This window comes from Bacillus sp. HY001, from assembly GCF_007558965.1.
GTDB lineage: Bacteria > Bacillota > Bacilli > Bacillales > Bacillaceae_G > Bacillus_A > Bacillus_A mobilis.
Map to the genome: position 1 here is coordinate 1 of NZ_VLTE01000005.1, position 57,671 is coordinate 57,671.

Here is a 57,671-nt window from a genome sequence, read left to right on the forward strand (position 1 = left end):
ATTTTTAAAAAAAAAAAAAAAAACACGACCGCGTTCCCCCGCAGTCGTTTTTTTTCGTGTTACGCTGTGATCCAAGCTTCGTTAGCTGGATTTTTACGCCACTCTTGTAATTTTTTCGTTTCAGCTTGTCCGATCATACCTTTTTCTGCTGCTACTTCAGTTAATGCGCTGTAGTCGCTTAAAGAATATGATGCTACGTTAGCTGATTCTAGTTTTTCTTTTCCTGCTTCTAGCTCGTATGTGAAGATTGATACGATTCCTAATACTTCACAGCCAGCTTCGCGAAGTGCTTCTACACATGTAATTGCACTACCGCCAGTTGAAATTAGGTCCTCTACTACTACTACTTTTTGACCTTTTTCAGCTTTTCCTTCGATTTGGTTCCCTTTACCGTGACCTTTTGCTTTACTACGTACGTAGCACATTGGTAAATCCATACGATCACTTACCCATGCAGCGTGCGCAATACCAGCAGTTGCTGTTCCTGCAATAACTTCTACAGTTGGGAAGTGCTCTTTAATTAACTCTTCTAATCCAGCTGCAATTGCTTGACGTACTTTTGGATAAGATAAAGTTAAACGGTTATCACAATAAATTGGTGATTTCATACCTGAAGACCAAGTGAATGGATCATTCGGTTGTAAAAATACTGCTCCAATTTCTAATAAATGCGATGCGATTTCTTTTTTCATACTGTTACACCTTCCCACTGTTGTTTTACTGTTTTATACGCTTCAAGCGGATTTTCTGCTTTTGTAATACTACGTCCAACTACGATGTAGCTTGAGCCAAGTTCCCTCGCACGTTTCGGTGTTGCTACGCGCACCTGGTCATTTACATCATCGCTTGCAAGACGAATCCCCGGTGTTACTGTTACAAATTCATTTCCGCATACTTCACGTAATTTTGGAACTTCAAGTGTTGAACAAACAACGCCATCAAGTCCACTTTCTTTCGTTAGTTTTGCATAATGAGCAACCGCTTCTTCTAACGTTTTCTCAATGCCGATCTCTTTTTTCATCATAGCTTCCGAAGTGCTTGTTAGTTGTGTAACTGCAATACAAATCGGTCTCTCTTTTCCTTCTTGCTTACCTTCCTCTAATCCCTCAATCGCAGCTTTCATCATACTGCTTCCCCCAGCAGCATGAACATTTACCATATCAACATCTAGACTAGCTAGGCTACGCATAGCGCTTTTTACTGTATTCGGAATATCATGAAGTTTTAAATCTAGAAAGATCTTATGTCCTTTTTCTTTTAAGTACGTAATAATCGCAGGACCTTCTTTATAAAATAACTCCATACCAACTTTGACAAATAACTCTTCCCCTTCAAAGTGGCGCAAGAATTGTTCTACATCTTGTTTCCCTGGAAAATCTAGTGCAACGATTAACGACTGTGACATGTTTGCTTCCAGCTCCTTCCTTGACATTCCGAAATGTGATCAAATCCTAATTCATCTAATAGTGTTGGTAACTCTTCAATAATTGTTGGACATACGAACGGATCGATAAAGTTCGCTGTACCTACTGCAACTGCGCTTGCGCCAGCGTAGAAGAATTCAATTACATCTTCCGCTGTTTCAATACCACCCATTCCGATAATTGGAATGTTAACCGCTTGGCTTACTTCATGTACCATACGAATCGCTACTGGCTTAATCGCAGGACCTGATAATCCGCCTGTACGGTTTGCTAAAATTGGTTTAGCTGTTTTTAAATCTAGACGCATACCAAGCAATGTATTAATCATCGTTAAACCGTCTGCACCTGCATTTTCAATCGCTTTTGCAATTTCCACAATGTTTGCCACGTTCGGTGACAACTTCACGTATACAGGTACTTCAGAAACCTCTTTTACTCGCTTCGTTAAATCAGCAGCAATTTCAGGATTTGTACCAAAGGCGATACCACCTGTTTTTACGTTCGGACAAGAAATATTTAATTCTAGTGCGTGGACATTAGGCGCTTTAGAAATTTCCTTTGCAACCGCTACGTAATCCTCAGCTTGTGAGCCTGCAACGTTCGCAATGATTGGAAGATCAAATTGTTCTAACCATGGTAATTCAGAATTCATTACTTTTTCTAACCCTGGGTTTTGAAGTCCGATTGCATTTAACATGCCGCCCGGTGTTTCAGCAACACGAGGCGTCGGATTTCCATAACGTGGTTGTTCTGTCGTCGCTTTGATCATGATTGATCCTAGTACACTTAAATCGTAAAACTGTGCATATTCACGACCAAATCCAAAGCATCCAGATGCCGGTATAATTGGATTTTTTAATGATAATCCCGGTAATTCAACTTGCAATCTGTTCATAGTACAACCTCCCCGATTGGAAATACTGGTCCGTCGCTACACACCTTCTTGTAAGAATGTCCACTTGGATCTTCTTGTAAGTGGCATACACATGCGAAACAAGCTCCAATACCACAGCCCATACGTTCTTCTAAAGAAATATAAGCTTTTTTCTCTTTGTAACGTCCTTCTAATGCACGAAGCATCGCTAACGGACCACATGAATAAAGAATATCAAAGTCAATTCCGTAATTATCAATTACATCTGTGACAAATCCTTTTGTGCCGTGTGTACCGTCTACTGTCGCAACGTACGTATCACCAAGTTCTGCAAATTTCTCTTCATAGAAAACGACATCTTTCGTTTGAAAACCTAAGATGTGAATTACGCGTACACCTTTTGCAACAAGGCGCTGTGATAATTCATAAAGTGGTGGTACGCCAATCCCCCCGCCGACTAGTAAAGCTGTTTGACCAGCTTCTGCTTCTTCTACAGGAAAACCGTGTCCTAGTGGTCCTAGTACGTCTACCATTTCACCTTTTTTTCTAGTTGCTAATGTTTTTGTCCCTTGTCCTTCTGCACGATATAGCATTGTAAATTCGTTCTTCTCTTGATCTATATTACAAATACTAATCGGGCGGCGCAGAAGGGGCGCAATGCCCTCTGCTACCTTAATGTGTACAAACTGCCCTGGTTCGTTCATTTGCTGTACTAACGTTCCTTGAAGCACTAATTCGTAAATGTTTTTTGCGATTTCTTTTTGATTAACGACGATCATATTTTGCTTTTGCATCATGCATGTACCACCTCGTGACGCTTTGTTTGCGTAATTTCTTTCATTGAATGAGCTGAGAATGTCATAGATTCTAGTACTCGTAAGATTGCTCTCGTTGTATCAAGTGATGTTAAGCAAGCCACACCATTTTCTACTGATTCACGGCGAATGCGGAAACCATCACGCGCTGGTTGTTTGCCTTTTGTTAATGTATTGATTACAAACTGCGCTTTTCCTTGACGGATAATGTCTAGTAAGTTGTAGTCTTCAGAATCAATTTTGTTTACAACTTGTACTGGAATGTTTTGCTCTGCTAACGATTGTGCTGTTCCAGCTGTTGCTAATAAGTTATAGCCGATTTCATGGAAACGTTTTGCAATTTCCATCGCCTCTTCTTTATCTTTATCCGCTACAGTAATGATTACTGATCCGTGCGTTGGAATGTTAATTCCAGAAGCAACTAACCCTTTGTATAATGCTTTTTCAAGTGTTAAGTCTTTCCCCATTACTTCCCCTGTTGACTTCATTTCAGGTCCTAATGTTGTATCAACTGAACGTAGTTTCGCAAATGAGAATACCGGTGCTTTTACATACACTTCTTTCTCTTCTGGGTGATAACCAGTTCCGTATCCTTGTTCTACAAGATTTTGACCTAAAATAACTTTCGTTGCAACATTCGCCATCGGTACACCTGTAATTTTACTTAAGAATGGTACTGTACGGCTCGCACGTGGGTTTACTTCAATTACATACACTTGATCTTCAAATACTACAAACTGGATATTTAGTAATCCAACAATATTTAAACCTTTTCCAAGTGCAATTGTATGTTCAATAATTTGTTCTTTCAGTTTTGCAGATAAGCTTTGCGGTGGATATACTCCGATTGAGTCACCAGAGTGAACTCCAGCGCGTTCAATATGTTCCATAATACCTGGAATGAATACATTCTCACCGTCTGAAATTGCATCTACTTCAATTTCTTTACCAACCATGTAACGATCGATTAATACTGGGTGATCAGCGTGAACTTTAACCGCATTTTTCATGTAGTGTAGCAGTTCTTCTTGACGATATACGATTTCCATCGCACGTCCACCTAGTACGTAAGATGGTCTTACTAATACTGGGTAACCAATTTTGTCAGCGATTGCTACTGCTTGCTCTACAGTCGTTGCTGTTTTACCAACTGGTTGCGGGATACCAAGCTGTGTTAGAGCTGCTTCAAACTTATCACGATCTTCTGCACGGTCTAAATCTTCAAGTGATGTTCCTAAGATTTTCACACCGTGAGCTTCTAATTTAGCCGCTAAGTTAATCGCCGTTTGTCCACCGAATTGGACGATAACACCTTCTGGCTTTTCTAAATCGATAATGTGCATTACATCTTCGATTGTTAATGGTTCAAAGTATAATTTGTCAGAAATACTGAAGTCTGTTGAAACTGTTTCTGGGTTGTTATTAACAATGATTGCCTCATATCCAGCTTCTTTAATTGCCCATACTGAGTGAACTGTTGCATAGTCAAACTCAACACCTTGACCGATACGGATTGGACCAGACCCTAGTACGACAACACTCTTACGATCTGTTCTAACCGATTCATTCTCGTCACCATATGTGCTGTAGTAGTATGGTGTTGCAGATTCAAACTCTGCCGCACAAGTATCTACCATTTTATAAATAGGAGTTATATTGCTTTCTTTACGCATATCGTAAATTTCACGCTCTGTTTTGTTCCAAGCTGCTGCAATGTAGTGATCACTGAAGCCCATTTCTTTCGCAGATTGTAGTACTTCCATATTTCCTACATTTGCTTTTACTTCGCGTTCCATATTTACGATGTTTTCAACTTTTTGTAAGAAGAAGAAGTCCATTTCACACCAATCGTTGATTTCTTCTTTCGTTACACCTTGACGAATTGCTTCTGCTACAATAAACAGTCGCTCATCATCAGCTTTTATAATGCGTTTTTTCATTGTCTCTTTATCAAGCTCTTTTAAATGCGCTAACTCTAAGTGATAAACGCCAAGTTCTAAAGAACGGATCGCTTTTAATAATGATTGCTCTAGGTTACGTCCGATTGACATAACTTCACCAGTTGCTTTCATCTGCGTTCCAAGCGTTCTATTTGCTGATTCAAACTTATCAAATGGCCAGCGCGGAATTTTTGAAACAACATAGTCTAATGCTGGTTCGAAACAAGCGTATGTTTTTTGTGTTACTGGATTTATAATTTCATCTAATGTTAAACCGACTGCAATTTTTGCCGCTAGCTTCGCAATTGGATATCCAGTTGCTTTAGATGCTAGTGCAGATGAACGACTTACACGTGGGTTTACTTCGATTACATAGTATTGGAAGCTATGTGGATCAAGTGCAAGCTGAACGTTACATCCACCTTCAATTCCTAATGCACGAATAATTCGTAATGAAGTGTTTCGTAACATTTGATATTCACGGTCACTTAATGTTTGGCTCGGTGCCACAACGATAGAATCACCTGTGTGAACTCCAACTGGATCGATATTTTCCATGTTACATACTACAATCGCGTTATCATTTGAATCACGCATTACTTCATATTCAATTTCCTTACAACCAGCAATACTCTTTTCTAATAAACATTGTGTTACTGGACTATGTTTTAATCCACCTGATACGATTTCAATTAGTTCTTCTTCATTACTACAGATTCCGCCACCTGTTCCCCCCATTGTAAATGCTGGGCGAACAATAACTGGATATCCAATTTCTTTTACAAATTCATGTGCTTCTTCTAGCGTATGGATAATGGTACTAGATGGAATTGGTTCATTTAATTCCTGCATTAATGTACGGAATAAATCACGATCCTCCGCCTGCTCAATTGCTGATAATTTTGTTCCTAAAATTTCAACTCCGCACTCTTCAAGTATGCCTGATTTCGCAAGTTCAACAGCCATATTCAGGCCTGTTTGACCACCTAATGTTGGTAAGATTGCATCTGGACGTTCTTTACGAATGATTCGGCTTACGAATTCTAATGTTAAAGGCTCAATGTATACTTTATCCGCTGTTGCAGTATCTGTCATAATTGTTGCTGGGTTAGAGTTAACAAGGATTACTTTGTAACCTTCTTCTCTAAGAGATTGACAAGCTTGTGTACCAGAGTAGTCAAACTCTGCTGCTTGCCCAATTACAATTGGTCCTGATCCGATTACTAAAATTGTGTTAATGTCTAGGCGTTTTGGCATAACTCTTCCCCTTCTTTCTTGAAGTTTTCAATCATTGCTAAGAAATCTTCGAATAAATCATTTGCATCTTCTGGTCCTGCTGAAGCTTCTGGATGGTATTGTACTGTAAATGCTGGGAACTTCGTATGACGAAGACCTTCTACTGTTCCATCATTTAAAGCGACATGTGTAATTTCAAGTTCTGTATTTTTAACTGATTCTTCTTCTACTGCGTAACCATGGTTTTGAGATGTAATTGCTACTTTTCCAGTTGCAAGATGTTTTACTGGATGATTTAAACCACGGTGACCGAATTTTAACTTACTTGTATTCGCACCAGATGCTAGAGCGAACAATTGATGTCCTAGACAAATTCCGAATAAAGGAACTTTACCGATAATGTCTTTTAACATTTCAATTGCTTCTGGTACATCTTTTGGATCCCCAGGTCCGTTACTTAACATAATTCCATCTGGGCTAAGGCGTAAAATCTCTTCTGCTGTTGTATTGTAAGGTACTACAATTACATCACAATCACGTTTATTTAATTCTCTTAAAATACCATGTTTCATTCCGAAGTCTACAAGTACAACTCGGTGTCCACGGCCTGGGCTTGGGTATGGATCTTTCGTTGATACGCGTTTCACGTGATCTGTAAATACTGTCGCTTTTAATTGGCTCACGATGTATTCTACATCTGCATCCATGTTACATAGACGCCCACGTAATGTACCGTATTGACGAATTTTTCTCGTTAATTTTCTCGTATCAATCCCTGCTAAGCCTGGGATGTTTCTTTCTTTTAAGTAATCATTTAACGAAATTTCATTACGGAAGTTTGATGGGTGATCACAAATTTCGTTTACGATTAAACCATTTACAGATGGATGAATCGATTCAAAATCGTCACGGTTGATGCCGTAGTTTCCGATTAATGGGTACGTGAATGTTACGATTTGACCGCAATATGATGGATCAGATAATGTTTCTTGATATCCAGTCATTCCTGTTGTAAATACAACCTCACCTGACTTTTCGATTTCTCCTCCGAAACCTTTTCCAATTAATACTGTTCCATCTTCTAAGATAAGTTGTCTTTTCATACTAATGCACTCTCCTTTTGCCATGCGATCTTACCACCAACGATTGTCATTACCGGCCATCCTTGGCATTTCCAACCTGCGAATGGTGTATTTTTTCCTTTTGATAAGAATGTTGTTGGGTCAATCTCTTCTTCTTGTTCTAAATCAATGATTGTAATATCAGCTGTTCTGCCTTCTTTCAGGCGACCTGCTTCTAAGCCGAATGTATCAGCTGGCTTTTCTGTTAAGAATTGAATTAACTGTTCTAATGTAATAATTTCTTTTTTCACAAGGTTTGTGTATAAAAGTGGGAATGCTGTTTCAAAACCAGTAATTCCGAATGGTGCTCTTTCAATTCCTTGTGCTTTCTCTTCCGCTGTATGCGGTGCATGATCAGTTGCGATCATATCGATTGTTCCATCTAGTAGACCTTCAATTAATGCTGCGTGATCTTCTTTTCCACGAAGCGGTGGGTTCATTTTAAAGTTAGGATCAGCTGATGGGATATCATCTTCACATAACACTAGATGGTGAGGTGTTACTTCTGCTGTTACTTTAATTCCAGCGCGTTTCGCATCACGGATTACACGTACAGATCCTTTCGTACTTACGTGACATACGTGATAGTGACAATCTGCCGCTTCAGCAAGCAGTATATCCCTTGCAATATGTACAGATTCACATACTGATGGGATACCGTTTAATCCGTGTTTCTCAGAAAACTTCCCTTCATGTACACAACCTTTATTAATAAGAGTATTCTCTTCACAGTGCGCAACCACTGCCATATTTAATTTCGCTGCACGCTTCATAGCAGCTAACATCATGCTAGCATCTTGTACGCCTACACCGTCATCAGTGAAAGCAAATGCTCCAAGTTCTTTTAACGTCTCGAAATCTGTCATTTCAGAACCCGCTTGGCGTACTGTAATTGCTCCGTATGGTAGTACGTTGACATGCGCTTTTTCTTTAATACGATTTTGCAAGTCTTCCATATGTTCTCTGCAATCTGGTACTGGGCGTGTATTTGGCATTGCACAAATTGTAGTGAATCCACCTTTTGCCGCTGCTAGTGTACCTGTTTCAATTGTTTCTTTATGTTCACCACCTGGTTCACGAAGATGTACGTGTACATCTACTAATCCAGGTGCGATTAACTTTCCGTTCACTTCGATTACTTCAGCATTATCTGCCGTAATATTTTCTGCTACCTTAGCGATTTTACCGTCTTGTACGAGAAGATCTGTTGCTACGATTTTTCCTTCTTCATTCATATAACGACCATTTTTAAACAAGTAATTCATGTTTCATTCCTCCTAATACATTTGGTAAGGCGCGTTTTAGTACAGCCATTCTTACGTAAACTCCATTTTCCATTTGTTTAAATATGCGTGAACGCTCACACTCAACAAGTTCACTTGCAATTTCAACATCACGGTTTACAGGAGCTGGATGCATAATAATGCTTCCTTCTTTCATACGCTTTTCTCTTTCCACTGTTAATCCGTGTTTCTCATGATACTCTTTCATAATGTCTGTTTCATAATGATCATGACGCTCATGTTGTACACGAAGTAACATCATTACATCCACTTCTGGAACAAGTTCATCTAATGGTTTGTATGTTCCAAATGTGCTGTCTTCATCTTTCCACTCTTCTGGACTTGCAAAGTAAATTGTTGCACCCAGTTTCGTTAATGCTTCTGCATTAGAACGTGCTACTCGGCTATGACGAACATCTCCTACTATCGCAATCTTTAATCCTTCAAATCTTCCAAACTCTTGTTTAATTGTAAGAAGATCGAGTAGGCACTGCGTTGGGTGGTTTCCACATCCATCTCCAGCGTTTAAGATTGGGATATTTACCTGATCTTTCAGTTCATCGAAGTAGCGATCTTGCTCATGGCGGACGATTACCGCTTTTGTTCCGATTGATTCTAGTGTTCTTATCGTATCGTATAAAGTTTCTCCTTTTTGTACGCTAGATGCATCAGCTGAAAAGTTTAAAACTTCAAGTCCTAATCTCTTCTCAGCAACTTCAAAGCTAAATCTCGTTCTCGTACTATTCTCAAAGAACAAGTTCGCAACAAAAGTTTGCTCTGTCGTTTTGCTCTCTTTTCCATTCGCGAAATCTTCTGCGTCTTTTAGGATTTCTGAAATTTCTACTTCCGATAATTCACTCATCGTTAACAAATGGCTCATCGTCATCCCTCATCTTTCTGATTTTTATGTTACCACTTTTGTATATTTATAACAACCTTTGTATAAAAATACCCTAGTCATGTGAGACTAGGGTGCAAGAAAGAAGCCACCCTTTCCGGTCTCACAGGACTGAATTAAAAGGTTATTATTATGAAGCAATCTGCTTAGATTGTGTTATTTGTTTCGTTTCTGGTAGTAGTAGATTTAACAGTACACCTACAATTGCTGCTAGTGCCATTCCTTCTACTTGGAACGATTCTCCTACGTGAAGTACCGCTCCACCAATACCGATTACTAGTATTACTGATGCAATCATTAAGTTTCGTTTGTCACTTAGGTCTGTTTTATCATCTACCATCATGCGTAATCCGCTTGATGCGATTACACCGAATAGTAAGATTGATACACCACCCATAACCGGTGTTGGGATCGAATGAATCAGTGCAGAAATCTTACCGATAAACCCGAACATGATTGCGAACACTGCTGAACCGATGAATAAGTATACACTGTATGCTCTCGTAATTGCTAGCACACCGATGTTTTCACCATACGTTGTATTCGGTGGTCCACCGATAAGTGATGCGATTAATGTTGCTACTCCATCACCGAAGATTGAACGGTGTAAACCTGGTTTTTCAATTAAATCTCTTTTAATAACATTTCCAAGTACAATTTGATGTCCGATATGCTCTGAAATTGTTACTAGTGCAACTGGTACCATCAAGAGTACAATCTTCCACGAAAATTCCGGAGTATATGTTACAAATGGTACTGTGAAATCTGGTACAACAAACCATTTTGCCTCAGCTATCGGCTTTAAGTTTACTAGCCCTTGGAAGTAAGCGAAGATATATCCGCCGATAATGCCCAGTAACACTGGTATGATACTGAAAAACCCTCTTCCGAATATAGAGCAGATAATTGTAATTGCTAATGTTACTAACGCTACTGAAAAGTGTGTAAAGCTATATTTGCCATCCGCACCGTTCATCGCCATGTTAACTGCTGTATGTGCTAAAGCTAGACCGATTACCATTACTACTGGACCAACTACGATTGGCGGAAGTAATTTCATAATCCACTGTGATCCTGACTTCTTAATTCCGAGTGAAATTAAGATATACACAAGTCCCGCTAACAAACCACCGAGCATTGCTGCTCCAGGTCCACCTGCTGTTTTCGCTGTTATTATCGGTGCGATAAAGGCGAATGATGATCCTAGATAGGCAGGTACTTGACCTTTCGTTATAAGAAGAAACGCTAGCGTTCCTAATCCACTTGATATTAATGCTACTGACGGATTCAATCCTGTTAAAAACGGAACCAGCACTGTTGATCCAAACATCGCGAACAAATGTTGTATACTTAAAAATAACCATTTTCCCGGTTTCGGTACTTCATTAACGTCTAACACTGGCTTTTGTTCCATTGTTACATCCTCCTTCAGTTTAATTCTTTGCAATAAAAAAACTCTTTGTGCCTGTGCACAAAGAGTCCTACACTTTCGTATGCCAAATTTGACATATGAAAGCCAAGACCCTTTGGCAGCCTCACAGGACTACATTTAAAAGGGCTTTACTTATCGTATATGCTTACTCGATCTTGTTGATCTGTCTCTTGCAAATCAACTTCGATACGCTCTTCACTTGATGTTGGAATATTCTTCCCTACATAATCAGCGCGAATTGGTAGTTCACGATGACCTCTATCAACAAGAACCGCCAGTTGGATTTGTGATGGTCTACCTAAATCCATAAGAGCATCCATTGCTGCTCGAACTGTTCTTCCTGTATATAATACATCATCTACAAGGATAACTTTTTTCTTCGTAATATCTACAGGGATATCAGAACCTTTTACAAGTGGTTCTTCATTTTTTGATTGTAGTGTTAGATCATCACGATATAACGTAATATCTAGCTCTCCAACTTCCATTTCTTTTCCTTCAATTTGACCAATTCGTTCTGCCAAACGTTGTGCAATAAAAATTCCACGAGTTTTAATTCCGACAAGAACACAATTATCGACACCTTTATTTCGTTCCACGATTTCATGACTAATTCGTGTTAAAGCGCGGCGAATCATTTGGTCATCTAAAACGACTGCTTTCTCTTGCATGCTCTACACCTCCAAGCTTTTTTTCTTGCGTGAGAGTAATGGTATAAAAAAAGTCCTCTCAGCGTGTGCGAGAGGACTTTTGAAAAAAGGGTACAGCATACCCTATGTATTTCAAACCGTTACCTTCTCAACCTCACGGGGCTGTGTTAAAGGATCATTATTTAACTGTTGTCAGTATCTCAGTTTTCTTATGATTTGTCAATACTATTTTCGTAAAATATTTAATGCATCTTCAAACACTTCTGGAATCGGTGCCTCAAACTGAATATACTCACCCGTACGAGGATGATCGAATCCTAAAATACCTGCGTGAAGCGCTTGTCCATTCATGTCTAATGTTTTCTTCGGACCATACTTTGGATCTCCAGCAAGTGGATAACCAATATATTTCATATGAACACGAATTTGGTGCGTACGTCCCGTTTCTAAGCGACATTCTACAAGTGTAAAGTCTTTAAAACGTTCTAACACTTGGAAGTGCGTAACAGCATTCTTACCATTTTCATCAACTGTCATGCTTTGACGCTCTTTCTTATCGCGACCAATTGGTGCATCGATAGTTCCTTTATCATGCGGAATAACACCGTGTACGATCGCTTTGTAACGTCTTGTTACTGTTTTTGCTACAAGTTGATTTACAAGTGATTCATGCGCCACATCATTTTTAGCAACCATTAATAGGCCTGATGTATCTTTATCAATACGATGCACGATACCTGGACGCATTACACCGTTAATGCCTGATAAGTCTGTACAGTGGTGCATAAGACCGTTCACAAGCGTACCACTTGTATGACCTGGTGCTGGATGTACAACCATACCACGCGGCTTATTAACAACGAGTACATCTGCATCTTCATAATAAATTTCTAAGTTCATATCTTCTGCTTGAATATCTAACTCTTCTGGATCAGGAATCGTTACTGTAATTTCATCGTTTTCTCTAACTTTATAATTCACTTTTACCGACTTTCCATTAACTGTAACAACATCATCTTTAATCCATTGTTGTACTTGTGAACGTGACCATTCACTGTTTATTTCTGCAACGAATTTATCAATTCGCTCGCTTTTTTGTTCTTCTGCAACTGTTACTTGTACTACTTCACTCATTCAATTACTCCTTCGTTTTCTTGCCTTCTAATAATGTTTGAATAATAATTAATACAACACCAATACATAATGCTGAATCAGCTATATTAAATACTGGATAGTTGTACGAGAAAATATACACGTGAATGAAATCCACTACTTCTTGTCTAAATACACGATCAATGAAATTACCAATTGCTCCGCCTAATATTAGACCTAATGAAATTCCTAGAAGTTTGTCTGTTTTCGCATATTTTTTCATATAAATTACGATAAATGCTACAAAAACGACTGTAATAATGTAGAAGAACCACATTTTGTTTTCTAAAATCCCCCAGGCAGCTCCTCTATTTCGATGTGATGTTATGTATAATACATTATCGATAATCGGAATGCTCGTACCCAATTCCATGTTCTTTACAATTAGCCATTTCGATATTTGATCGATGGCAATGACAAATAACGCTATTACATAATATATCATTTTCATTTCCCCCACAAAGACAGTGTACCTCAAAATTTTAGCATAGCTGCAACCTTTTCACAATGAACCTTTATAGAAGAATAAAATAAATTAAAAAAAGGTAATATAATATCGTTGTGCGCATTCATACATTTACTTTTTCATAGAAAAATTCATGAATGGTACGGGCAGTCGGCATCGTCTTCATTTGTTTTACCGAGATTACTCTCCCTGTCTCTTCACAAATACCATACATATCTATTTCCATTTTAAATAATGCACGTTCTACATCTTTTAAGTCCTCTTTTATATCATGTAATAGGAGTTTTTTCTTTATCTCTTCCTTAATTTCATATCCAAGCTCTTCGCTAAACTCTGTATCATATTTGTGCATGACCTCTTTAGCTAGCCTCTCTTGTAACTCTTTTCGCATCAATTGCAATTCTTCTTTGATTTCCATATACATTTCATTCACGTGTACATTCCTCCCAGCTGCAATGTACGATTAGTGTGTCCGAAATTTCTATGCTTACCTCACACACATTTTTCCTTCATAGGAAAGAGAGTGAAAGTTATTTCAATATATCGTCAATAAAAAAACTGACTGCACTTAGGCACAGTCAGTTTTTTTATTATTTTACATAGTTTTCTTTAACAACTGTTGCACAACGCTCACATAATGTTTCATGTTCAGCATCTTTACCAATTGTTTCTGAAACTACCCAACAACGTTCACATGTTTCACCAGTTGCTTGAGCAACAACAACCGCTGTATGCTCATACTTCGGCGCATCTGCTGGCGCTTCTTCCATCATGCCACCAAGTTTATACTCAGAGACGATGAATAATTGCTTTAAGTCTTCACTAATAGACTCTAACATAGCTTTCATTTCTGCAGTTGGATATAGTGTAATGCTTGCATTTAATGACTTACCGATTACTTTTTCATTACGAGCTACTTCTAACGCTTTTAATACGTCATCACGTAATGTCATAAATGCATCCCATTTTGTTTTTAATTCTTCCGCACCATCTAATTGTACAGCTTCTGGCATATCAGTTAATTGTACACTTTCTTCTGTTACACCTGGAACGTATGGCCATACTTCATCAGCCGTATGCGGTAAGATTGGTGTTACAAGTTTCGTCAACGCAACAAGAACATCATATAATACAGTTTGAATTGCACGACGATCTTCATGGTTTGCACCTTCAATGTATAAAATGTCTTTTGCAAAGTCTAAGTAGAATGAACTTAAATCAATTGTACAGAAGTTATGAATTGCATGATATACAGCCGCGAAGTCGTATGTTTCATATGCTTCTTTTACTTTTGTAATTAAGTCATTTAATTTCACTAACATGTAACGATCTACTTCACGAAGTTCAGCTACAGCTACTGTATTTTCACTTGGCTTAAAGTCATCTAAGTTTCCTAATAAGAAACGGAATGTGTTACGGATTTTACGATACACTTCTGCTACTTGTTTTAAAATATCATCTGAAATACGTACATCAGATTGATAGTCAACTGAAGATACCCATAAGCGTAAAATGTCTCCGCCTAGTTGATCCATAATTTTCTTCGGTACGACGATATTTCCAATCGACTTACTCATTTTACGTCCTTCACCATCTAATACGAAACCATGGCTTAGTACGCCTTTATATGGAGCTTTACCTGTTACAGCAACTGCTGTTGATAATGAAGAGTTAAACCAACCACGGTACTGGTCAGATCCTTCTAAATATAAATCAGCTGGACGTTGTAAGTCATCGCGCTCTTCTAATACCGCTTGGTGAGAAGAACCTGAATCGAACCATACATCCATGATGTCTGTTTCTTTACGGAATTCACCATTCGGGCTACCTGTATGTGTAAATCCTTCTGGTAATAGATCTTTCGCTTCACGCTCGAACCATACGTTAGAACCGTGCTCACGGAATAAATCTGCTACATGGTTAATTGTTTCATCTGTAATAATTGGATCGCCATTCTCTGCATAGAATACAGGGATTGGTACACCCCATGCACGCTGACGAGAAATACACCAGTCACCACGGTCACGAACCATATTATGAAGACGAGTTTCTCCCCATGCTGGTACCCATTTTGTTTCCGCAACTGCTTCTAATAATTCTTTACGGAACGCTTCAATAGATGCAAACCACTGTGCTGTCGCACGGAAAATAATTGGTTTTTTCGTTCTCCAATCATGTGGGTATGAATGCGTAATGAATGTTAATTTCAGTAACGCGCCTACTTCTTCTAATTTCTCTGTAATTGGCTTGTTAGCTTTATCATAGAATAAGCCTTCAAATCCAGGTGCTTCATTTGTTAATACACCTTTATCATCAACTGGACAAAGTACTTCTAATCCATACTTTTTACCAACAACAAAGTCATCTTCCCCGTGTCCTGGTGCTGTATGAACACAACCTGTACCTGCATCTGTTGTTACGTGATCTCCTAGCATAACTAATGAATCACGATCGTAGAATGGATGTTTTGCAACTGTATACTCAAGTTCGCTACCTTTTACCGTTTTCACAACTTCAGTATTTTCCCACTCTAACGTTTTTGCAACTGTCTCAAATAGTTCAGAAGCAATAATATATTTTTCATCATTTACTTTTACAATAGCGTATTCAAGTTCTGGGTGAACAGAAATACCTAAGTTTGCAGGTAACGTCCAAGGTGTTGTTGTCCAGATAATGAATTTCTCATCACCTTCTAATACGTTCTTCCCGTCTTTTACAGGGAATGCTACGTAAATAGATGCTGATTTTTTATCTTGGTATTCAATTTCAGCTTCTGCTAAAGCTGATTCACTCGTTGGAGACCAGTAAACTGGTTTTTGCCCTTTATAGATATAACCTTTTTTCGCCATATCACCAAACACTTTAATTTGTTGCGCTTCATAAGCTGGCTCTAAAGTAATGTATGGGTTATCCCAATCAGCACGTACACCTAAACGCTTAAATTGTTCACGTTGACGTTCTACTTGCTCATATGCATACTCTGCACATAACTTACGGAACTCAGCAACTGTCATTTCTTTACGCTTTACACCTTTATTTGTTAAAGCTTGCTCAATTGGTAAACCGTGTGTATCCCAACCTGGTACGTATGGTGCACAGTAACCAGTCATTGATTTATAACGAACAATAAAGTCTTTTAACACTTTATTTAACGCATGTCCCATATGAATGTCACCATTCGCATATGGAGGTCCATCATGCAATACAAATAAAGGACGACCTTTCGTATGTTCTTGTACCTTTTCATAAATATTCATTTCAGCCCACTGTTCTTGCATTGCAGGCTCACGTTTTGGTAAATTCCCACGCATTGGGAACTCTGTTTTTGGCATTAGTAATGTATTTTTGTACTCCATGCTCAATTCCTCCTTACATGTATAAAAGAAACACTTAAAAAACGGAATAAAAAAGAGACCTTCTCATCCCAAAAAGGGACGAGAAAGTCTCCCGCGGTACCACCCTAGTAGATCCTATACATATGTATACAATCCTCTTTATATTCTTAACGCGAATATACGCCTACGCTTACTCTATTTGTTCAGCGCGGAACTCCAGGGTGATATTCCCATTATCTCCTTATCCTGAGCTTACACCATCCTCAGTTCGCTATATAAGGTATGAAAAGGTACTTATCCCTATCTTCGTTTTTCTTAATAAATATGTTGTTTAAAATTATATGTAATAATGAGAAAAACGTCAAGCTTACACTGTTTCTTCTTTTTTCAACAGTTCATCTACTTCGTCTTCTAGCTCAATTAGTTTATCCCAATCATCGTTGTTTAACATTTCAAGCTGTGTTTCTAGTAACATACGGAAACGAGTGCGGAATACTTTCGCTTGTTTCTTTAGCTCTTCAATATCAAAAGCAACTTTTCTTGATTTTACTAACGCTTCGTTAATAATACGGTCTGCATTCTTTTCAGCTTCACGTACGATTAATTTTGCTTCTTTTTGCGCATTACGTTTTACTTCTTCCGCTGCTTCTTGTGCAACAACGATCGATTTGTTTAACGTATCTTCAATATTAGAGAAATGATCTAACTTTCCTTCTAATTGCGCAACTTTTTCTTCTAAAGCTTTTTTCTCACGAATGACTAATTCATAATCTTTGATAATTTGATCAAGAAACTCATTTACTTGATCTTCATCATAGCCACGGAATCCGCGACCAAATTCTTTGTTATGAATATCTAATGGTGTTAACGGCACAACGCCACCTCCAAGTAATTATCTAAATTTCCTCTTTCAATTATATCTTTTCTTCGACAAAATAGGAGGATTTCCTTCTAAAAAACCAATCATTTTAGTATACCATACAAAATTCTCCATTTGTCGCGCTTTGTTCTACCTTCTACAGAAAACAATTTACTTCGCCCATATCCTCTCACTGAAAAAACATCTCCTGGATAACATTCATAAGAAGTTTGCTCCACTGTTTTCCAGTTCACTTTTACTAAACCATTTTTTATGAAAGGTTGTACTTTTTGTCTGGATATATGTAACATTTCAGCTAACATAACATCTAAACGAAGTGAAGAAACCGTTCCAGATTTCTCTCCCCATGTTTCTTGCATCTGTAGAATTTTTTCTCCTTGCACTGGCGATAAGGAAACTTTCGTTTTCCCTATAGATTGTAAGTTCATCTCAATATAAGATACAACTTCTTTTGCGACTACAATTTGGGCACGATCTTCTTGAAGCAAAATATCACCACACTTTTCTCTCGTTAAACCGAGAGACATAAATGTACCTAATATTTGCCTATGTTCTAGCGTATAAAACTTGGAAGGATAGTCAATTTCCAATACTTCTACTTGAAATTCTTCTTCATTTACTACTAGATAGTCCGGATAAATGAGTGCTCTTTTGCGCTCCGCATGAGGCGTTGCACCATCAAACTGTACAGAAACATCCCCTTGTCCTATCACCATAGTGACAATTTGTTGTTGTCTTGGATCAAGGAAGTCTGTTAACTTCACTTGATGGTACTCCGCTACTCGCTTCCACTCTAACACCTTATCCACAAAGACCTCTTCATCGGGTCTGAAATGTTCATAGATGCTCATGTATTTAACCTCTTACTATAAGAAATAGCCGAATATACTTACTAAACCCTTCGTAGCAAGCTTTAATGTAAAAATCGCAACGAGTGGAGAGATATCAATCATACCAAGCGGCGGGATAAATCTGCGAAATGGTTCTAAATACGGTTCACAAATACGCGCAAGAACATCTCCAAAAGTTGATTCCTTTGCACCTGGGAACCATGATAGGAGAATGTAAATAATAAGTGCCCACGAGTAAATCTCGATAGCATAAACTAAAAGCCTTAAAACTGTTTCCATGGCGTATTACCACCTCTTTATATTTGTGTCTTCTTCTTCACCGAATAACTCTGAAATTGCACCAACAATATCTACATTTTCAGGGGTACACATAAATGTTTTCGGTCCTATTTTTTGAATGTCCCCGCCTATAGCGTATACAGTACCACTTAAAAAGTCAACGATACGTACAGCTTGATCAGTAGACATTCGTTGTAAATTAATTACAACAGCTCGTCTACCTTTTAAATGGTCCGCAATCCCTTGCGCCTCTGAATATGTGCGTGGTTCTAATAAAACAACTTTTGAAGATTGCTTTGCCGTTTCAATGCTCACAACATTTTGTTTCGGTTGCGCTTTTGGAAACGTAACATCTTGTTGTTCTGGCGGATCTTGCTGCTTCTTCATGTCTGTTTGCTCCTTTTCATAACTATATTGAGCTGCTTCTTTTTCTTCCGGTGTATCAAAAAAGAAGTATTTTACTTTTGACCAACTCATAATAAGTTTCTCCTTCCTTTTACGCTTTTCCTACTAAAATCGTCCCCAAACGAATATATGTAGCACCTTCTTCAATTGCAATCGTGTAATCATTGGACATTCCCATTGATAACTCTCTGCATGGCGCATGTAATAATTCTAGCTCCTGCACCTCTGTTTGTAGCTTACGTAACTCCTTAAAACAGCGTCTGATTTCTTCCTCTTCTTCTGTAAACGGAGCCATTGTCATTAGTCCAACCACTTCAATCTTATCCAGTTCTTGCAAACTTTGAATAAAAGAAATAGTTTCTTCTATTGCCAATCCTTGCTTTGATTCTTCAGATGATGTTTTCACTTGAATAAAACATTTCACTTTCTTATCAGCACGTTTTTGAATTTCTTTTGCAAGTGAAAGGCGATCTAACGAATGTAAATAATCAATTTCATTAATGATTTCTTTTACTTTTCTCGTTTGTAATGATCCAATAAAATGCCAATTCACTTTTGAACCGAAATGTTCGTACTTCTGTAAGAAACCTTCATTTCTATTTTCACCTAAATCAATAATTCCAGCTTCAATTACTTCGTTTGTCTTTTCAATTCCTACCGTTTTTGTAACTGCAACGAGTTTAATATCTTGCAACGAACGTCCTGCTCGTGCGCAAGATTGTTTAATTGCTTCGTTTACAGTTGTTAAATTTTTTTGTACTGTCACTTGCTTTCTTCCTCCTTAAAACCTATGAAACTCAACATTCTCCCTGTCTTACCTTGATCACGGCGATGAGAGAAAAATAGTTGCTCTTCACAGCTTGTACAAAGAGATGACATTACAATATTCTCTTCTTTTATGCCTGCTTGTACACATAATATACGATTAATTTCTTTTAAATTAATTGCGTACTGCCCATCAGAAATTTTTTTATAAGGGACAGAACCGTTTACTACTTGCTCTGCTGCTGTTAACACTCTATCATCAACAACGTAACAACAAGATCCAATTGCTGGTCCAATTGCAACATGAATTTCATCACTTGAAATCCCTTCTGCATTCCATTTTTGAATCATTTCCTTTGCAATCTCTTTTACAGTCCCTTTCCATCCAGCATGCGCAAGTCCTATCATACCATGTGATGGCGCATAAAAATAGAGTGGAACACAATCCGCGTAACATGATGTTAAAAGAACATCATTATCAGTCGTATAAATGCCATCTGTTTTTGAAATACCGTCTTCATATGAATAGACGCCACTTCCTTTTTCCTGTTGTCCTACTTTTTCAACATGATGATCATGAACTTGTTCAGAGCAAATCCAGTTTTCTAATGGTTTTTGTAACTTATTTGCTAAAATACGTCTGTTTTCATGAACGTTCTCCACGATATCATTCACATGTAATCCTAAATTCATCGCATGAAAGGAGCCCGTACTTATCCCATCATCTTTTGTCGTAAATCCAGCAGTAATGTTTCCAAGTTCTTTCCACGCTTGTAAATACAGTATACCGTCCACATATTTAAATGGTTCTCTCATAACAAAGCGACCCCTTTTTAATTAAAATAACATAAAAAAGCATGGTACTTCCTGTCTATTTTACCATACTTTTATTTTTTCATAATCCCAACAGAAAAAAAAGAGGAATTTGTAATATTCTTTATGAAATTGTCGGTGTTTGTATTGATTCTGTTACAGAATTAACCGGATTTACTCTAACAAGTATGACATCTTCCCCAATTTTCACAATTTCCTTCCAAGGAATTACAATTTCTACATCTTTCCCAAAAATCCCTAACATGCGTGCCTGTTTGGAAATAATAATAGACCCGATCTTCCCTGTGTTTATATCAATTTCGATATCTCCAATATTTCCAAGCCTTTTTCCATCTGAAACATTTATTATCTCTTTCATCTGCAACTCCGAAATTCTTATCACTTTCATCCTCTCCCTTATATATGACGAATTGAAAAAACACCGTTTCTCAAATTTACAGGAAGCACCTCTACTAACCCCATATGATTTTCATTATATGAACACAACTTCCCTACTATGAGCGAAGACAAACTATATTACATATAAAAAGGTTTCACCATAAATGGTGAAACCTTATCCTTGAATCGTCTTATTCATTTGTTTAATAGCCGATTTCTCTAAACGTGACACTTGCGCTTGAGAAATCCCAATTTCTTCTGCGACTTCCATTTGTGTTTTTCCTTGGAAGAAACGTTTTCGAATAATCATTTTCTCACGATCATTTAAACGCTTCATTCCTTCTTTCAATGCTAACTCTTCAACCCACTGCTCGTCCTTTTGTTTTTCATCACTTAACTGATCCATAACAAAAATAGGATCTCCCCCATCGTTATAAATCGGCTCAAATAATGAAACTGGATCTTGAATCGCATCTAAAGCAAAAACAATTTCTTCATGAGTCACTTCAAGCACTTTTGCAATATCCATTGCTGTTGGTTCTTTTGAATTTTCTGCAATCAATTTCTCTCTTACTTGTAACGCTTTATACGCAATATCTCTTAATGATCGAGATACGCGAATCGGATTGTTATCACGCAAATATCTGCGTATTTCCCCAATAATCATCGGCACAGCATACGTTGAAAATTTTACATTTTGGCCTAAATCAAAATTATCAATGGATTTCATAAGTCCGATACAACCAACTTGAAATAAATCGTCAACATATTCTCCTCTGTTATTAAATCTTTGGATGACGCTCAGTACAAGACGTAAGTTTCCATTCACTAATTTCTCTCTTGCGCTTATCTCTCCACTTTGCATTTCACGAAATAATTTACGCATTTCATCATTTTTTAGTACGGGAAGTTTAGCTGTATCAACACCGCAAATTTCTACTTTGTTTCTCGTCAAAGTGTTCCCTCCTATCGGGAGTTGCTGTACAGTGTAAAGTATTTCCTTTGGAGGGGATTTTATGCATGCGGTTTTCTCTTCATTTTTCATTTTCGTTGTCTCTTCCCATACAACGAAAGAGAAGAAGACCAGCCTAGATAACGGCTGGTCTTCTTCTTTACACCATTTTATTAAATTCTTTTCGTAATCTTTTTATGATTCTTTTTTCTAAACGCGAAATGTATGACTGTGAAATCCCAAGCATATCTGCCACATCTTTTTGCGTCTTTTCCTCTTCGCCAGCAAGCCCAAACCGGAGTTCCATAATTTGTTTTTCACGATCATTTAATTGATGCAATGCTTTCATTAGAAGATGACGGTCTACAGTAGCTTCTAAATCTTTTGTAATAATATCATCGTCTGTACCTAATACATCCGATAATAAAAGTTCATTCCCGTCCCAATCGATGTTAAGCGGTTCATCAAAAGAGACTTCTGATCGGTTTTTATTATTTCGGCGCAAATGCATTAAAATTTCATTTTCTATACAACGTGAGGCATACGTTGCTAATTTTATTTTCTTTTCTGGATTAAATGTATTAACCGCTTTAATAAGGCCGATTGTTCCAATACTAATCAAATCTTCAATATTTATCCCTGTATTTTCAAACTTTCTTGCTATATATACAACTAGCCGTAAGTTTCGTTCAATCAGTAACGACCTTGCTGCCTGATCTCCTTTTGGCAATTTATTCAAAAGAACTTCCTCTTCTTCTTTCGTTAACGGTGGTGGCAACGCTTCACTTCCACCAATATAATAAATTTCATCGGTCTTAATTCCTAATTTCAACAATACTTTATACCAAAGGTATACTAAATAAAATTTTAATTTCATCATATTATCCCGCCTCCCATTATTAAGCAATTACTACTTTTTGCGAAATTAACATTTTCGGATGCACAATACATTGATACTCTCCATTGGTTGACAACTGTTGTGTATTTAATCCAATCAATACTTTGTTGACTACAATAGAACTACCTTCATAATCAATTTGCACACTGTCTGGCTTAACGGCCCATAAAAATTGACTCTCTACTCCTACTGCTCGGAAAGGAATTAATCGTAATTTTGTCGCCCACCCAGAATCATTCTCTGGTATTTGAGGAATCTCTGTTTTGGAATAAATTTGTTCTGTTAACCACGCTGGCAAGCAATGTTCTAATGATGAAATATGCATAATCATAACGGGTGTTTTTGTTAACGGGTCGTAAAGTTGGTTCCCACTATCAATTAAACCTGCAAGTTCTAGTTCCTCTTCAGCTAATTGAATTTTCAATTTCACAATTTGATCATAGTGTATTTTTGTAACCTCTACGCTTTCAATACGCTTTTTAGAAAAATAATAAATTACTGGAAAACCAAAAACGACAAACAACCAGCTAATTGGATCACCATAAGAAATGGATTGAGATTGAACCAATCCATTTACCATTTCATTCGTTTGCAAAAAGAAATGAGTGCCAATTAACCCTCCGCCAACCATAAAGGTTACAAAGTAAAAAGTAAAAACAGTTTGTGCATAATTTCTAAACGTTGTAAACCCAAATGCTGTATACACAATTAGTAACGAGTACAGTAGTTTCATAATTGGATGTGTCATCATAGAAGCAAAAGGAGTAAAGGCAAAAATAACAATGGTTGAACCTATAAATGCCCCTAACACAAGCCTCCATCTTTTGATCTTCTTTTTTAACACGGTAGCTGTTAATAAAAGTAAAAGAAAATCAATGCAGGCGTTTAGCAACCAAACAACGTCGGCGTAAACAACCAAACAATTCACCTCTTTTTTTGAGTTGAGACTAGTATAATGCATATCCAATAGGAAAGTGTGTCAATTTGCGGAGGTGTTTTTTTGTTATTTTGTGCTTTCTAGACAGAATCTGTCGGTAAAAAATAAAAGTATATGTTTCATAGAATACTATACTTGTTTGCTTTCGCCGAATTTTCAGGTTGGGGGCTTACTGCCCGAAAAACAGCTGGATAAATCGAAATATATAAAATAAAAAAAGACCTGCTTAGCAGATCTTTTTCCTTTATAAAACAAAAAAGGAGCATGAAAGCTCCTTTTCTTTTATCGTCTACGACGGTTACGTAAGAATGCTGGAATATCGATGTCATCTGAATCTGTATGACGCTCATGCACAACCGGCTCTTCACGTTTCATTTCACGCTTAACTTCACGTTGTTTTGAAGGTTGAGCTACTTGCTGTTGCTGTTGTTGCGTGTGATTCGCAGTCGGACGGATAATTGGTTTTGGTGGCTGCGTCGCAGCACTATCATCAAAACCAGTTGCAATTACAGTTACAACGATATCATCTTTTAATCCTTCATTAATAACAGAACCGAAGATCATATTTACTTCTGGATCTGAAGCTGAAGCTACAATGTCTGCCGCTTCTTGTACTTCATATAAGCTTAAGTTAGCTCCACCCGTAATGTTCATGATAACACCTTGAGCTCCATCAATAGATGTTTCTAATAATGGACTAGAAATCGCTTTTTTCGCAGCTTCAGCAGCACGATTTTCTCCATTACCAGAACCAATACCCATTAAAGCAGAACCTCTATTAGACATAATTGTCTTTACGTCTGCGAAGTCTAAGTTAATTAAACCTGGTGTTGCAATTAAATCAGAAATACCTTGAACACCTTGACGTAATACGTTATCTGCTTCACGGAATGCTTCTAACATCGGCGTATTTTTATCAACAATCTCTAATAAGCGATCATTTGGAATTACAATAAGTGTATCTACATTTTCTTTAAATGCCGCAATACCAGATGCTGCTTGTGTTGCACGCTTGCGTCCTTCAAATGTAAATGGACGTGTTACAACACCAACTGTTAATGCACCTAATTCTTTTGCAACTTGGGCAACAACTGGAGCTGCACCAGTTCCAGTTCCGCCGCCCATACCAGCAGTTACGAAGACCATATCTGCACCACGAAGTGCTTCTTGGATCTGTTCTTTACTTTCTTCTGCAGCTTTTTTCCCTACTTCAGGGTTTGCACCTGCACCAAGTCCACGTGTTAATTTTCCACCAATTTGCATTTTTGTTTCAGCTTTTGATAGATTTAATGCTTGTGCATCAGTATTCACAGCGATAAAGTCTACACCTTGTACACCGTGTTCAATCATACGGTTTACAGCATTGTTTCCGCCACCGCCGACACCGATAACTTTTATATTCGCTAATTGATCTTGAGTAGTATCAAACTCTAACATGTCGAAATCCCCCTAGAACCTCATTTTTCGTGTCCAATTTTAATCCCATAAATAACGGAATACACGTTTTACTTTTGACATCATACGGTCATCATTTTGATTATTATTGTTTTGATTACGAGTTTTTTGTTTCGCAGGTTGCTGTTGTACCGGCGTTGGTGCTGGTGCTGGTACTGGTTCAAAATGTTCTTGCTTTTCCTGCACATTTTTTCCACGTAATTTAGCTTTTTGATAAGAATGTTTAATTAATCCTACTCCACTTGTATATTGGGGCTCACGCACACCAATATAATCAGGAGTCGCTATACGAACATTTTCATGTAAAATATCATATGCAAGATCAAGAACACCAGGCATAGAAGCAATTCCACCAGTTAGTACATAACCAGAAGCTACTTGCTTTACTCCTAACTTACGCACTTCATCTTGAACAAACATTAAAATTTCCTCTACACGAGCCTCTATTATATCCGATAATTCCAACTGAGAATATTGTTCTGTTTGATCGCTTCCCATAATAGGAACCGTAAACATCTCTTCTTCAGATGCTGTATCATAAAAAGCATGTCCATATTTCAACTTAATTTGATCTGCATTTTCTGTTGAAGTTTTCAACCCAATCGCAATATCCTTCGTTATATGGTCTCCACCTAACGGTAATACGCTCGTCGCTTGTAACTCTCCATCTTTAAAAATAGATAAAGTTGTAGATCCTCCCCCCATATCAACAAGGGCTACTCCTCTATGTTTTTCATCTGAAGATATAGCAACTGTTGCAGCCGCTAAAGGTTGAAGACAAATATCAACTATTTCAAGACCTGCTTTTTCTACACAACGAAGTAGGTTATGTAGTAAAGTTCTCGAGCCTGTTATAAGTGTACCTTCCATTTCTAATCTTACACCGATCATCCCGCGTGGATCGTTAATCTCGTCAAGACCGTCTACAATGAACTGTCGAGGTACCACATCAATAAACTCACGTTCTGGAGCAATTGACACAACTTGTGCTGCATCTAGAACGCGTAAGACATCTTCATTCCCGATTTCACGATCTTCATTTGAAACAGCGACTACTCCATGACAAGGAAGTAGCTGTACCTGGTTTGCATTGACACCTACTACAACTTGCTCAATGTGGATTCCCACCATGCGCTCAGCTTGTTCAATTGCTTTTTTAATTGATCGAACAGTCTCGTCTATATCAACTATCGATCCCTTCTTTAAACCATTTGATTTTACATTTCCAACACCAATAATGTTTAAGCTGTCATTAACCATTTCACCAATGATGACTTTAACATTGGATGTACCGATGTCAAGACTAACATATATTTCATTGCTGTTCATTCTTTGGCACCTCCTTCTTTATTTATACCATACAACTCAATATATGGAACAACAATCGCAACTTTACTATTTATAAGAAAAATATTCAACGTCTTTATACGTTTCCCTTTTTTAACCCTATATTTTTCTTATTTTTATTTAACATTCATTTAAGAATATCGCAGTAAACTGTGAATAACTGCTTATCTTGAAATAATTCTATTTCAAGTGTAAAGATTACCGCCAAGTATAAGTCTACACTAAGATGTACTCATAGAAAAGTGAAACTTGTACCAATCCTAGTATGAATCTAAGAATTTTTACATCTTTTTCATCAAATGAACCATTCTTGTAAATTCAGATGCATCAAGCAGAACATTCGTTTCGTTTTTTCTACCATGACGTAGTGAAAACTATCTTTCTATTCTTTTTTTTCTTCCGCTCCTAATTCTTTCGTATATGCCCCTACTTCTAAGTCAATTAATACCTTTTTACCCGGCTCAATTGTTTTTAGGATAAGCGGATAAGCTTCCATACGCTTTGCGAAATTTTGAATCGTAGTGCTCACTTCGTATCCTTCGTTCATATATAAAGTAAGATGATCTTCATTCGCATTCGTCGGTGAATAACGAATCTCAGAAATAGATCTTAAAATAGTTGGTGTTAATTTTTCAAGCTCAGCAATTAACTCCTTCATTTTCTCCTCTTTAAAAGGTTCAAAAATTGGCGCTGCAACAGGGAGTTTTCCGTTCGGAAGTACATCGAGTGTTTTCCCGTTCTCTAATAACGGTTGTAATTTCCCATCTTTGTTTATATAACCAATCGTTAAATATTCTTCAATATGAACATCAATTTTATTTGGAAAACGTTTTTTTACATTTACCGCTTTAATTTCTTTTCGTTTCGTTAGGTTTTCCTCTGCTTTATGTGCTGTCACTCGGAAATAACTTGTATCATACGTCACACCTGATTCCTTCATCACTTGTTCATCTGTCATATAATGATTTCCAAACACACTTATCTTTTTGATATTGCTTAGTGGAGACCGAAAGTAAATTAAAAAGAGCACTAATAAAAATAAAATTGATATGTATAAAATCAACCGATGATTAACATTTTTCTTGTTTTTCTTCTGTTGATTTTTTAACTTTGGTACACGATCCTGTAGTTTAATCACTTTACTATTTTTCATGTACGATCCCCCTACGTAACATAAAGAACGGCATGTTCCTCATGCCGTTCTTATCTTCTTATTATAACATAAATGATAATGAGCGGAACGAATAACCGTTATCTTCCAATGATTTCTACTTCTGTATGCATTTCTACGCCAAATTTATCCTTGATTGTTTGTTTTATGAATGCAATTAAAGATAAGACATCTTGCGCACTGGCTCCCCCAGTATTAATAATAAAATTCCCATGCATTTCAGAAATTTGAGCTCCGCCTATTTGATAACCACGAAGCCCCGCCTTTTCTATTAAGTTTCCTGCAAAGTATGGAATTGGGTTCCGAAATATACTTCCTGCACAAGGATGATTCCACGGCTGTGTTTCACGGCGGTAGTCTTTATTCTTTTGCATGACGCTTACGATTCCTTCACGCTCTCCTACCTGCAATTGAAACTCAGCTTCCAAAACAATACCAGGACGTTTCGTTTGCAATACAGAAGTACGATAGGAAAACCCCATTTCTTCATGCGTTAACCAATCAATTGTTCCGTTTTCAAACAAAATAAGAGCTTTTGATAATATGTTTGATATATCCGATTGATGTGCTCCTGCATTCATATACACTGCACCACCAACACTTCCTGGAATACCACTGGCAAATTCCAGACCGGATAACCCTTGACGACTAAGTAAAGTTGATAATTTAATAAGGGGATACCCACCACCAACTCTTACTCTATGTTTTTCGACTTCTAAGTGGTCTAATCCTTCTCCTAAACGAATAACGACACCTTCTATACCTAGATCAGATACAAGAAGGTTCGAACCGCGACCAATTACTGTCCACTTTGTTTTATATTTTTTTACTAACTGCAACGTTTTTTCAATACCGGCAACATGCTTTGGCACAATTAAAATATCAGCTGGTCCACCTATTTTCATAGTGGTATAACGCGCTAACGCTTCATTCACTAACACGCGACCAACATTTGCTTCTATAAGCTCATTTACTAATTGCTCCATAAACAATCTCCCCCATACTAATTATCCTTATTACAGTAGTATGCAGGGCGTTCACCTAACGTTATTTTTTTACAAGCTTATTCATTACTTCATACAGCTTATTTGCTGCATCTGGAATACCTAATTGTGCCGCAGCCAGCTTCATATTTTGTAATGTTTGTGCATCTAATAAAATTTCATCAATATCACGAATAAGCGTTTCTGCTGTTAAATCTTTTTCAAGTAACATTTTTGCTGCTCCTTTATCGACAACAGAACGCGCATTTTTTTCCTGATGGTTATTTGTTACGTAAGGACTCGGAATTAACACACTTGGCTTACCTAGCGCTGTTAATTCTGCAAGTGTTGTTGCCCCCGCTCTTGAAACAACAAGGTCTACACCTGTAAGTACCTCTGGCATATTATGAATGAAAGGTTTAATAATAACATTATTCGGATTCCCTTTTTGCTTCACAGCTTCCATCACTTTATCATAATGAACTTCACCGGTTACATACAATATTTCGTAACTTTTATTTCCAAACTGTTCAATTGCCTCAACGAAAGCATCGTTAATTGGTCTAGCCCCACGGCTTCCACCAAAAATAAGTACGGACTTTTTAGGAAGAGATAAACCTACGGAACGTTTTCCTTTCATTCCATTCTGATCCATTACTTCTGATGCTCGTGGATTTCCTGTCATTACCACTTTTGACTGTGGAAAATGTTCTGCAGCCGCTTCAAAACAAACTGCAACTTTATCAACATAGCGGCTTAAAAATTTATTCGTTACACCAGGTACACTATTTTGTTCATGTACAATAGTTGGAATACCTAATTTTGCCGCAGCATATACAACTGGTCCACATACATATCCACCCGTTCCAATCACAATATCCGGATTAAAACGACGAATATATCGTTTACTATCTTGTACACCCTTTAGGAAACGCATCACCGTTTTCACATTATCTAACGATATTTTACGCTTAAATCCACTTATAACAATAGATTGAAACGGTATACCTGCTTTTGGAACGATTGTGCTCTCTAATCCACTCTCCGTACCAATATATAAAAACCTTGCTTCCGGATTTAATTTTTTTATTTCTCTTATTAAAGCAAGAGCCGGATAAATATGACCTCCAGTGCCCCCACCACTTACTAATACACGCACTACTAACTCCTCCGCTTCTCTTTTCTGATTTCAGTCGTATTTATTTCTATATACATCATGTTTCTTCGTGCACATACGAAAAACCCTGTCTTATAAAACAGGGTTTAGTAGCGAGAATGGCGACTTATATTTAATAATACACCTACTGCCATTAACATTAATGTCAAACTTGATCCACCATAACTTAAAAACGGCAAAGTAATACCCGTAACAGGCATCAATCCTGTTACAACACCAACATTAATCATTACTTGAATCGCAATCATCGCCACAATACCTACTGCTAAAAACGTACCATATAAATCTGGCGCTCCTAAAGCTATACGAATCCCACGCCATAATAACAGACTAAATAATAATAACACAAATGAACCACCAATAAAACCTAATTCCTCAGATAAGATTGCAAATATAAAGTCTGTTTGTGGTTCAGGTAAATAAAGAAACTTTTGTCTACTTTGTCCAAGTCCGAGCCCGAATAATCCACCAGGTCCAATTGCGAGTAACGATTGAATAATTTGAAATCCACTTCCAAGCGGATCTGACCACGGATCTAAATATGATGTAATACGTTTCATCCGATACGGTGCTGATGCAATTAGCCCTACAAATCCTGCTACACCAAGCAAACCAAACATTGCAAAGTGAAATACCCTTGCTCCCGAGACAAATATCATGATGATACATGTCCCAACCATTACCGTTCCTGTCCCAAGATCTGGCTGTAACATAATCATTCCAAAAGCAAGAAATACAAAACCTAGTGCTGGTAGTAAGCCACGTTTAAAAGAGGTAATTAATTTTTGTCGTTCCGCTAAAAACTTCGCTAAAAAAATAATCATCGCAAACTTCATAAATTCTGACGGTTGAATGGAAAATGCCCCGATTCCAATCCAACTTCGCGCTCCTCCTCGAACAAGTCCTACTCCAGGAATAAGAACAAGAATAAGAAGAATGAAGCAAACTAGCAAAATTACTTTTGAATACGTACGCCACACCCAATAATCAATCTTCATAATAAAAAACATAGCCACTACACCTAGACTTGCAAATAGTAATTGCCTTTTTGCAAAAAAGAATGAATCCCCCATTTTATAAGAGGCCCAAACCGCACTCGCACTATACACCATAATCATTCCGATTGTTAACAACGCAAGTGTAACGATGATGAGAATAAAATCAGGCGTTTTCTTCATTACCCATAAACACCACCTCTTTAGGCAGAAACTTTTGCCTATGTAACAAAACATCAGTAGGTGTTAGCCTACTGATGTTTTGATTTACTTTATATAAGTTTATGCACAGCTTGTATAAAAATGTCTCCTCTTTCTTCAAATGTTTTAAATTGATCCCAGCTTGCACATGCTGGAGAAAGAAGGATTACATCGCCCTCTGTAGAATGAGCATAAGCTTTCACTACAGCTTCATCTAAAGTATCGACACTTTCAATTGTATCTAATCCCGCTTTTTCTGCAGCTCTTACTAATTTTGGAGCTGTTTGTCCAAATGTCACAATTGCTTTTACATTTTTGAAATACGGAATTAAATCATCGAATTCATTTCCACGATCAAGCCCACCTGCTAATAACACAATCGGTTGTGTAAACGCAGATAAAGCTTTCTCAGTCGCTAACATATTCGTTGCTTTTGAGTCATTATAAACCTTACGATTGTTAATAGTTGTTACATATTCTAAACGATGTTTTACACCTGTAAAACGTTTTAACACCGCCGTAATCGCTTCATTAGAAACACCCAATAATTTTGCGATACTCATCGCTGCTAAAATATTTTCTAAATTATGTTGACCAGGTAAAACGATATCGCCTACTTCAACAACTTTTTCACCTTTAAAATAAAGAGCATTCTCTTTTATACACGCACCATCTTCAATTTCTTTCGTTGTCGAGAATAGTACTTTTTGCCCTTTACTATAAGCAGATAAAGCCATCACATCTGCATCATCTGCATTTATTACACTATAATCATTTTCTGTTTGGTTTTTAAAGATATTTGCTTTTGCTAAACCATATTCCTTCTTCGTCCCGTGATAATCTAAGTGGGCCTCAAATAAATTTAAAAACGCAGCAATTTTAGGTTGGAACAATTCTACTCCCATCAATTGGAAAGATGAAAGTTCTGTAACTACAACTTCATTTTCTTTTGCATCCTGTGCTACTTCACACGCTACAGTTCCAATGTTCCCTGCAATTACAGGATGCTTTTGTCCTTCTTTTAGCATTTCAAATGTAAGCATTGTCGTCGTCGTTTTACCGTTAGACCCCGTAATCCCAACAAATGGAGCTTCTGAAATACGATATGCTAATTCCACTTCCGTAACAATCGGAATTTGCTTTTCTTTCGCAGCTACTAATATTGGATTAGAATACGGGATTCCTGGATTTTTTACTACAAGAGAAATATTTCTCTCTAACAATTCTAAAGGATGACCACCGCATACAACGTCCATTCCTTTTGCTTGTAATTCTGCAGCAAGTACATTATCCGCTAAAGGCTTTCCGTCATTTACAATAACATTTGCCCCTAATTTTTGTAACAGCGTCGCTGCTGCATAACCACTTTTTGCAATGCCTAATACAAGAATATTTTTATTTTGAAATTCAGTTACAGTTTTCAATTACATCCACACCCCGATATAAATTCCTAACACAGCTAATAAAAATCCTACAGACCAAAACGTCACAACAACACGCCACTCTGACCAACCACATAATTCATAATGATGGTGTAATGGACTCATTTTAAAGACACGTTTTCCTGTTGTTTTAAAAGAAATGACCTGAATAATAACAGATAAAGTTTCCATTACGAATACTCCACCAATGATTACAAGTAGTAATTCTTGTTTTAATAAAATCGCTACAGCTGCAATGGCTCCACCTAAAGCTAAAGAACCTGTATCTCCCATAAACACTTTCGCTGGATTTGCATTGAATACTAAAAATCCAAGTACAGCTCCTACAACTGCCATACAGAATATAGCTACTCCAAATTGCTCTTGTGCGACTGCAATAATACTAAACGCTCCAAATGCAATAGCAGCTGTTCCTGATAATAAACCATCTAAACCGTCAGTTAAGTTAACTGCATTTGATCCACCAATAAGCATAAATAATACAAGTACAAAATACGCCCAACCTAGTTCAAACTTAACGTCTGTTCCCGGAATCATGATGTATGTGTGGAACGCTTGCCCTTTTCCAATTAAAAAGAACGCAATAGCAATAACAAGCTGACCTACTAGTTTTTGTTTTGATGTTAAACCAAGATTTCTCTTCTTAACTACCTTTATGTAGTCATCTAAAAATCCAATTAATCCGTAGCCAAAAGTCACTAATAATAATAACGAAACCTCTGCACCTAAATGATTAAATTTAATTGCCATAATAAGTGAAGTTACCATCATAGATACGTATATGACAATACCACCCATTGTCGGTGTCCCTGATTTTTTTTGATGTGACTTTGGTCCCTCATCACGAATACTCTGTCCGAACTTTAATTTCCTTAAAAATGGAATAAACAATGGCGAAAGGGCAACAGAAATTAAGAATGCTACCCCAGCCGTTACTAATAAACCTTGCTCAAGCACATGTAGTCCTCCTCTCACGTTGTTACTCTTCGTTGTTTAAACGCTCTGTAATTGCTTCTTTAGCGACTTCACGATCGTCAAAATGATGAACATCTTTACCAATAATTTGATACGTTTCATGACCCTTACCAGCAATAATGATGATATCTTCAGCTTTCGCGTTAGCAATTGCATGGTATATCGCTTCTTTTCTATCAATAATTACTTCATAATTATTCCCATTTGCACCCTGCACCATATCATCTAAAATAGCCCCCGGCTCTTCACTTCTTGGGTTATCTGAAGTGTAAATTGCGTGAGTTGCATATTTTGTTGCAACACTTGCCATGATTGGTCTTTTTGTTCGATCTCTATCTCCGCCACAACCGACGATACAATATACATCGCCTTTTGCAAACTGTTTTGCTGTTTTTAATACATTCTCTAAGCTATCTGGTGTATGTGCATAATCAACAATAACTGTATAATTTTGTCCACCATCAACTACTTCAAAACGTCCCGGAACTCCAGCTAGTTGCTTGATTACATCAATAACCGTTTCTAAACTTACACCAGAAACAAGTCCTGCCGCTGTTGCCGCTAATACGTTATATACATTAAATTTCCCAATCAATTTCATCGTAACATTTACACTTTCATACGGTGTGACAAGCGTAAATGTAGTTCCACCACTCGTCATAACGATATCTTTGGCCATAATATCACTTGTTGTATCAATTCCATACGTTACAACAGTCGCCGCAGTACTTCTCATATATTCCGGAGTTACAGCATCATCGTTATTCAGTACCGCGTACTTTTCACGATTATGATTATAACTATTGCCAAGTTGTGCAAATAGCAACCCTTTTGCATGTTTATATTCTTCCATCGTTTTATGATAGTCTAAATGATCCTGTGTTAAATTTGTAAACACCGCTACATCGTAATCACATCCGTGTACACGACCAAGATCTAAAGCATGTGACGAAACTTCCATTACTGTACTATCTACACCGTGCTCAACCATTTTTGAAAATGTCTGTTGAAGTGTTAGTGCATCTGGTGTTGTATTTTTCACCTCAAATGTTTCATCACCGATTTTCATATTAATCGTTCCAATTAACCCCGTTTTATGACCATGTGCGCGCATAATCTCATCCATAATATGCGATGTTGTTGTCTTTCCATTTGTACCTGTAATTCCGATTAAATGTAACTTGTGTGTTGGTTGACCATAAAAATAATCAGCTAAAATCGCTAACGAACGAAAAGTGTTTTTCACAAGTACAACTGGAACGTCAACATCAATTGGTCTTTCCGCAACAATAGCAGCCGCTCCTTGTGCCGCTGCTTGCTTAGCAAAATCATGGCTATCAACCGTATATCCTTTCATACATATAAATAAGCTTCCCTCTTTCACTTTACGTGAATCAGCTTCTATAGATGTGATTTCTGGATTTTCTTTTGGAACAACTGGAAAATCATGCAAACATGATACAAGTGTATGCAACTTCATTTCACTAAACCCTCTCTACATTGTGTATTTATCTCTTTTTTAATAAGCAACACGTTACCTCCTAAATATGTAAAATAGGAGGTAAGTGCTACTGTGTCTAATAAATAGACTTATTTATAATTGAAACTCTTACGGTCTCAAATTAAGTAACTCTTCTATAAAGAACTCACTTCCACCAATTGTACCATAAAACGTACTAGGTTACCTTTAATTCCCGAAGTAAATTCTAATTTTTGAGCCCTCTTTCACTTTAGCTCCTGCTTCTGGGGATTGTTTAATAACTTTATCTCCGTCTCCGCTTATATCAAGCTTCAAATCGACGAGTTGCGTCTGTAAATCTTTCTTTTTCATACCAATTAAATTCGGAACTTCCACAGTTGGTATATCGCCCCATTTATATTCTCTCTCTACTTGTTCTGTTCTCGGTTTCACGCCCATAACAGGAAGTGCATCACGAAGAATATTCCCAACAATTGGCGCTGCTACCACTCCACCAAATTGCGTTACACCTTTCGGATTATCAACAGCAACATAGACAACGATTTCCGGATCATCCGCTGGAGCAAAACCGATAAAAGATACTATATAATTATTCTCTAAATATTTACCATCTTTCACTTTTTGAGCCGTACCTGTTTTTCCACCTACACGATACCCATCAATGAAAGCACCTTTACCAGATCCCTTTGCTACAACATTCTCTAATGCATACCGAACTTTTTCTGAAGTTTCCTTGGAAATAACTTTTCTTTTTTCCACAGGTGTCTTTTTGCTTACAACTTGATTGTTCTTCGGATCTATAAATTCCTTAGCTATATACGGCTGGTACAATGTTCCACCATTCACAGCCGCTGCTACTGCCGCTACTTGTTGAATTGGCGTAACAGAAACACCTTGACCGAATGAAGTTGTCGCTTGCTCGACTGGACCGACTTTATCTAAATTAAATAAAATCCCACTACCTTCACCTTGCAAATCAATTCCGGTTTTCTGTCCAAAGCCGAAATTACGAATATATTTAAACAATCGGTCTTTACCAAGACGATCACCAAGTTCAATAAATCCTGGGTTACATGAGTTTTGAACTACTTCTAAAAACGTTTGGCTACCATGGCCTCCTGCTTTCCAGCATTTCAATCTAGCTCCACCCACTTCAGCTGCTCCATCATCATAAAACGTATCTTTCTCTAAGTCTACTAAATTTTCATTCAAGGCTGCTGCTAACGTAATGATCTTAAATGTTGAACCAGGCTCATACGTACTCCATACTGGTAAATTTCTATTATACACTTCTGGAGAAACACTTTGAAAATCTGCTGGATCAAAGCTCGGCCGACTCGACATACCTAAAATTTCACCATTTTTCGGATTCATTGCAATCGCAATCATACCATCTGGATTATATGTCGACTCTGCAATATTCATTTCTCTTTCCATAATTCTATTAATACGTGCATCAATTGTTAAACCTAAATTCAAACCAGCTTCTGGTTTTTTGAAATCATCACCAACATTAGGCATCCTTTGTCCTTTTGCATCTGCAAAAAAACGCACATGACCGTCATCACCATTTAACTCTTTATCATAATATTTTTCTAGTCCCATAAGACCTTGGTTATCACTACCTGCAAACCCTAATACGTGTGATAAAAAGTTGCCAAATGGATAGTACCGGATCGAGTCCTCTGCGATATAAACACCTTTCAAACTTAAACCTCGTACCTCTTTCGCTTTATCATGTGATATTTTCCTTCCGCCTTTATCTAACCTTACAATTGATTCTTTTTTTGTAATTCTTTTATAAATCTCATCTTTTTCCACACCTAATACTGCAGCTAACTTCTCTGCAGTCTCTGCTGGTTTTTCAATTTGCCTCGGTACAACAAAGACAGTTGGGGCACTTTTATTCGTAGCAAGTTCCACACCATTTCGGTCTAAAATTTTACCACGTTCAGGTTCAAAAGTAATATTACGACTCCATGAATCCTTCGCACGATCTGTTAACATATTACCAAGAAAAAATTGCACATACCCAAGACGAATATCGATGATAGTGAAAATAAGTATACCTGATATGAGTATAAAAATAAGTCGTTTTCTAACCGTTACATTTGATACACGCATATTGGAACAAGCCTCCCTTACGCCTAGCTTGTTCCAATATATGCTTGTACTTATTTAATTAGAACTGCTTCTCTTTTACCATTACGGTTTTTCTGCTTCTTGTTGTGGTTCAAGTGGCGGTACAAGTGTTACACCTAACTCTGTACCAGGTTGCAACAATGTTCCTTCTGCCACACTTTGTTCAGTTACGTATCCGGTACCAGTAGGTTTTAGGTTAAGCTTTAATGTTTTCGCTAAATTCATAACATCACGCAGTGCCCAGCCTTGTATATTTGGCATTGTAGGTTTATCTCCTACTAAGAAGACTCGGTCACCCTTCAATGTTTGCTCAGTCGCTTTCGGCACTTGCTGCTGCACTTTCCCTTCACCTAATACGATTGGACGAAGTTTTGCTTTATCAATAGATTTTTTCGCTTCTTCCATCGTTTTTCCGGTTACATCTGGAACAGCAGTTTGCTGCTCTTTCACATATTTCTTCGGATCTTTCACTTCATTAGGCTTAATCTTTAAATACTCTAAACTATTCTTCGTTACATATTTAAAAATATCAGCTAAAGGTTGTGCGCCGCTCTCATCATCTTTCAATTTCGGTTGTTTAACAGCTACATATACAACAAGTTGCGGATCATCCATAGGTGCCATACCTAAGAACGAGAATATATAATTCTCTCTTCCTGTCATATAGCCACCTTTTCCATCCGGAATTTGCGCTGTTCCTGTTTTACCACCAACCGAATAACCATCGATTTTATAAGCAGTTCCTGTTCCTTTCGGCGATGTAACAACACGTTCTAATAATTGCCTTACTTGCGCTGCTGTTTCTTTTGTAACAGGTTTTCCCACTTCTTCTGGCTTATGTTCTAATTTTACTTCCCCTGTTATTGGATTTACAATTTTATCAACTGTATAAGGTTTCATCATTTTTCCATCATTTGCAATAGCAGTTGCAGCTTGCACAAGCTGAATTGGTGTGACAGTAGAACCTTGTCCAAATGCTGTTGTTACTTGCTGTATTTGCTGATCAAATACAATTGTATTTGAACCTTCACCAGGTAAATCAATGTTCGTTTTTTCATCTAATCCAAAGCTATGAATATATTTTCGGAAACGTTCTGGACCAAGTTTTTGATCCCCTAAAATCGCAAACGCTACGTTTGAAGAGCGCTCTACCCCTTCATCAAATGTGATAGAACCCCATCCAGCGCCGCCGTTATGATCTTTTATTTTTCGGTTTCCGACTGGATATGTACCAGACTGATAATAATCCTGTCCTTTATACACACCTTCATTAATAGCTGCCGCTAGCGTGAAAATTTTCATTGTTGATCCAGGTTCAAATGCATTTGCAATTGCGTCATTGAAAAAATATTTAATTTGACGGCTATTAGGATCATAACTAGGTTTACTAGACATCCCTAATATTTTCCCTGTTTTTGGATCCGCAACAATTCCTATTAAGCTTTCCGGTTCATAATGCTTACTCGCAGCTTTCATCGCATCTTCTAAATAACTTTGAATACGTTGATCTATCGTTAAATACGCGTTATCGCCGTTTTTAGGTGCCTCTACATTCACTTTCCCGCCGTCAAGAGACACACCTTTACGATCGCCTGTATAAGCTACTTTTCCGTTAGAAGCACTTAAATACTTATCTAAACTTTTTTCTAAACCAAATTGTCCTACCGAAGTTCCCTTATCATTCGGTTTAGCATGACCTATAACATAAGATGCAAAATCACCGTTTGGATACACTCTTGCATTTTCAGTAATAAAGGATATGCCTGGCAATTTCAATGCTTCTATTTGTTCCTTCTGTTCTTTCGTCAAATCTTTACCTAGCGTTCCAAATTCGACTTGGCTTCTATCTTCTTTATTTAGCGTATCTAAAATCTTCGCTTCATCTTTTCCGAGTACTCCCGCAATTTTCTTTGCAGTATCCTCTTTATCCTTAACCTGATTCGCACCTTTTAATTCCGCTACAAGTTTATAAGAGTTTGCATCTTGCGCTAATACATGACCATTTTGGTCATAAATCGTTCCTCGATTTGCTTCGAGAACTCCTGCTTTACTATGTTTTTGCTGAGCGAGTTTATCCAAATCTTGATTATGCACTGTTCCTGTTGCTTGTATGTAGAAAAATCGGGCTAATAATAGCAAAAAGAGCAGGAGGAATAAAATCATAAAGTACCCTGCTCCCTTATTGGTATGAAATTTAGTCATATTTCTCTTCATTTTCCCTTCACACCTATTGCCTTATTTGAGGCCCTTCACATTATTCGCATTAATTTCTAGCCCGTGTTTTTTTGCAACTTCAGCGATTCGTTCATAGCGACTTAACTTCTCTACTTCAGCCTGTAACTCTTGATTCTCTTTTTGCTGCTGCACAATTTTTTGTTCTATCGTCGCTGCTTCTACATTAACTTGATAAAGGCCTGCTTTATTTCCAATAAACGCTACACAGGCATACAATAAAAAGCCAATAAATGCTACATACAACAGTTTTTCGATTCTTGTAATCTTCGCTTTAGCTTTTGGCTGAACCATTTGCTGTGGGGGCGTTTGAATCTGTACCTCTTCTTGCGCTTGTTGTTTGTACTTTACAGCTAAGTTACTCATACCTCTCTCCCCTTTTTATCGTTTTTCAGCGATTCTCAATTTCGCAGAACGCGCTCGATTATTTTCTTCTAACTCTATATCAGAAGGTAAAATCGGTTTTCTTGTAATAAGCTTTAATTTCGGCTTAAATTCGTCAGGAATAATTGGTAATCCTGGTGGCAATTGTGGAGTTGTACTATTTCGCTTAAACGTCGTTTTACAAATACGGTCTTCTAAAGAATGGAATGTTATAACACTAACTCTTCCGCCTGGCTTGACCATCTCAATTGCAGATTCCAACGCTTCTTCAAATACTTTCAATTCATCATTTACGGCAATACGGATTGCTTGGAACACTCGCTTCGCAGGATGTCCACCCGTTCTACGAGCAGGAGCTGGAATACCCTCTTTAATTAGTTCTACTAATTCCGCTGTCGTTTCAATAGCTTTATTCTCACGATATGCTTCAATTTTCCTAGCTATTTGTTTTGAAAATTTCTCTTCACCATACTGGAAGAAAATTCTTACAAGTTGCTCATATGACCAGCTATTTACAACATCATATGCTGTTAAGGGGGCATCTTGATCCATTCGCATATCTAACGGTGCATCATGATGATAACTAAAGCCACGCTCTGGTGTATCTAATTGCGGGGATGAAACACCTAAATCAAATAAAATACCGTCTACTTCTGTTATACCTAATTCCTGTAGTTTTTCAGATAAATAACGGAAATTACTTTTTACTGTTATGAACTGCTCACCGTATGAAGAAAACTTTTCTTTCGCATTTTGAATCGCTATCTCATCTTGATCAAACGCGATTAATTTTCCACCTTCAGTTAATTGGGATAATAAATAAGAACTATGTCCTCCTCCCCCCAGTGTACAATCTACATATGTACCACCTGGCTTTATATCTAAGCCGTCTACTGTTTCCTTTAAAAGCACTGTTACGTGTTTAAACATTGTTGCACCTACTCTTTTTTCAATTAATTATGTTGAATGCATCTCTTCCCCTAAACGCACATTTCACGATTAGAGAACGAAATACTATGAAAGAACGACTCATTTAACTTGCCTACAAAGGCAGCATACTATACAAATCGCTATTTTCTTTTATTATATACTAAATTTTATCATCTTTTGCGGGAATTTAAATAAAAAACTGTCGAAAAAGATAATAATACGTTTACATTTTGTGCTATTTTGTCATATATTTAAGTATCCTGCATAATTACGATATCCATTGTTTTTAAATGAATAATTCAGAAAAATTTCACTTCACAGTAAATTCAACGGAACAAAAATAAAATCCTGCTCCTAAGAGCAAGATTCTATAGTTTTATAACATGATGTTTTCCATCCCAAGAAAACGGGTTTTCCATTACACGATCAACAAAATCCAAACCGAACTGATTTAAATAGTAACATACATTCCACACACGCTCTTGCGGCGCCCCTAATGGACGAAGCGCAAATTGTATGCGACGGAATTTATTTAACTGCACTTCATGTTTTTTCTCAACATTTCTTTTCAACATTCTTTCCAACAGTTCAATTTGTTCATTAATTTTGAATTCATTTTTCCCTGCAAACGTACTTAATCCAGGATCTATTTTCTTCACAAACTGTTGCAATGACGTATGGATATCAATGATTTCTTTTTTCGCCTCTACAAATCGATCATCTATCGGTTCCTCTATTTGATTAGATAACCAGTTTTCACGCAGCGTATCCACGTTATTTAAAAACGGATCACTGTCTTGCAATTGTAAATCGTGTAAATCTGTCGCAATATCCCTCTCTATATAAGTGATTGTAATACGCGGAACGACAGGTGGCATTCGGAAACCGATAGTATGGAAGACTTGTTGTAACTCACTCCAGTAAGCTAATTCCCCTGGCCCTCCAATAAACGCGAGCGTAGGAAATACATACTCTTGCATAAGAGGGCGCGTTACGACATTATTACTAAAGCGTTCCGGGCTTCTCTCCATCTCTTCCATCAATTCCTCATACGAAAAGGAATACGCTCCATCCTTCCCAACGAACTTTCCTTGATTATCTTCAAGTAACACTCGCTCGTTATCAATTTCCATGAATATATGCACTGCATTATACTTTGTTTCAATAATCGGTTTATATCCTAATTCTTTAATTACTTCCTGTTGGTTATGAAGCCCCTCTTGCACTTCTTTATACTTACCTATAATTCGCTTGAAAAACGGCACTTCTAATTTTCTTAATTCAGGATGATGCGAATCGACAAGAATTAAACCAGAATTCACGAACATTTTCATAATAAGATGGCCAAAGAAATCTACATACGTATTCGATTTCCCCAAAGAATCATCAATAAATTGCAATACATCCTTTGTAAAATTCGTTTCAGGGTATGTTTTGAAAATTTCTTCAATCCACTTTCTACAGTCTTCCAAAGAAAGCTCAGACTCTGAAGCACTCGCTTTTTTCGGATTACGATCATGAAAAATAGTCTTTTTTATTTTTTTATTCTTCGTTACAAAAGTATGATTAATTTCATCCATATCATGGTCTTCACCAGCAATCCAGAAAACAGGAACAACTTTAACACCTAAACTTTCTTCCTTTTCTCTGGCAAGCTGTAAAACTGAAATAATTTTATGAATTGTATAAAGTGGTCCAGTTAATAACCCAGCTTGTTGTCCAGCTATAACAACATATGTATTTTCATCTCCAAGCGCTTTTACATTTTGAATCGTAGCTTCTCCCGCTTGTAATTTTGTATTATATTCTAATAAATGCGCTACTAAATCTTGACGGAAAAACTCCCTCTCACGCAAATCATGTACACGCTGCTTAAAAGCATCTTCTGTTAACATATAGTCAAAACACGACTGTATCTCTTTTTTACCGTTCATATAGTCCGCTACAACACCTTGTTGCGGAACAGAGATCTCTTTTATCTCCATATAATTCTTCCTTTCGTATCCTGTTCTCTCACCAATCCACATTGTAGTCAATGTTGCACGTAAAAGCAAAGAATTACACTTATTCTTTTACTTCTAATCCTTTTATTGCATTGAACAAAAATTGAAGTGTTGGAACAGATCGTTGCTGTTTCTTAGCTTCTTCTATCACATATCCAACAATCGCACCAATTTCCGTTTGTCTATTCGCTCTGACATCTGCCAGCATAGATGATGTATTATGAGACGTTCTTTCACATACGCAGCGTACCATTTCCCATACCATTTCTTTTTCTTCTTTAACGAGAAAGACGACTTCCTGAAATACTTGTTCCATCAATCGATAAAAAAATGGGTTCGTAATCAACTCTCCGTTCTGAACTTGTAATAATGCTGTCAAAGGATTAATACATACATTAACTACTAATTTTTTGTGCATAACACTCTTCCAATCATCTTCTATTTGAATCGAAAAATGAGGAAAAGGAAAACAATTAAATATTTTTTCAAACTGCATAGACTGGCCGTGCACGATTCCAAACTTCGTTACACCTATCCCTGTATGATAAACGATATGTTTTTCTTCTTTTTTCGCACCATGCTCTACAATCCCAACCGCAATATTTTCATTCCCGATTTGCTGCATAGCATGAAGATGCGACATTCCATTTTGCAAAAAGATTAATGAGGATTCCCCTCGCACAAAAGGCAGTATGTCAGTTATATGATATTGCTTAACAGCAATAAATATATAGTCTAGCTTCTGATCTAGCATACTTTCTATTGGTAAAACAGGCGGGAATACCGTTTCACATTTCCCCTCCCTCATACAAGTTACACCCGTTACATTCAATTCCTCAGCCTGTTTAGCTGTCCTTGTAAACAACGTAACATCTTGCTTACTTTTTTGTAAATAAAATGCATACAATAGACCAATAGCTCCTGGTCCTACAATTCCGATTTTCATTTTCACACAAGGAACTCATATGAACACGATACATAAGTCCCTTTTCCCTCCCTCTTTTCATCCCGTAAAAACCTGATTGGTGCGGAATCATAATTAACTACAGGTGAACAAATTCCACCGATTACAGTTTCACTTTATCTTCCTTAATTGCATGAATACAGTTTACAATTTCATTGCTCTTTGACAAACAAATGTAACCTCTTCTTCAATATGTATATACTACCTATTCATATACTTCTACTCTTAGTTTAGCAAATCCTCAAAAAAATAATAAAAGAAATATACTATAATCTTCATAAAAATAAAAAAATGAGTTATAATATTATTATAAATATTTTTACTTTTCTGCATTCAACGAGACAAGAAAAGGATGTGATGTTATGGGATTCCCAAAAGTTGAGCGCTTGCTCATCAATTATAAAACATTAGACGAGTTTAAAAAATTTAAAGGTTGCGGAGCTCAAGAACTATCCATGTTAGAAGAATTACAGGCAAATATTATTGAAAATGATAGTGAATCTCCATATTACGGTATTTATTATGGTGGATCACTAATTGCACGTATGAGTCTATATATGAAAAGGAACGGCGGGGAACCATTCGAAATTACAGGTACTTACCTAGAACTCTATAAACTTGAAGTGTTACCAACTTTCCAAAAACAAGGATTCGGAGAAATGCTTGTAAATTATGCGAAGGGGCTACAGTTCCCAATTAAAACGATCGCACGTATTCATTCAGCTGGTTTTTGGGATAAATTAAATTTCCAGCCTGTATCAGTACCCGATGGTGATTTTTATGTTTGGAAACCAGAAACAAATTTGAATGCGGTTACAAATGAAGAGTCTGCATAAGAAATAAAAAAAACAGCTACATAGCAGCTGTTTTTTTATTTCTTTAACTTTTCTAACTTCCCATTCGAACGAGCACTATTTCTTTCTGCTACCATTACACTTCTTTTTTGATCGATATAATCAAGCAATGTTCTATATTCTTCCTCATATACTGATAATCGCTCCAAAAGACTCTCTCTCTCTGTTTGTAACGATTCAATTTGCTGTTGCAACACCATTAAGGAGTTTTCATCTTTATAATTTTGCAAGAAATCAATAACATCATTCAAAGTAATTGACGTGGGCTCTAATACCTTCGTCTCTTTCACTTCATAATTTTCTACTTTACGTAGTTGCTTTGCTTCTTCGATACGTTCTTTGTATTGCTTCCTAACGTAAGAATTCCATCTAAATCCACATGCTGCTGGTGTACGAGATAAATGTCTTCCCACTTCTTTAAAGGCAGATAATTGCGTTCCACCTTCTTGAATATGCCGGAGTACTACTTCTGCCAGAAGCAAATCTTCATCATCAGTCCAAGCATCTTGTCTTGTTGTCGCCATCTCTCTAGTCCTCCCTATGCATTTTTTATTAAACATATGCAGTTACTAGAAAAGATAGAATACAACAAATGAAGAATAAGACAAAAAAAATAAACGTAGAAGATATCTTCTACGTTTATTTCCCGCAATTACTTGCTGATTACTTCTTTACCTTTGTAAGTACCGCATGCTTTACATACACGGTGAGCTAATTTCGCTTCACCACAGCTTGGGCACTCTACCATACCAGGTACTGATAATTTGAAATGCGTACGACGCTTTCTTTTTACTGTTTTAGAAGTTCTTCTAAAAGGTACAGCCATTCTTCCCACCTCCTTAAAAGAAATAGTTATTTTCATATGAAGGCCTAAACCAGTCTTCCGATTATTTGTCAAAAAACTTTGCAAGTCCTGCTAATCGTGGATCAACAGTCTTTTCTTTGTTTTCTTCCGAAATCACTTGCCAGTCTTGACCTTGCATCGGTGCTCCACCAGAAACATCATCACTGAAAATTTGCATTGGAATCTCCAAAAGTATATTTTCCTTGATTACGGGCAGTAAGTCAAGTACTTCTCCTTCTAAACAATGAATTTCAGCTTCAGTTTCAAATTCTTCTTGTGAAGTTTGGAACACCTCAGTTGTTTTAATGTCAAATGGTAATGTCACATCTACTAAAGAGCGAGAACATGGTAAAACCATGCTTCCAGTTATATGTAGATGGAACGTAAACTTACCGGAGCCAAAATCAACCCTTCCTGTTACATGAACAGGATTAATTTCACGAATATCTTTCTCGACCTCTTGTAGCTCACTTACATCTACCATCTCATCCAATGTCAATCCTTTATTTCTCAATTTATTCAATTGATGGATGGACCATTTCATATCATATCACCTCAAGGCAACAAACAAAATTATAGCTAGCCATTTTATATTTGTCAATGTTTTTTCTTTACACCTCTAAAGATGCATTGTGTCCATTATGTGTTAAAACGTGTATTCTTGTCTAGCTATATTTTATATTTTAGACAAAATGGACATAAAGTAAATAATAAATGTGGTACAAGTTGTGGTCAATGTGGTCTGCGTGGTCAAAAGAGAGCGATCATTTTATATGACACTCTCTTCTTATATATATGCCCATTAATTTTTTTGTGATTTATTTTCAATAAGGAAAATTGAATTTCCAATCTAATTTATTTATTTCAGCATGAAGATTATCTAAACGTATAAAATCGTTTTCTCCATATTCCTCTAAAGTTTCTTCACGATCATCATAAACTTTTCTTTCTAACCATTGTGACATCATTTCAATTACGTCTTCAGCACTCACATCATACTTACGCAAAATTTCATTTAACTCTTTTGTTGCTTCACTCATAATAAATCACTCCTTTTAAATTAATTTTTTCTTGATCCCACTTGAATAGAGATTTCTTTTTTTGGATGTTTGGGTGTTATTTGATTAAGAAAATCTTTAATTGAATTCGCTTGAAAAATGCGGAAATTTGCACTGGAGACATCATACTTTCTATCAGTAAGGATTAAAATTGAGGGGAATATTTTTTTATTGGATGGCTGCCAAGATTCTTCTTGCCATTTCATACCACAAAAATACATTTCATATCTTTTAATCTTTTCTTGCATTACAGCTTTACTGTATATTGATTTTTGTACTTCAATAAAGAAGGGAGCTTTTCGCCAAATCGTAAATATGTCAGGTTCCATATATTCTTTTCCATACTTCGGTTCTACTTTAAAAATCTTAGGTTTCTCATTTTGGATCAATTGTTTATACGCATTTACTATGCCTAAGAAATGTGGTATTTTTTGACTTGTTTTTCTAATTGCGCTTGGTTGTGGAAAATACACATATGGCTGGAATGTAGTATTCACTTCCACATGTCCATCTCTACGTAATCTTTTTAATACCGTATTGCATGATGTTATTGGGTTTTTCAAATGGCTGAAGTGTAATTCCACAATGTCGTCCCGTGACATACAACGAAATTTAGTCAAATTCTTCAAAATAGCCATATCTCTATTCCTCATCATCTAACACCCCAAATAAAGGCTCCTCTTTCACTTCAGTACTTACTTCTATTTCTTTTGTCATTCTGAAAGGAGCCACTAATTTCTTTGCTTTTTCTAACTTTAACTCTGGAGCTTGCACTTTCTTTAGTCCTTTTAATTTGAAAATCATTTGCCCGGATTGCTCTAACAGTTCTGAACCTGGTGTACCTATAATTCCTGCATTTAACGATGAATCACACTGGAACCCCATTCTGACTGTCATATTCACTTTTAATTTCCCATCGATAACGGTTGCATCCGGCCGCTGCATCGATAACATTAAAAATACGCCTAATGATCGCCCGACAGCTGATATCTTTCTAATAATTTTCATACTATCGTTTTCATCTTCCAACATCGCAACCTCATCAATGCAAATTAAAATATACGGTAATTTTTCCTCTGTAGTCACTTTGTTGTATTCGTTAACGTGGTCTACTTCATATTTCTCCATACACTTACGTCTTTTGATAATTTCCATCCACAATTGGTTTAACATTACCTCCATTTCTACTTCTTCCATGCAAACTTTTTTAACGTGTTGCACTCTTCTTAAAAAGTGAAATTCTGAGTTCTTCAAATCACCTAAATACAGCTGTAATGATTCTGGTGGCAAATGTTGAATCAATGTAGATAAAATAACGCGTACCATACTACTTTTACCACTTCCTGTTTCTCCCGCTATTAATAAGTGTGGGCTATTCGAATCCGTCATATCATATACAATCCACTTTCCAAATTGGTCCTTTCCTACCACTACAGGGATGCTATGTCCTTTTAGATGTGGTAACCAATCTGAATAGTTATAAAAGTACGGTTGTAAGCTATTATGTTTGAACGAGTGCAATACAAAGCGTTTTATATCTCCTTCAATCGCCAGTTCCCTCCCTAAGATTTGCTGAAAGCAAAACCATTTCTTCTCAATCGTTTGCGGATCTACCCCGTTTGGTAAAGTAAATGTATATCGGACAGAATCTTTTGTTTCTAGAACATGATGGATTTTCGGGAAAACAGGTAATTTACCTCCTCTTGTTTGGTGTTCATAGTAAATACCACTTTTTTTGAATACCTCAATTAAAAGATTCTTTATAGCTCTTTTATGAAACCATTCCTTCATCACATTCATACCCTCCCTTTAAAACATCCTTACAACTCGAATGAACACATATACAATAAAACCAATGCTACCTATCCGAAGTCCGTGATACAGTCCATCTGATACTAATTTACCTGCTGTAATCCGGTCATTTTGAACCAGATATCTTTCCAATAAAACAGCTCCAATCGTTAGTCCGCCAAGTATGCCAAGTGCTACATAAGTGTGTACAAGGGGTTGTGCCATATGGAAAAACGCTATTGGACTGATTGGCTCAATGCTTAATAATTTTGTTTGCTTCTGCTGCTTTTTAAATGATCCGTTCATAAAATCACGAAACGGTATGATTTCCTTTTTCCTAAACATAAGACCACTCCTTCACACAAACATTTTAAACATCAAACATACACACTCTAAAACCATCTGAGACGTGCGCTTTAATAGGTCAATTGCATCGAATGGAACATTCGTAATGAATACCGCTAACTCATCCGGTAACTTCCTTATTTCGGCTGCTGTGCTGTCTAAAGGTTTGGTTACATACCAACTCATCCACCTATATAAAAAATCTGTGGTGTCCGATGTACTCATTGCATTCTGATTTAGCGCATCCCATTGACAAACTATCTCATTTGTAGAACTTCCACACCACTCATTTATCTCTTGCATGTTTCTAAACTTAGGTTTCGGAATTTGATTCCACCCCTTTGTTAGATCTTGATTTAAATAGAACTTTATTTTGTTTCCGATAACCTCATATCCATTTTCCATTTCTCTCTCCCCTTTATAAACAAAATTAGAAAACCCGCTATTATTATGTTGCAGGAATCAAAACCGTGGTAATCGAACCTTGATAGGTACATCGGTAATTACTTTGGTAGACTCTATTTGCTTACCATGGTTTCTACTTTTGTAGCGAATTTCTATTTTATTGTGGCTACGCCTGTTCCCTTACCTTTGTAGCTGCTTTGGTATAGGTATATGTCAGGGACAAAGTTCACTTGCCTGTCCGTCTAAACTTTTTTAAATAAAAACCATTTTGTTTAGAAGGTTCAAAATTTATTTCCTTGAATTGTATACAGAGGGAGGGATTTAGTTGAAATTCAAATGTAGACTTCGAATCATTTTTGCAGAAAGGGAAATTAAGCAAAAAGAATTTGCTAAACTAGTGGGGTTAAGTCAATCGACACTCAGTACACTTGTTAACGGAGCGAACTTACCTACATTTACTACCGCATTTAGAATAGCTAAAGAATTGAATATACATATTGAAGATATTTGGATTGAAGATGATAAATAAAGAATAAACGACTAATTATGACAAACAAAAAAATAATAACCTGTTATGCTGATAACGAAATCTTACATAATCAACATCGGAGGGGAACTCATGAATAAGAAGGTCATAATAGGTTTATTAGCCGTATTAGCAATAATTGTAACTGTCGTTAGTATCAATGTTGTGAAATTAAATGCTGATAAAAAAGAAGCGGCGGCATTAGAAGCTCAAAAGAAAAGGGATGAAAAATATTTGAATGCAGCTACTGAATTTTATATAAGCGCTGAAGCGTTTGAATATGTTTCTACAAATCAGCTTTCCGCATACTCAAGAGTGTGGTCGAATGCCATTAACAATCGAACAGACTTCTCTCTTGCGGTTAATACGGAAATAAAAGACTCAGCAATGATAATTACAGGAATTACCAAAATGTATAATAGCATGGGTGAAAATCTAAAGGTTGTTTCAGAAGCCGCAAATGAAGAGCCTAAAAAATATAAGGAAACTTACGAAGGGTATAAAGAAGTTTACGGGATCATAACCGCTCTAAATGAACAAGTTAAATCACCTAGTGGTAGCTTGTTAAAGTTTAACGAAAACGCTAATACCTTGTTACAAGATTATAAAAAGGCAAAAGGTAATATAGATATAGCCATTCCTAATGAGGTAAAGAAAGAGATTGAAAAAAGAAAAGAAGAAAATAAAACTGGTTCATCTAACAAATTATAATAATAAAAAAGAGCCATCATATGACGGCTCTTTTTGTTTACCAAACTATTCATTTGTATAGTTTATTTTACATTAAATTAATTAAACTTTATAATCAAATGTAGTAAAATACAGATTAGGTAGAGAGCTGCGCTTTTTGAAAGGTATCTTTTCTCTATGTAAATAAGCCAAATGATGATACATGATGAATTTAAAATAAGAGAAATTGAATTTGGGGTGCTATGTAATGGTTTGTAATGAATGTGGTTCTGCTAGAATAGAAAATGCCAAATTTTGTGGAGAATGCGGAAGTAAATTTGAATTACCAAAAGAAGAAATATTGGTGACTGAACAACAAAAACTCCTTAAAATGATTGAAGATGAAAAAGACAAATTAACTGATTCCATACTTCTTAAAAGTTATGGTGATCAAAATTCACTATCAAAACAATACATACAATATATAAATTCTGTAAGAACGCTATTAGATTTTAATGAAAAAAACGCTGAAATAATTACAAAGTTGATTATGGATAACCAAGATAGTGACTCGTTCTATGCTCAGTTGATTGCTGAATTAAAAGAAGAGAATCCCAATTTTATATATCAGTTAGATGAATTTACTGCATACTATACTTTAGCAGAACAAAAAAATGATACCTTTGATTTTAATGGCTTTTTTGATAAAAGACATGCACTTTTAAGTAGTCATATAAAATCATGGAATGAACAGGAAAAAGAGCTTAATGTGGATCATTCTGAAACCATTGAAGGGTTTAATAAATCACTTGATATAGTTAACTTTTTTATGAATTTACACGAAAACAATAAACTTATTGGCCTCTTAAAGTTTAGGTTCAAATTCACTGATGGCAAACACCCTCGAGTAACAACGGATTCAGAAACTAAAATTAAAACCAATACAGACGTTAATACAGACAACGAACATTTTAAAAATGATGTAATAGACCTAATTGATGCTGCATTAGCATTTACTTCACCTGTTTCAGCGACAAGGTATGTACTAAAGAAAATGAAATCATAAAATATAGTTATCAAGTTGGAGGAAGGCATCTTAGAGTGTCTTTTTAATACAACACTTTATGAAGATAATCTAGTATTTATAATATGCATATTTTTATTCCGTAGACAAATACAGATCTAGCTATAACCTAAACTCAGGAGGAAATATTTTATGTTACAATTAATTTTGTTACTTTTACAATCTCTCTTTAAGAAGAATAGTGTACCTGATAAGAAAAAAACAGAGATATCTACATATGAAATAAAGATACCACCCAAAAAAAGGTTTACTTTACGTATAAAGAACGAAAATAATTGGTGGTATATTTACGATGAAAAATTACAGAATTACGTTAAAGCAATAGTTTATGATGAAGATAGAAAGAATCTTTCATATTTTAATCAATATATCAGTTGGGAAGACGAGTCAAGATTTAATGCCCTTTGTTTACCCGGAAGAGACTTTAAATACTTTTCTGTAATAGACTTGAAAACTAATGATAATATAAGTGGTTTTAGCTCTATTGAAGAAGCAAAGAATTTCGCTAGAGTCTTAAATGACATTCATGGAGATAAAAAACTTTTAGAAATAGCTAAAAGAAGCGTTTCAGAATTTGATAATAGAACAAGATATATTGTAAAAGGTAATGAAAATAGTAAGACATATGAAATCTATGACTCAAAAACACGTACATATTTGAGGAGAATTTTGAATAACAGCTTTAAAACATTTGACGAAGCTAAAATAATTGCCCATTTATTTAATCTTATTGTAGTAAAAAAATGTGATTTGTAGATATTAAAACTAACTTTTTTCATGTAAAATTTTATTCTTGATATCTTTTCTTAATACATAAAAAGCAAGGCAATTTAACTTTTAAGCGTGTTTTTTCTGTACGACATTATTTTATATCATCTATAACTAAGCTTGCTAATGGGATACTTAACGCATAAATTCTTATTCTAATACCTGTCCCTAAAAAATATTCATTAAAAATAAGAGCCGTCAAATGACGGCTCTTATTTTTACTTTTCTTCATACCACCAGCCTTTACGCTGAAGCCAGCCTTTCATTCCATTAAGTTGCGCATCTGAAGTAGAATCAGTAATAAAATACGTTAATCCATCAGATTGTAAAATGAATGTAGCTGTCATTTTTAGGGATGTTAATGCTCCCATCACATCAGGAGTTTCATACGGTGAAAATGACCCCGTTTGGATAATATTTTGTTTAGCTGGTGGAGTAGGCGCTACACTTGAGCTTCCGCTTCTAGATTCTTGTCCAAAATAGGCAAAAATTACAGCTGAAGTAATTGCGTCCACATTCCACTTGGCCATATCTCCATCATTGTCAATAAAACCTGCTTCGATAAGGAAGAATGGGCAGTTACTGGAGCGGATTACTCCAACATCTGGACGAATTTTAGCTCCGCGGTCTTTCCAACCAGTACGCTTAGCGATTTCCTCTGAGATACGAGCTGCCATAGGTGCTTCTTTTTCAGAAAAACAGAGGACTTCTACTCCGTGTCCTTCTCCATCAGAGGCATTATTATGCCAGGCAAATCCTACGTCGTTCGGCCTGTCATTGATATTCCTAACTTGGTTACCTACAACGGCGCTCTTTGTGCGACCCACATTGTCTGTATCGTCTTCTACAGAATGACCTAATGCACGTAGCTTCTTAATAAAGTCTCCATTAGTTTGATCTCCTAAAAGGTGTTCTTTACGATTACCATAGTTAGCTCCGGGCACAATCTCGTTATGTCCTCTATGACTCGATACTCTCATTATTCAACAGCTCCTTTTAATGTAATAAAAAAGAGCACTACCTATATGGTAATGCTCACAATAAACCTTTATTTTGAAGCGTCTCTTTCTGTTTCTGACGATGTTTTGATACATAGGTATTAGTTACCATTGTTCCTATAGCAACACTCCAACAGGCGAAACTTACAACAGCACTAATCGTATCATCCGTAATAACGTGGTACCCTAATGAGTCTAGCAATAATTTGAGGGCACCTAAAAAGCCTGATAATAATATCGCAATCTCAGGATTAACATATTTCTTTAAAATTTCATTCATATCACACACCCCCTTTCAGAAGCAGCCCAATTAGAGCTGTTATAATTGCTCCAATTATGATGCGAAGAATCCATGTAGTATTGGCACTGATTTTCTCAATACTTTCTTCAATTTTTATTACCTTACTTTCCACAACAGCAAGGCGAACTTCCATATTTTGAATCTGTTTTTTGTTACCTTCGCAATCCTTACATTGTTCCACTTTGACCACCTCTTCCCAAAATAAAAAGAGAGACAGTTATTTGCCCCTCTTTGTTATACAAACCGTATTTTGTTCAAAATAAAAAGCCCACTATTGTGCGCTATCGGTAATTAAATCTGCTCTTCCATTGTCGGTAAGATACTTATCAATTCTGTCCTTATATGCTTTCATCTTTGCAATGATAAATGTATAGGTGAAAACTTCATCTATAATTCGTTGTGCCATGTATTCAGCCATTCTGCTTCAACTCCTTTTTTATTGAATACTTGCAATAATCATTTCGTCTATTGCTTTCTGCATTAGTTCCATCTGCTTTTTAAGCTTTTCTAACTCTGACGGCTCTGCAACTGGCTCCTCAATCACTGGCTCTTTCGTTTTAATCCACTTCTCGCCATTGAATACAGGATCGTATGCGAGCCACGGACAAACCTCTAAAGTAGTATTAGGTGGTAAGTCAGGCTCGTACCCTACAATCACGTCTTCTTCGTATGGCACTTGAATAGTTTCATATTTGATGTCGAACATGACACAATCGTGACAGTCCTCTTTAGGGATTGGCTCGTGTGGCACAACCTCTTCACCTTCCTCAGGTTGTGGTGGCTCATACGTACCATCTTTAATGGACTGGTGCAACTCGCATAACTTCTCTTGAGTTATAGTTTCTTTCACCTCTTCACGGTAGAAGGTTTTCTTCTCGTAAATCGGTTTATCATTCACGGGAATCATTTCCGTAAACTTCCCGTTTTCATCGTAAACATAGCCGTAATATTTAGCCATTTGCTTTCCTCCTTTATTAATCTACTACGTAAGTGCAAGCAATATAAAAATCTTTATTAGCGCTTGAATTTTCTAATTGAACAACACCACCAACACTAATTATTAACCTTGCATACGTCCCATCTGTAGCAATTACCCCTTGATAAATATTAGTCGCGGGACGCATATCCACGGGCAGTGTTAACAATACCGCGTTTGACGTAGCTGAAGTTCTTCGTAAAGAACCCCTAAAGGTTACGGAGTTTCCACGTCTAGTTGCCGTTGGCGGAACTGCTGTATCGGGGTTTGTTGCATCAGCCGTTAATGTTAATGTAGGAGACCCGTCTTTCGTCTTCGTCACTAAGTTAGTGTTTGGCGTTAATACATCAAATTTCTTTGTATCGTAACTGTACTTCAATACGTCATTAACTGAAGTACCGTCATTGTGTCTCAAAGTAAATACTTGTTCATTGCTAAATATTTCAGATAACAGAGTTCCTCCCGGTTTTCGGAAAGCAATTTTACGCGATGCGCCTGCTCCCATCTCCATTGAGAGGTCACCCGTCATAGTATCCCCAGTATTACGCATGATGTTAGACGTTACACCCGAACTTAAGGTAAATGTTTTTGACGCATAATTATAAGTCCACACGTTGGTGTTTCCTAATAAATCCCTTAATATAGTACCGTTGGCGTCGCTATATAGAGTAGTCGCCGCTCCCGTGTCTGCATTCTTGAAGTACAACCCCTTATCCTTTTCAAAGTATAAATGCCCAGTCATAGTATCGCCTGTAGTCTTCAGCACGTTCCCTGCAACATTGACATTAAATCTTTTCGTTACAGGATCGTACTCCCATACTCTGACAGCGCTCTTATAGTCATAGCAGATTAACTTGCCATCTGTAGCGGATTCAATCCCGTACAAGGTACCGCTTGCATCTTTCCAACGATAACCTTTACTCTTCGCACCTACAGAGATATCCATGTCAACATTGCCTGTCATCGTTCCGCCTGATTTAGGCAATGCTCCCTGTGCCAATGCTCCAGCTGCGAGAATCGGATTAAAATCTACATTTTGAAACTTTTCTCCTACTTCAATTGCTTTTTGAATTACAGTGAATGAATCTGTCGATTCGATTACTTCATCGCTCATTTTCGATTCGACAACTTCAAACGTAAAGGATCCTGTTTCCACTTTCTTATCATTTGGAAAATAAATATGAATATGTGCTGTTACAATCCCTACCGAAGTAAGTGTCTGCGTAGTAAGTAAAACTTGATATTTTCCTTTCATAACATTAATTGGTTGGCAATCTTGATAAACAATTTTCTTATCAGATTTTTCAAAAGAAACACGAACTGCAATTGCTTCAGAGAAATCTTCTTCATTTCCATCATGATTAACATTAATAAGTATTTTTGCACTTTTTAAGTCATTTTGGGAATAACGCATATTTTGTGGAACACTTGAATCCTTCATAGTATCTACAGTAACTTCGTAAGTTTTAAATATAGAATTCACCATCGTATCATTCCTTTCCAATTAAAAAAGACCAGCTTCTGCTGCTCCCTCGGTTTTAACTAATTAATTTTTCGATGTTCCTATTCTGATACCACCTATTGTTTTTCTTGTGACGCTTGTGCAATTCTATCTAAACAATATTTGCAAATTTCCTGGCTACCGATTGTTGTTGTGTTAGTGTTTGTACCGCAAATATCACAAAACTTCTCAGCGGTACGAATGAAAAGATTAGAAGTATCAGAGAATAACTCCACCTTTGCATTTGGTTTAATACCCGCTGTCTGTAACATATCTAACGGAACTTTGATTGTCCCATCTTCGCTTACAGTTGTTAATATGCCTAAAAATCGATTCATAAAATTTCTCCTTTTTAATTGTTAATATTTTAATGGGATCCAACCATTGTTATAAAAGTAAGGTCCATACCCGTTAAAACCATTTCCTACCCATACTGTCCCTTGTTGAGATCCAGGTGTTGCACCAGCTGAGTTGAATTTTATTGCAGGCGTTTCAATTGGAGCTGTAAAATTAGCTCTTTTAGATGTGAACCAAAGTCCATCTTGAGCCTTGATACCAATGTTCCCTTGAGCTGTTAGACGAATATCACTCTCAGCCCCAGCGTTATCTACATATCGATAGTAAACTCCATCGTTATCTTTGTAGATACTACCAACGTTTCTGCCGTTGCCGTCACCTTGCCCCAGGACGATATAAGGATTTAAAGTTTTACTTTTCCTCTCATTTTCGAAACCTATTACAATCTTATCGGTTCCTTGGTTCACAAAACGTAGAACTTGGTTTTCCATATGCAAATGTTCATTAGTATTACTCGTTTTAATGGTCATACCCATCAACAAACCAGCCATTAACCACTCTGCCTTTACTTTACCGACTAGATCAATCAGTTCTGACTTTATAAGTACGCTTTGTGGATTTATATTTAATTCAGAAGCAATGTCACCTTTTCCAACCTTAGCCTTTATTTCTCTTGCGTTAACTTCCAATTCAGATAATAACTTTTCCATCCGTGCATTAACTGCCTGCGCATTTAAAATGATGGAATAATCGGTTTGTTCAAGGCTTGTTTTCATAGCAATTAATCTATCGTTAAAACCACTAGATGTATCTTTGAATTCTTCTTCAAGTTCTTTTAAGGCATCCATATCAGCCTTATCATATAAAGAATCCCGAAGTTTGTTATATAACTTTTGTAATTCTTCTCTCGTATCGATAATTTCTACATAATCACCAAAGGTATATTTATCCTTTGATGGATCAGTAAATGATTCATCACCAGATATTGCGCGAGCCACTAAAAATAATTGTGGGGTAAATCCTGTATCTTTAATCCGTATTGTATCTCCTTCATTAATTAATTCATGAGACAAACCAAATATACGTCCAATGCTATGTGCGCTTACCTCATAAGAAACTGATGTATTAATACGTTTTTTCATCTCAGTCTTCATAAGAGTGAGCAATCGTGTTGAATCCATATCTTCACTTTCTGTTTCTGGGCTATAAAAACCAAACTTATGCATTCCATCTTCATTCCAACGTTGGAAAGCTTCATTATCCACAAGATAAGGGACACCATTATTTACATCAGCAATCGTAATGAAATCTTTACCTTCTTTTTTTACAAAACCAAGTAAAGCTGTGCAGATATTTTGTGAGTTTTCAATTCTCTTAATACCAATTAAGTCTTTACCAAGAGTAACTTCTTTCCCAGTATCATTACCTCGTTTTTCAACCATATCCACATAACGAGAAACAATCTTAGAACCCACAACTTCGGCTCGATATTGAATTTCCAAATCAAATAATGATGCGATTTTCTTTAAAAGTGAAAGTGGATCAATAAACTTATCGATTTCCATGGA

At 36.7% G+C, this 57,671-nt stretch carries 60 protein-coding genes and 1 other annotated feature (1 of these 61 running past the window's edge); of the genes, 5 read left to right on the forward strand and 55 right to left on the reverse strand.

Annotation, left to right across the window (positions count from 1 at the left end):
- Window positions 1–59: 59 nt before the first annotated feature.
- From pyrE to panE, 39 genes are all read right to left on the reverse strand, one after another.
- The gene (gene pyrE, locus FOT98_RS02530; protein WP_063260442.1) at window positions 60–692 is read right to left on the reverse strand and encodes an orotate phosphoribosyltransferase; all 633 of its coding nucleotides are present in this window, start codon (window positions 690–692) and stop codon (window positions 60–62) included.
- Window positions 689–1,405 (reverse strand): orotidine-5'-phosphate decarboxylase, encoded by a 717-nt coding sequence (gene pyrF / locus FOT98_RS02535; protein WP_000083496.1) that lies wholly within the window; start codon window positions 1,403–1,405, stop codon window positions 689–691. Before pyrF ends, pyrE begins: the two co-directional genes overlap by 4 nt.
- Window positions 1,390–2,319 (reverse strand): dihydroorotate oxidase B catalytic subunit, encoded by a 930-nt coding sequence (gene pyrD, locus FOT98_RS02540; RefSeq protein WP_063260443.1) that lies wholly within the window; start codon window positions 2,317–2,319, stop codon window positions 1,390–1,392. The genes pyrF and pyrD overlap by 16 nt, the downstream gene beginning before the upstream one ends.
- Window positions 2,316–3,095 carry a dihydroorotate oxidase B electron transfer subunit gene (pyrK, locus tag FOT98_RS02545; RefSeq protein ID WP_063260444.1) on the reverse strand — a complete coding sequence of 260 codons (780 nt, stop codon included), beginning with the start codon at window positions 3,093–3,095 and terminating at the stop codon, window positions 2,316–2,318. The genes pyrD and pyrK overlap by 4 nt, the downstream gene beginning before the upstream one ends.
- The gene (gene carB, locus FOT98_RS02550) at window positions 3,092–6,310 is read right to left on the reverse strand and encodes a carbamoyl-phosphate synthase large subunit (protein WP_061678234.1); all 3,219 of its coding nucleotides are present in this window, start codon (window positions 6,308–6,310) and stop codon (window positions 3,092–3,094) included. Before carB ends, pyrK begins: the two co-directional genes overlap by 4 nt.
- Complete coding sequence (locus FOT98_RS02555; RefSeq protein WP_000828668.1) at window positions 6,295–7,392, reverse strand: carbamoyl phosphate synthase small subunit; 1,098 nt, start codon at window positions 7,390–7,392, stop codon at window positions 6,295–6,297. Before FOT98_RS02555 ends, carB begins: the two co-directional genes overlap by 16 nt.
- Complete coding sequence (gene pyrC, locus FOT98_RS02560; protein ID WP_063260445.1) at window positions 7,389–8,675, reverse strand: dihydroorotase; 1,287 nt, start codon at window positions 8,673–8,675, stop codon at window positions 7,389–7,391. Before pyrC ends, FOT98_RS02555 begins: the two co-directional genes overlap by 4 nt.
- Window positions 8,659–9,573, reverse strand: coding sequence for an aspartate carbamoyltransferase (pyrB, locus tag FOT98_RS02565; protein ID WP_000018864.1), 915 nt, complete (start codon window positions 9,571–9,573; stop codon window positions 8,659–8,661). Before pyrB ends, pyrC begins: the two co-directional genes overlap by 17 nt.
- A gap of 148 nt (window positions 9,574–9,721) precedes the next feature.
- Window positions 9,722–11,005, reverse strand: coding sequence for a uracil permease (gene uraA / locus FOT98_RS02570; RefSeq protein WP_063260446.1), 1,284 nt, complete (start codon window positions 11,003–11,005; stop codon window positions 9,722–9,724).
- Between the two features lie 146 nt (window positions 11,006–11,151).
- Window positions 11,152–11,694 carry a bifunctional pyrimidine operon transcriptional regulator/uracil phosphoribosyltransferase gene (gene pyrR, locus FOT98_RS02575; protein ID WP_001156490.1) on the reverse strand — a complete coding sequence of 181 codons (543 nt, stop codon included), beginning with the start codon at window positions 11,692–11,694 and terminating at the stop codon, window positions 11,152–11,154.
- Between the two features lie 204 nt (window positions 11,695–11,898).
- Entirely contained in the window at window positions 11,899–12,807 is a 909-nt protein-coding gene (locus FOT98_RS02580) for an RluA family pseudouridine synthase (protein WP_061678237.1), read from the reverse strand.
- Window positions 12,808–12,811: 4 nt separating this feature from the next.
- Window positions 12,812–13,270 carry a lipoprotein signal peptidase LspA gene (gene lspA / locus FOT98_RS02585; protein WP_000642179.1) on the reverse strand — a complete coding sequence of 153 codons (459 nt, stop codon included), beginning with the start codon at window positions 13,268–13,270 and terminating at the stop codon, window positions 12,812–12,814.
- A gap of 124 nt (window positions 13,271–13,394) precedes the next feature.
- Window positions 13,395–13,724: a TraR/DksA C4-type zinc finger protein gene (locus FOT98_RS02590; RefSeq protein ID WP_001004659.1), complete on the reverse strand. Its 330-nt coding sequence runs from the start codon at window positions 13,722–13,724 to the stop codon at window positions 13,395–13,397.
- Between the two features lie 157 nt (window positions 13,725–13,881).
- Entirely contained in the window at window positions 13,882–16,647 is a 2,766-nt protein-coding gene (gene ileS2, locus FOT98_RS02595; RefSeq protein ID WP_063260447.1) for an isoleucine--tRNA ligase, read from the reverse strand.
- A 71-nt stretch (window positions 16,648–16,718) separates the two neighbouring features.
- Window positions 16,719–16,942: a binding site (T-box leader), on the reverse strand.
- Window positions 16,943–16,993: 51 nt separating this feature from the next.
- Window positions 16,994–17,500 carry a septum site-determining protein DivIVA gene (gene divIVA / locus FOT98_RS02600; RefSeq protein ID WP_001131611.1) on the reverse strand — a complete coding sequence of 169 codons (507 nt, stop codon included), beginning with the start codon at window positions 17,498–17,500 and terminating at the stop codon, window positions 16,994–16,996.
- An 89-nt stretch (window positions 17,501–17,589) separates the two neighbouring features.
- Window positions 17,590–18,357 carry a YlmH family RNA-binding protein gene (locus FOT98_RS02605; RefSeq protein ID WP_063260448.1) on the reverse strand — a complete coding sequence of 256 codons (768 nt, stop codon included), beginning with the start codon at window positions 18,355–18,357 and terminating at the stop codon, window positions 17,590–17,592.
- Window positions 18,358–18,372: 15 nt separating this feature from the next.
- Complete coding sequence (locus tag FOT98_RS02610; RefSeq protein WP_061678240.1) at window positions 18,373–18,636, reverse strand: YggT family protein; 264 nt, start codon at window positions 18,634–18,636, stop codon at window positions 18,373–18,375.
- Between the two features lie 6 nt (window positions 18,637–18,642).
- Complete coding sequence (locus tag FOT98_RS02615; protein WP_000119136.1) at window positions 18,643–19,113, reverse strand: cell division protein SepF; 471 nt, start codon at window positions 19,111–19,113, stop codon at window positions 18,643–18,645.
- A 19-nt stretch (window positions 19,114–19,132) separates the two neighbouring features.
- Window positions 19,133–19,807 (reverse strand): YggS family pyridoxal phosphate-dependent enzyme, encoded by a 675-nt coding sequence (locus tag FOT98_RS02620; RefSeq protein ID WP_063260449.1) that lies wholly within the window; start codon window positions 19,805–19,807, stop codon window positions 19,133–19,135.
- The gene (gene pgeF, locus FOT98_RS02625; RefSeq protein ID WP_063260450.1) at window positions 19,804–20,622 is read right to left on the reverse strand and encodes a peptidoglycan editing factor PgeF; all 819 of its coding nucleotides are present in this window, start codon (window positions 20,620–20,622) and stop codon (window positions 19,804–19,806) included. Before pgeF ends, FOT98_RS02620 begins: the two co-directional genes overlap by 4 nt.
- Before the next feature lie 121 nt (window positions 20,623–20,743).
- Window positions 20,744–21,028, reverse strand: coding sequence for a YlmC/YmxH family sporulation protein (locus FOT98_RS02630; RefSeq protein ID WP_033665236.1), 285 nt, complete (start codon window positions 21,026–21,028; stop codon window positions 20,744–20,746).
- Window positions 21,029–21,193: 165 nt separating this feature from the next.
- Window positions 21,194–21,973 (reverse strand): RNA polymerase sporulation sigma factor SigG, encoded by a 780-nt coding sequence (gene sigG, locus FOT98_RS02635; RefSeq protein WP_000197753.1) that lies wholly within the window; start codon window positions 21,971–21,973, stop codon window positions 21,194–21,196.
- A gap of 157 nt (window positions 21,974–22,130) precedes the next feature.
- On the reverse strand, window positions 22,131–22,850 hold the full coding sequence (gene sigE, locus FOT98_RS02640) for an RNA polymerase sporulation sigma factor SigE (RefSeq protein WP_000976947.1): 720 nt from the start codon (window positions 22,848–22,850) through the stop codon (window positions 22,131–22,133).
- A gap of 19 nt (window positions 22,851–22,869) precedes the next feature.
- Entirely contained in the window at window positions 22,870–23,787 is a 918-nt protein-coding gene (gene spoIIGA / locus FOT98_RS02645) for a sigma-E processing peptidase SpoIIGA (RefSeq protein WP_063260451.1), read from the reverse strand.
- A gap of 300 nt (window positions 23,788–24,087) precedes the next feature.
- Window positions 24,088–25,242 (reverse strand): cell division protein FtsZ, encoded by a 1,155-nt coding sequence (ftsZ, locus tag FOT98_RS02650; RefSeq protein ID WP_000888981.1) that lies wholly within the window; start codon window positions 25,240–25,242, stop codon window positions 24,088–24,090.
- 39 nt (window positions 25,243–25,281) lie between these two features.
- Complete coding sequence (gene ftsA / locus FOT98_RS02655) at window positions 25,282–26,589, reverse strand: cell division protein FtsA (RefSeq protein WP_001087544.1); 1,308 nt, start codon at window positions 26,587–26,589, stop codon at window positions 25,282–25,284.
- Between the two features lie 400 nt (window positions 26,590–26,989).
- A complete protein-coding gene (gene divIB / locus FOT98_RS02660; RefSeq protein WP_000798232.1) occupies window positions 26,990–27,760 on the reverse strand; it encodes a cell division protein DivIB in 771 nt (256 codons plus the stop codon).
- Window positions 27,761–27,858: 98 nt separating this feature from the next.
- Window positions 27,859–28,764 (reverse strand): UDP-N-acetylmuramate dehydrogenase, encoded by a 906-nt coding sequence (murB, locus tag FOT98_RS02665; protein WP_061678245.1) that lies wholly within the window; start codon window positions 28,762–28,764, stop codon window positions 27,859–27,861.
- 61 nt (window positions 28,765–28,825) lie between these two features.
- Window positions 28,826–29,920 (reverse strand): undecaprenyldiphospho-muramoylpentapeptide beta-N-acetylglucosaminyltransferase, encoded by a 1,095-nt coding sequence (murG, locus tag FOT98_RS02670; RefSeq protein WP_061678246.1) that lies wholly within the window; start codon window positions 29,918–29,920, stop codon window positions 28,826–28,828.
- 104 nt (window positions 29,921–30,024) lie between these two features.
- Window positions 30,025–31,116 (reverse strand): stage V sporulation protein E, encoded by a 1,092-nt coding sequence (spoVE, locus tag FOT98_RS02675; RefSeq protein ID WP_000753515.1) that lies wholly within the window; start codon window positions 31,114–31,116, stop codon window positions 30,025–30,027.
- Window positions 31,117–31,205: 89 nt separating this feature from the next.
- Complete coding sequence (gene murD, locus FOT98_RS02680) at window positions 31,206–32,558, reverse strand: UDP-N-acetylmuramoyl-L-alanine--D-glutamate ligase (protein ID WP_144290926.1); 1,353 nt, start codon at window positions 32,556–32,558, stop codon at window positions 31,206–31,208.
- Entirely contained in the window at window positions 32,559–33,533 is a 975-nt protein-coding gene (gene mraY, locus FOT98_RS02685; RefSeq protein ID WP_000893058.1) for a phospho-N-acetylmuramoyl-pentapeptide-transferase, read from the reverse strand.
- A 22-nt stretch (window positions 33,534–33,555) separates the two neighbouring features.
- Window positions 33,556–35,031, reverse strand: coding sequence for a UDP-N-acetylmuramoyl-L-alanyl-D-glutamate--2,6-diaminopimelate ligase (murE, locus tag FOT98_RS02690; RefSeq protein WP_061678248.1), 1,476 nt, complete (start codon window positions 35,029–35,031; stop codon window positions 33,556–33,558).
- 207 nt (window positions 35,032–35,238) lie between these two features.
- Window positions 35,239–37,155 (reverse strand): stage V sporulation protein D, encoded by a 1,917-nt coding sequence (locus FOT98_RS02695; RefSeq protein ID WP_061678249.1) that lies wholly within the window; start codon window positions 37,153–37,155, stop codon window positions 35,239–35,241.
- An 81-nt stretch (window positions 37,156–37,236) separates the two neighbouring features.
- Entirely contained in the window at window positions 37,237–39,387 is a 2,151-nt protein-coding gene (locus FOT98_RS02700) for a penicillin-binding protein (protein WP_080467528.1), read from the reverse strand.
- A 21-nt stretch (window positions 39,388–39,408) separates the two neighbouring features.
- A complete protein-coding gene (gene ftsL, locus FOT98_RS02705; RefSeq protein WP_000067081.1) occupies window positions 39,409–39,771 on the reverse strand; it encodes a cell division protein FtsL in 363 nt (120 codons plus the stop codon).
- Window positions 39,772–39,786: 15 nt separating this feature from the next.
- On the reverse strand, window positions 39,787–40,719 hold the full coding sequence (rsmH, locus tag FOT98_RS02710) for a 16S rRNA (cytosine(1402)-N(4))-methyltransferase RsmH (RefSeq protein WP_061678251.1): 933 nt from the start codon (window positions 40,717–40,719) through the stop codon (window positions 39,787–39,789).
- Between the two features lie 368 nt (window positions 40,720–41,087).
- Window positions 41,088–42,704: a bacillithiol biosynthesis cysteine-adding enzyme BshC gene (gene bshC / locus FOT98_RS02715; protein ID WP_061678252.1), complete on the reverse strand. Its 1,617-nt coding sequence runs from the start codon at window positions 42,702–42,704 to the stop codon at window positions 41,088–41,090.
- A gap of 79 nt (window positions 42,705–42,783) precedes the next feature.
- Window positions 42,784–43,674, reverse strand: coding sequence for a 2-dehydropantoate 2-reductase (gene panE, locus FOT98_RS02720; protein ID WP_080467529.1), 891 nt, complete (start codon window positions 43,672–43,674; stop codon window positions 42,784–42,786).
- Window positions 43,675–44,048: 374 nt separating this feature from the next.
- Here panE and FOT98_RS02725 point away from each other — a divergent pair, with 374 nt between their 5' ends.
- Entirely contained in the window at window positions 44,049–44,522 is a 474-nt protein-coding gene (locus FOT98_RS02725) for an N-acetyltransferase (RefSeq protein WP_061678253.1), read from the forward strand.
- Window positions 44,523–44,557: 35 nt separating this feature from the next.
- Here FOT98_RS02725 and FOT98_RS02730 read toward each other — a convergent pair whose 3' ends face one another.
- The 8 genes from FOT98_RS02730 to FOT98_RS02765 form a co-directional block, all read right to left on the reverse strand.
- Window positions 44,558–45,064: an RsfA family transcriptional regulator gene (locus tag FOT98_RS02730; RefSeq protein WP_061678254.1), complete on the reverse strand. Its 507-nt coding sequence runs from the start codon at window positions 45,062–45,064 to the stop codon at window positions 44,558–44,560.
- 128 nt (window positions 45,065–45,192) lie between these two features.
- Window positions 45,193–45,366 (reverse strand): 50S ribosomal protein L32, encoded by a 174-nt coding sequence (rpmF, locus tag FOT98_RS02735; RefSeq protein WP_001984764.1) that lies wholly within the window; start codon window positions 45,364–45,366, stop codon window positions 45,193–45,195.
- 61 nt (window positions 45,367–45,427) lie between these two features.
- Window positions 45,428–45,928: a YceD family protein gene (locus FOT98_RS02740; RefSeq protein ID WP_061678255.1), complete on the reverse strand. Its 501-nt coding sequence runs from the start codon at window positions 45,926–45,928 to the stop codon at window positions 45,428–45,430.
- A 280-nt stretch (window positions 45,929–46,208) separates the two neighbouring features.
- Window positions 46,209–46,424, reverse strand: a complete 216-nt coding sequence (locus tag FOT98_RS02745; RefSeq protein ID WP_124878119.1) for a hypothetical protein — start codon at window positions 46,422–46,424, stop codon at window positions 46,209–46,211.
- 20 nt (window positions 46,425–46,444) lie between these two features.
- Entirely contained in the window at window positions 46,445–47,095 is a 651-nt protein-coding gene (locus FOT98_RS02750) for a replication-relaxation family protein (protein WP_186292088.1), read from the reverse strand.
- Window positions 47,085–48,242 (reverse strand): FtsK/SpoIIIE domain-containing protein, encoded by a 1,158-nt coding sequence (locus FOT98_RS02755; protein WP_144290928.1) that lies wholly within the window; start codon window positions 48,240–48,242, stop codon window positions 47,085–47,087. The genes FOT98_RS02750 and FOT98_RS02755 overlap by 11 nt, the downstream gene beginning before the upstream one ends.
- Window positions 48,243–48,251: 9 nt before the next feature.
- Window positions 48,252–48,578, reverse strand: a complete 327-nt coding sequence (locus FOT98_RS02760; protein ID WP_000488699.1) for a hypothetical protein — start codon at window positions 48,576–48,578, stop codon at window positions 48,252–48,254.
- Window positions 48,579–48,590: 12 nt separating this feature from the next.
- A complete protein-coding gene (locus FOT98_RS02765; protein ID WP_124878123.1) occupies window positions 48,591–48,983 on the reverse strand; it encodes a hypothetical protein in 393 nt (130 codons plus the stop codon).
- Window positions 48,984–49,308: 325 nt separating this feature from the next.
- Here FOT98_RS02765 and FOT98_RS02770 point away from each other — a divergent pair, with 325 nt between their 5' ends.
- From FOT98_RS02770 to FOT98_RS02785, 4 genes are all read left to right on the forward strand, one after another.
- Window positions 49,309–49,512: a helix-turn-helix transcriptional regulator gene (locus FOT98_RS02770; protein WP_098946767.1), complete on the forward strand. Its 204-nt coding sequence runs from the start codon at window positions 49,309–49,311 to the stop codon at window positions 49,510–49,512.
- Between the two features lie 90 nt (window positions 49,513–49,602).
- A complete protein-coding gene (locus tag FOT98_RS02775; protein WP_144290929.1) occupies window positions 49,603–50,220 on the forward strand; it encodes a hypothetical protein in 618 nt (205 codons plus the stop codon).
- Between the two features lie 226 nt (window positions 50,221–50,446).
- Window positions 50,447–51,244 (forward strand): zinc ribbon domain-containing protein, encoded by a 798-nt coding sequence (locus tag FOT98_RS02780; protein ID WP_144290930.1) that lies wholly within the window; start codon window positions 50,447–50,449, stop codon window positions 51,242–51,244.
- 150 nt (window positions 51,245–51,394) lie between these two features.
- Window positions 51,395–52,018 (forward strand): hypothetical protein, encoded by a 624-nt coding sequence (locus FOT98_RS02785; protein ID WP_144290931.1) that lies wholly within the window; start codon window positions 51,395–51,397, stop codon window positions 52,016–52,018.
- A gap of 230 nt (window positions 52,019–52,248) precedes the next feature.
- On the opposite strand, the gene FOT98_RS02790 is transcribed toward FOT98_RS02785, so the two are convergent.
- From FOT98_RS02790 to FOT98_RS33255, 8 genes are all read right to left on the reverse strand, one after another.
- The gene (locus tag FOT98_RS02790) at window positions 52,249–53,010 is read right to left on the reverse strand and encodes an N-acetylmuramoyl-L-alanine amidase (protein ID WP_144290932.1); all 762 of its coding nucleotides are present in this window, start codon (window positions 53,008–53,010) and stop codon (window positions 52,249–52,251) included.
- Window positions 53,011–53,065: 55 nt separating this feature from the next.
- Entirely contained in the window at window positions 53,066–53,308 is a 243-nt protein-coding gene (locus FOT98_RS02795) for a hypothetical protein (protein ID WP_144290933.1), read from the reverse strand.
- 1 nt (window position 53,309) lies between these two features.
- Window positions 53,310–53,510, reverse strand: coding sequence for a hemolysin XhlA family protein (locus FOT98_RS02800; RefSeq protein WP_390841887.1), 201 nt, complete (start codon window positions 53,508–53,510; stop codon window positions 53,310–53,312).
- A 90-nt stretch (window positions 53,511–53,600) separates the two neighbouring features.
- Window positions 53,601–53,747, reverse strand: a complete 147-nt coding sequence (locus FOT98_RS32200) for a hypothetical protein (RefSeq protein ID WP_186292089.1) — start codon at window positions 53,745–53,747, stop codon at window positions 53,601–53,603.
- A gap of 18 nt (window positions 53,748–53,765) precedes the next feature.
- The gene (locus FOT98_RS02805; protein ID WP_144290935.1) at window positions 53,766–54,287 is read right to left on the reverse strand and encodes a hypothetical protein; all 522 of its coding nucleotides are present in this window, start codon (window positions 54,285–54,287) and stop codon (window positions 53,766–53,768) included.
- A 16-nt stretch (window positions 54,288–54,303) separates the two neighbouring features.
- Window positions 54,304–55,791 (reverse strand): phage baseplate upper protein, encoded by a 1,488-nt coding sequence (locus FOT98_RS32840; RefSeq protein ID WP_260850902.1) that lies wholly within the window; start codon window positions 55,789–55,791, stop codon window positions 54,304–54,306.
- Window positions 55,792–55,883: 92 nt separating this feature from the next.
- The gene (locus FOT98_RS02815) at window positions 55,884–56,144 is read right to left on the reverse strand and encodes an AbrB/MazE/SpoVT family DNA-binding domain-containing protein (protein WP_144290936.1); all 261 of its coding nucleotides are present in this window, start codon (window positions 56,142–56,144) and stop codon (window positions 55,884–55,886) included.
- 21 nt (window positions 56,145–56,165) lie between these two features.
- On the reverse strand, window positions 56,166–57,671 hold the 3' portion of the coding sequence (locus tag FOT98_RS33255; RefSeq protein WP_144290937.1) for a phage tail spike protein. The gene runs 420 nt beyond the window's last position; 1,506 of the gene's 1,926 nt are visible here — the last part of the coding sequence; its start codon lies off the right edge, out of view — the gene reads right to left on this strand; it ends in the stop codon at window positions 56,166–56,168.

Coding starts and splice junctions, on each gene's coding strand:
- pyrE (WP_063260442.1), bottom strand. CDS start 692: ATGAAAAAAGAAATCGCATCGCATTTATTAGAAATTGGAGCAGTATTT.
- pyrF (WP_000083496.1), bottom strand. CDS start 1,405: ATGTCACAGTCGTTAATCGTTGCACTAGATTTTCCAGGGAAACAAGAT.
- pyrD (WP_063260443.1), bottom strand. CDS start 2,319: ATGAACAGATTGCAAGTTGAATTACCGGGATTATCATTAAAAAATCCA.
- pyrK (WP_063260444.1), bottom strand. CDS start 3,095: ATGATGCAAAAGCAAAATATGATCGTCGTTAATCAAAAAGAAATCGCA.
- carB (WP_061678234.1), bottom strand. CDS start 6,310: ATGCCAAAACGCCTAGACATTAACACAATTTTAGTAATCGGATCAGGA.
- FOT98_RS02555 (WP_000828668.1), bottom strand. CDS start 7,392: ATGAAAAGACAACTTATCTTAGAAGATGGAACAGTATTAATTGGAAAA.
- pyrC (WP_063260445.1), bottom strand. CDS start 8,675: ATGAATTACTTGTTTAAAAATGGTCGTTATATGAATGAAGAAGGAAAA.
- pyrB (WP_000018864.1), bottom strand. CDS start 9,573: ATGAGCCATTTGTTAACGATGAGTGAATTATCGGAAGTAGAAATTTCA.
- uraA (WP_063260446.1), bottom strand. CDS start 11,005: ATGGAACAAAAGCCAGTGTTAGACGTTAATGAAGTACCGAAACCGGGA.
- pyrR (WP_001156490.1), bottom strand. CDS start 11,694: ATGCAAGAGAAAGCAGTCGTTTTAGATGACCAAATGATTCGCCGCGCT.
- FOT98_RS02580 (WP_061678237.1), bottom strand. CDS start 12,807: ATGAGTGAAGTAGTACAAGTAACAGTTGCAGAAGAACAAAAAAGCGAG.
- lspA (WP_000642179.1), bottom strand. CDS start 13,270: ATGATATATTATGTAATAGCGTTATTTGTCATTGCCATCGATCAAATA.
- ileS2 (WP_063260447.1), bottom strand. CDS start 16,647: ATGGAGTACAAAAATACATTACTAATGCCAAAAACAGAGTTCCCAATG.
- FOT98_RS02605 (WP_063260448.1), bottom strand. CDS start 18,357: ATGAGCATCTATGAACATTTCAGACCCGATGAAGAGGTCTTTGTGGAT.
- FOT98_RS02610 (WP_061678240.1), bottom strand. CDS start 18,636: ATGGAAACAGTTTTAAGGCTTTTAGTTTATGCTATCGAGATTTACTCG.
- FOT98_RS02615 (WP_000119136.1), bottom strand. CDS start 19,113: ATGAGTTGGTCAAAAGTAAAATACTTCTTTTTTGATACACCGGAAGAA.
- pgeF (WP_063260450.1), bottom strand. CDS start 20,622: ATGAGAGAACCATTTAAATATGTGGACGGTATACTGTATTTACAAGCG.
- FOT98_RS02630 (WP_033665236.1), bottom strand. CDS start 21,028: ATGAAAGTGATAAGAATTTCGGAGTTGCAGATGAAAGAGATAATAAAT.
- sigE (WP_000976947.1), bottom strand. CDS start 22,850: ATGATGAAATTAAAATTTTATTTAGTATACCTTTGGTATAAAGTATTG.
- ftsZ (WP_000888981.1), bottom strand. CDS start 25,242: ATGTTAGAGTTTGATACTACTCAAGATCAATTAGCGAATATAAAAGTT.
- ftsA (WP_001087544.1), bottom strand. CDS start 26,589: ATGAACAGCAATGAAATATATGTTAGTCTTGACATCGGTACATCCAAT.
- divIB (WP_000798232.1), bottom strand. CDS start 27,760: ATGAAAAATAGTAAAGTGATTAAACTACAGGATCGTGTACCAAAGTTA.
- murB (WP_061678245.1), bottom strand. CDS start 28,764: ATGGAGCAATTAGTAAATGAGCTTATAGAAGCAAATGTTGGTCGCGTG.
- spoVE (WP_000753515.1), bottom strand. CDS start 31,116: ATGAAGAAAACGCCTGATTTTATTCTCATCATCGTTACACTTGCGTTG.
- murE (WP_061678248.1), bottom strand. CDS start 35,031: ATGAAGTTGCATACACTTGTATCATGTTTGCATGATTTTCCAGTTGTT.
- FOT98_RS02695 (WP_061678249.1), bottom strand. CDS start 37,155: ATGCGTGTATCAAATGTAACGGTTAGAAAACGACTTATTTTTATACTC.
- FOT98_RS02700 (WP_080467528.1), bottom strand. CDS start 39,387: ATGAAGAGAAATATGACTAAATTTCATACCAATAAGGGAGCAGGGTAC.
- ftsL (WP_000067081.1), bottom strand. CDS start 39,771: ATGAGTAACTTAGCTGTAAAGTACAAACAACAAGCGCAAGAAGAGGTA.
- rsmH (WP_061678251.1), bottom strand. CDS start 40,719: ATGTTTAAACACGTAACAGTGCTTTTAAAGGAAACAGTAGACGGCTTA.
- bshC (WP_061678252.1), bottom strand. CDS start 42,704: ATGGAGATAAAAGAGATCTCTGTTCCGCAACAAGGTGTTGTAGCGGAC.
- FOT98_RS02725 (WP_061678253.1), top strand. CDS start 44,049: ATGGGATTCCCAAAAGTTGAGCGCTTGCTCATCAATTATAAAACATTA.
- FOT98_RS02730 (WP_061678254.1), bottom strand. CDS start 45,064: ATGGCGACAACAAGACAAGATGCTTGGACTGATGATGAAGATTTGCTT.
- rpmF (WP_001984764.1), bottom strand. CDS start 45,366: ATGGCTGTACCTTTTAGAAGAACTTCTAAAACAGTAAAAAGAAAGCGT.
- FOT98_RS02740 (WP_061678255.1), bottom strand. CDS start 45,928: ATGAAATGGTCCATCCATCAATTGAATAAATTGAGAAATAAAGGATTG.
- FOT98_RS02745 (WP_124878119.1), bottom strand. CDS start 46,424: ATGAGTGAAGCAACAAAAGAGTTAAATGAAATTTTGCGTAAGTATGAT.
- FOT98_RS02750 (WP_186292088.1), bottom strand. CDS start 47,095: ATGAGGAATAGAGATATGGCTATTTTGAAGAATTTGACTAAATTTCGT.
- FOT98_RS02755 (WP_144290928.1), bottom strand. CDS start 48,242: ATGAATGTGATGAAGGAATGGTTTCATAAAAGAGCTATAAAGAATCTT.
- FOT98_RS02760 (WP_000488699.1), bottom strand. CDS start 48,578: ATGTTTAGGAAAAAGGAAATCATACCGTTTCGTGATTTTATGAACGGA.
- FOT98_RS02765 (WP_124878123.1), bottom strand. CDS start 48,983: ATGGAAAATGGATATGAGGTTATCGGAAACAAAATAAAGTTCTATTTA.
- FOT98_RS02775 (WP_144290929.1), top strand. CDS start 49,603: ATGAATAAGAAGGTCATAATAGGTTTATTAGCCGTATTAGCAATAATT.
- FOT98_RS02780 (WP_144290930.1), top strand. CDS start 50,447: ATGGTTTGTAATGAATGTGGTTCTGCTAGAATAGAAAATGCCAAATTT.
- FOT98_RS02785 (WP_144290931.1), top strand. CDS start 51,395: ATGTTACAATTAATTTTGTTACTTTTACAATCTCTCTTTAAGAAGAAT.
- FOT98_RS02790 (WP_144290932.1), bottom strand. CDS start 53,010: ATGAGAGTATCGAGTCATAGAGGACATAACGAGATTGTGCCCGGAGCT.
- FOT98_RS02795 (WP_144290933.1), bottom strand. CDS start 53,308: ATGAATGAAATTTTAAAGAAATATGTTAATCCTGAGATTGCGATATTA.
- FOT98_RS32200 (WP_186292089.1), bottom strand. CDS start 53,747: ATGGCTGAATACATGGCACAACGAATTATAGATGAAGTTTTCACCTAT.
- FOT98_RS02805 (WP_144290935.1), bottom strand. CDS start 54,287: ATGGCTAAATATTACGGCTATGTTTACGATGAAAACGGGAAGTTTACG.
- FOT98_RS32840 (WP_260850902.1), bottom strand. CDS start 55,791: ATGGTGAATTCTATATTTAAAACTTACGAAGTTACTGTAGATACTATG.
- FOT98_RS02815 (WP_144290936.1), bottom strand. CDS start 56,144: ATGAATCGATTTTTAGGCATATTAACAACTGTAAGCGAAGATGGGACA.